The 56,028-nt window shown below is 64.5% G+C and carries 51 protein-coding genes (1 of these 51 only partly in view); 29 read left to right on the forward strand and 22 right to left on the reverse strand.

Features of this window, described 5'->3' with window-relative positions; translation table 11 throughout:
• Positions 1-159: 159 nt before the first annotated feature.
• Both ACSVIK_RS13630 and ACSVIK_RS13635 read right to left on the reverse strand, forming a co-directional pair.
• Positions 160-1,410: a ribonucleotide-diphosphate reductase subunit beta gene (locus ACSVIK_RS13630; protein WP_442444833.1), complete on the reverse strand. Its 1,251-nt coding sequence runs from the start codon at positions 1,408-1,410 to the stop codon at positions 160-162.
• Positions 1,411-1,566: 156 nt separating this feature from the next.
• A complete protein-coding gene (locus ACSVIK_RS13635; protein ID WP_442444834.1) occupies positions 1,567-4,473 on the reverse strand; it encodes a ribonucleoside-diphosphate reductase subunit alpha in 2,907 nt (968 codons plus the stop codon).
• Between the two features lie 790 nt (positions 4,474-5,263).
• Between ACSVIK_RS13635 and ACSVIK_RS13640 the strand changes: the two genes are divergently transcribed.
• Genes ACSVIK_RS13640 through ACSVIK_RS13650 form a run of 3 tightly spaced genes read left to right on the forward strand, consistent with a single transcriptional unit; the run spans position 5,264 to position 8,174 of the window.
• Positions 5,264-5,989 carry a winged helix-turn-helix domain-containing protein gene (locus tag ACSVIK_RS13640; protein WP_442444835.1) on the forward strand — a complete coding sequence of 242 codons (726 nt, stop codon included), beginning with the start codon at positions 5,264-5,266 and terminating at the stop codon, positions 5,987-5,989.
• Entirely contained in the window at positions 5,986-6,570 is a 585-nt protein-coding gene (locus ACSVIK_RS13645) for a GNAT family N-acetyltransferase (RefSeq protein ID WP_442444836.1), read from the forward strand. Before ACSVIK_RS13640 ends, ACSVIK_RS13645 begins: the two co-directional genes overlap by 4 nt.
• A complete protein-coding gene (locus tag ACSVIK_RS13650; RefSeq protein WP_442444837.1) occupies positions 6,567-8,174 on the forward strand; it encodes an ATP-binding protein in 1,608 nt (535 codons plus the stop codon). Before ACSVIK_RS13645 ends, ACSVIK_RS13650 begins: the two co-directional genes overlap by 4 nt.
• A gap of 116 nt (positions 8,175-8,290) precedes the next feature.
• Here ACSVIK_RS13650 and ACSVIK_RS13655 read toward each other — a convergent pair whose 3' ends face one another.
• The 10 genes from ACSVIK_RS13655 to ACSVIK_RS13700 form a co-directional block, all read right to left on the reverse strand.
• Entirely contained in the window at positions 8,291-8,998 is a 708-nt protein-coding gene (locus tag ACSVIK_RS13655; protein WP_442444838.1) for a 4'-phosphopantetheinyl transferase family protein, read from the reverse strand.
• A gap of 241 nt (positions 8,999-9,239) precedes the next feature.
• The gene (locus tag ACSVIK_RS13660) at positions 9,240-10,214 is read right to left on the reverse strand and encodes a Bug family tripartite tricarboxylate transporter substrate binding protein (RefSeq protein WP_442444839.1); all 975 of its coding nucleotides are present in this window, start codon (positions 10,212-10,214) and stop codon (positions 9,240-9,242) included.
• Between the two features lie 101 nt (positions 10,215-10,315).
• Positions 10,316-11,500, reverse strand: a complete 1,185-nt coding sequence (gene tcuB, locus ACSVIK_RS13665) for a tricarballylate utilization 4Fe-4S protein TcuB (RefSeq protein ID WP_442444840.1) — start codon at positions 11,498-11,500, stop codon at positions 10,316-10,318.
• Entirely contained in the window at positions 11,487-12,941 is a 1,455-nt protein-coding gene (gene tcuA, locus ACSVIK_RS13670; protein ID WP_442444841.1) for an FAD-dependent tricarballylate dehydrogenase TcuA, read from the reverse strand. Before tcuA ends, tcuB begins: the two co-directional genes overlap by 14 nt.
• Before the next feature lie 134 nt (positions 12,942-13,075).
• Entirely contained in the window at positions 13,076-14,011 is a 936-nt protein-coding gene (locus ACSVIK_RS13675; RefSeq protein ID WP_442444842.1) for a LysR family transcriptional regulator, read from the reverse strand.
• Positions 14,012-14,264: 253 nt separating this feature from the next.
• Complete coding sequence (locus ACSVIK_RS13680) at positions 14,265-15,287, reverse strand: AbrB family transcriptional regulator (RefSeq protein ID WP_442444843.1); 1,023 nt, start codon at positions 15,285-15,287, stop codon at positions 14,265-14,267.
• Entirely contained in the window at positions 15,271-16,791 is a 1,521-nt protein-coding gene (locus ACSVIK_RS13685) for a tripartite tricarboxylate transporter permease (protein ID WP_442444844.1), read from the reverse strand. Before ACSVIK_RS13685 ends, ACSVIK_RS13680 begins: the two co-directional genes overlap by 17 nt.
• A gap of 1 nt (position 16,792) precedes the next feature.
• Positions 16,793-17,236 carry a tripartite tricarboxylate transporter TctB family protein gene (locus ACSVIK_RS13690; protein WP_442444845.1) on the reverse strand — a complete coding sequence of 148 codons (444 nt, stop codon included), beginning with the start codon at positions 17,234-17,236 and terminating at the stop codon, positions 16,793-16,795.
• A 61-nt stretch (positions 17,237-17,297) separates the two neighbouring features.
• A complete protein-coding gene (locus ACSVIK_RS13695) occupies positions 17,298-18,275 on the reverse strand; it encodes a Bug family tripartite tricarboxylate transporter substrate binding protein (protein WP_442444846.1) in 978 nt (325 codons plus the stop codon).
• A gap of 30 nt (positions 18,276-18,305) precedes the next feature.
• Positions 18,306-19,568 carry an OprD family porin gene (locus ACSVIK_RS13700; protein ID WP_442444847.1) on the reverse strand — a complete coding sequence of 421 codons (1,263 nt, stop codon included), beginning with the start codon at positions 19,566-19,568 and terminating at the stop codon, positions 18,306-18,308.
• Positions 19,569-19,799: 231 nt separating this feature from the next.
• On the opposite strand from ACSVIK_RS13700, the gene ACSVIK_RS13705 reads away from it, so the two are divergent.
• Together ACSVIK_RS13705 and ACSVIK_RS13710 are read left to right on the forward strand one after the other, a co-directional pair.
• On the forward strand, positions 19,800-20,471 hold the full coding sequence (locus tag ACSVIK_RS13705) for a response regulator (RefSeq protein WP_442444848.1): 672 nt from the start codon (positions 19,800-19,802) through the stop codon (positions 20,469-20,471).
• On the forward strand, positions 20,468-21,865 hold the full coding sequence (locus ACSVIK_RS13710; RefSeq protein ID WP_442444849.1) for a sensor histidine kinase: 1,398 nt from the start codon (positions 20,468-20,470) through the stop codon (positions 21,863-21,865). The genes ACSVIK_RS13705 and ACSVIK_RS13710 overlap by 4 nt, the downstream gene beginning before the upstream one ends.
• Here the strand turns inward: ACSVIK_RS13710 and ACSVIK_RS13715 are convergent.
• The 3 genes from ACSVIK_RS13715 to ygfZ form a co-directional block, all read right to left on the reverse strand.
• Positions 21,848-22,606, reverse strand: coding sequence for a substrate-binding periplasmic protein (locus tag ACSVIK_RS13715; protein ID WP_442444850.1), 759 nt, complete (start codon positions 22,604-22,606; stop codon positions 21,848-21,850). The genes ACSVIK_RS13710 and ACSVIK_RS13715 overlap by 18 nt on opposite strands.
• A 65-nt stretch (positions 22,607-22,671) precedes the next feature.
• On the reverse strand, positions 22,672-23,508 hold the full coding sequence (locus tag ACSVIK_RS13720) for an HDOD domain-containing protein (RefSeq protein ID WP_442444851.1): 837 nt from the start codon (positions 23,506-23,508) through the stop codon (positions 22,672-22,674).
• Between the two features lie 46 nt (positions 23,509-23,554).
• A complete protein-coding gene (ygfZ, locus tag ACSVIK_RS13725) occupies positions 23,555-24,496 on the reverse strand; it encodes a CAF17-like 4Fe-4S cluster assembly/insertion protein YgfZ (protein ID WP_442444906.1) in 942 nt (313 codons plus the stop codon).
• Positions 24,497-24,724: 228 nt separating this feature from the next.
• Between ygfZ and ACSVIK_RS13730 the strand changes: the two genes are divergently transcribed.
• On the forward strand, positions 24,725-24,979 hold the full coding sequence (locus tag ACSVIK_RS13730; protein ID WP_442444852.1) for an FAD assembly factor SdhE: 255 nt from the start codon (positions 24,725-24,727) through the stop codon (positions 24,977-24,979).
• Entirely contained in the window at positions 24,963-25,421 is a 459-nt protein-coding gene (locus tag ACSVIK_RS13735; protein WP_442444853.1) for a protein YgfX, read from the forward strand. Before ACSVIK_RS13730 ends, ACSVIK_RS13735 begins: the two co-directional genes overlap by 17 nt.
• Here the strand turns inward: ACSVIK_RS13735 and nadB are convergent.
• Positions 25,384-27,012 (reverse strand): L-aspartate oxidase, encoded by a 1,629-nt coding sequence (gene nadB / locus ACSVIK_RS13740; protein ID WP_442444854.1) that lies wholly within the window; start codon positions 27,010-27,012, stop codon positions 25,384-25,386. The genes ACSVIK_RS13735 and nadB overlap by 38 nt on opposite strands.
• A gap of 369 nt (positions 27,013-27,381) precedes the next feature.
• Between nadB and rpoE the strand changes: the two genes are divergently transcribed.
• From rpoE to pdxJ, 12 genes are all read left to right on the forward strand, one after another.
• A complete protein-coding gene (rpoE, locus tag ACSVIK_RS13745; protein WP_268183036.1) occupies positions 27,382-27,963 on the forward strand; it encodes an RNA polymerase sigma factor RpoE in 582 nt (193 codons plus the stop codon).
• A 30-nt stretch (positions 27,964-27,993) separates the two neighbouring features.
• Positions 27,994-28,566 carry a sigma-E factor negative regulatory protein gene (locus ACSVIK_RS13750; RefSeq protein ID WP_442444855.1) on the forward strand — a complete coding sequence of 191 codons (573 nt, stop codon included), beginning with the start codon at positions 27,994-27,996 and terminating at the stop codon, positions 28,564-28,566.
• A 15-nt stretch (positions 28,567-28,581) separates the two neighbouring features.
• On the forward strand, positions 28,582-29,526 hold the full coding sequence (locus ACSVIK_RS13755) for a MucB/RseB C-terminal domain-containing protein (protein WP_442444856.1): 945 nt from the start codon (positions 28,582-28,584) through the stop codon (positions 29,524-29,526).
• Positions 29,523-29,969 (forward strand): SoxR reducing system RseC family protein, encoded by a 447-nt coding sequence (locus ACSVIK_RS13760; protein ID WP_442444857.1) that lies wholly within the window; start codon positions 29,523-29,525, stop codon positions 29,967-29,969. The genes ACSVIK_RS13755 and ACSVIK_RS13760 overlap by 4 nt, the downstream gene beginning before the upstream one ends.
• Before the next feature lie 74 nt (positions 29,970-30,043).
• Positions 30,044-31,426 carry a DegQ family serine endoprotease gene (locus ACSVIK_RS13765; protein WP_442444907.1) on the forward strand — a complete coding sequence of 461 codons (1,383 nt, stop codon included), beginning with the start codon at positions 30,044-30,046 and terminating at the stop codon, positions 31,424-31,426.
• 193 nt (positions 31,427-31,619) lie between these two features.
• The gene (gene lepA, locus ACSVIK_RS13770) at positions 31,620-33,419 is read left to right on the forward strand and encodes a translation elongation factor 4 (RefSeq protein ID WP_442444858.1); all 1,800 of its coding nucleotides are present in this window, start codon (positions 31,620-31,622) and stop codon (positions 33,417-33,419) included.
• Between the two features lie 6 nt (positions 33,420-33,425).
• Positions 33,426-34,280 (forward strand): signal peptidase I, encoded by an 855-nt coding sequence (gene lepB / locus ACSVIK_RS13775; RefSeq protein WP_268183048.1) that lies wholly within the window; start codon positions 33,426-33,428, stop codon positions 34,278-34,280.
• Positions 34,281-34,371: 91 nt separating this feature from the next.
• The gene (locus tag ACSVIK_RS13780) at positions 34,372-34,749 is read left to right on the forward strand and encodes a DUF4845 domain-containing protein (protein ID WP_277372202.1); all 378 of its coding nucleotides are present in this window, start codon (positions 34,372-34,374) and stop codon (positions 34,747-34,749) included.
• A complete protein-coding gene (gene rnc, locus ACSVIK_RS13785) occupies positions 34,746-35,435 on the forward strand; it encodes a ribonuclease III (RefSeq protein WP_277372201.1) in 690 nt (229 codons plus the stop codon). Before ACSVIK_RS13780 ends, rnc begins: the two co-directional genes overlap by 4 nt.
• Positions 35,428-36,327, forward strand: a complete 900-nt coding sequence (era, locus tag ACSVIK_RS13790; RefSeq protein WP_442444859.1) for a GTPase Era — start codon at positions 35,428-35,430, stop codon at positions 36,325-36,327. The genes rnc and era overlap by 8 nt, the downstream gene beginning before the upstream one ends.
• A gap of 66 nt (positions 36,328-36,393) precedes the next feature.
• The gene (gene recO / locus ACSVIK_RS13795) at positions 36,394-37,083 is read left to right on the forward strand and encodes a DNA repair protein RecO (protein WP_442444860.1); all 690 of its coding nucleotides are present in this window, start codon (positions 36,394-36,396) and stop codon (positions 37,081-37,083) included.
• On the forward strand, positions 37,076-37,822 hold the full coding sequence (gene pdxJ, locus ACSVIK_RS13800) for a pyridoxine 5'-phosphate synthase (protein ID WP_268183057.1): 747 nt from the start codon (positions 37,076-37,078) through the stop codon (positions 37,820-37,822). Before recO ends, pdxJ begins: the two co-directional genes overlap by 8 nt.
• A 136-nt stretch (positions 37,823-37,958) precedes the next feature.
• On the opposite strand, the gene ACSVIK_RS13805 is transcribed toward pdxJ, so the two are convergent.
• Positions 37,959-38,837, reverse strand: a complete 879-nt coding sequence (locus ACSVIK_RS13805) for a LysR substrate-binding domain-containing protein (RefSeq protein ID WP_442444861.1) — start codon at positions 38,835-38,837, stop codon at positions 37,959-37,961.
• Between the two features lie 116 nt (positions 38,838-38,953).
• Between ACSVIK_RS13805 and ACSVIK_RS13810 the strand changes: the two genes are divergently transcribed.
• A complete protein-coding gene (locus tag ACSVIK_RS13810; RefSeq protein ID WP_442444862.1) occupies positions 38,954-39,238 on the forward strand; it encodes a hypothetical protein in 285 nt (94 codons plus the stop codon).
• 3 nt (positions 39,239-39,241) lie between these two features.
• On the opposite strand, the gene cmoB is transcribed toward ACSVIK_RS13810, so the two are convergent.
• The 4 genes from cmoB to rapA form a co-directional block, all read right to left on the reverse strand.
• Positions 39,242-40,210 carry a tRNA 5-methoxyuridine(34)/uridine 5-oxyacetic acid(34) synthase CmoB gene (gene cmoB, locus ACSVIK_RS13815; protein WP_442444863.1) on the reverse strand — a complete coding sequence of 323 codons (969 nt, stop codon included), beginning with the start codon at positions 40,208-40,210 and terminating at the stop codon, positions 39,242-39,244.
• Positions 40,207-40,950 carry a carboxy-S-adenosyl-L-methionine synthase CmoA gene (gene cmoA / locus ACSVIK_RS13820; RefSeq protein WP_442444864.1) on the reverse strand — a complete coding sequence of 248 codons (744 nt, stop codon included), beginning with the start codon at positions 40,948-40,950 and terminating at the stop codon, positions 40,207-40,209. The genes cmoB and cmoA overlap by 4 nt, the downstream gene beginning before the upstream one ends.
• Before the next feature lie 206 nt (positions 40,951-41,156).
• Entirely contained in the window at positions 41,157-41,795 is a 639-nt protein-coding gene (locus tag ACSVIK_RS13825) for a lysoplasmalogenase (RefSeq protein WP_442444865.1), read from the reverse strand.
• A 133-nt stretch (positions 41,796-41,928) separates the two neighbouring features.
• Entirely contained in the window at positions 41,929-44,772 is a 2,844-nt protein-coding gene (gene rapA, locus ACSVIK_RS13830; protein ID WP_442444866.1) for an RNA polymerase-associated protein RapA, read from the reverse strand.
• Between the two features lie 162 nt (positions 44,773-44,934).
• Between rapA and ACSVIK_RS13835 the strand changes: the two genes are divergently transcribed.
• From ACSVIK_RS13835 to argC, 8 genes are all read left to right on the forward strand, one after another.
• Positions 44,935-45,228 (forward strand): aspartate-semialdehyde dehydrogenase, encoded by a 294-nt coding sequence (locus ACSVIK_RS13835; RefSeq protein ID WP_442444867.1) that lies wholly within the window; start codon positions 44,935-44,937, stop codon positions 45,226-45,228.
• 37 nt (positions 45,229-45,265) lie between these two features.
• Positions 45,266-45,865, forward strand: coding sequence for an alpha-ketoglutarate-dependent dioxygenase AlkB family protein (locus tag ACSVIK_RS13840; protein WP_442444868.1), 600 nt, complete (start codon positions 45,266-45,268; stop codon positions 45,863-45,865).
• Positions 45,862-46,023 carry a hypothetical protein gene (locus ACSVIK_RS13845; RefSeq protein WP_442444869.1) on the forward strand — a complete coding sequence of 54 codons (162 nt, stop codon included), beginning with the start codon at positions 45,862-45,864 and terminating at the stop codon, positions 46,021-46,023. Before ACSVIK_RS13840 ends, ACSVIK_RS13845 begins: the two co-directional genes overlap by 4 nt.
• Before the next feature lie 201 nt (positions 46,024-46,224).
• The gene (gene ccoM / locus ACSVIK_RS13850; RefSeq protein WP_017361612.1) at positions 46,225-46,341 is read left to right on the forward strand and encodes a cytochrome c oxidase subunit CcoM; all 117 of its coding nucleotides are present in this window, start codon (positions 46,225-46,227) and stop codon (positions 46,339-46,341) included.
• 1,088 nt (positions 46,342-47,429) lie between these two features.
• Positions 47,430-49,418, forward strand: a complete 1,989-nt coding sequence (locus ACSVIK_RS13855) for an FUSC family protein (protein WP_442444870.1) — start codon at positions 47,430-47,432, stop codon at positions 49,416-49,418.
• Positions 49,405-49,608 (forward strand): DUF1656 domain-containing protein, encoded by a 204-nt coding sequence (locus ACSVIK_RS13860; protein WP_277372190.1) that lies wholly within the window; start codon positions 49,405-49,407, stop codon positions 49,606-49,608. The genes ACSVIK_RS13855 and ACSVIK_RS13860 overlap by 14 nt, the downstream gene beginning before the upstream one ends.
• Positions 49,609-49,622: 14 nt before the next feature.
• Positions 49,623-50,480: an efflux RND transporter periplasmic adaptor subunit gene (locus ACSVIK_RS13865; RefSeq protein ID WP_442444871.1), complete on the forward strand. Its 858-nt coding sequence runs from the start codon at positions 49,623-49,625 to the stop codon at positions 50,478-50,480.
• A gap of 117 nt (positions 50,481-50,597) precedes the next feature.
• A complete protein-coding gene (gene argC / locus ACSVIK_RS13870; RefSeq protein ID WP_442444872.1) occupies positions 50,598-51,551 on the forward strand; it encodes an N-acetyl-gamma-glutamyl-phosphate reductase in 954 nt (317 codons plus the stop codon).
• Positions 51,552-52,086: 535 nt separating this feature from the next.
• Here argC and ACSVIK_RS13875 read toward each other — a convergent pair.
• Positions 52,087-54,015 (reverse strand): transglycosylase SLT domain-containing protein, encoded by a 1,929-nt coding sequence (locus ACSVIK_RS13875; protein WP_442444873.1) that lies wholly within the window; start codon positions 54,013-54,015, stop codon positions 52,087-52,089.
• A gap of 215 nt (positions 54,016-54,230) precedes the next feature.
• Between ACSVIK_RS13875 and ACSVIK_RS13880 the strand changes: the two genes are divergently transcribed.
• A protein-coding gene (locus ACSVIK_RS13880) for an ATP-binding cassette domain-containing protein (protein ID WP_442444874.1) crosses the window boundary here: on the forward strand, positions 54,231-56,028 show its 5' portion. Its footprint extends 128 nt past the window's final position; 1,798 of the gene's 1,926 nt are visible here — the first part of the coding sequence; its start codon is at positions 54,231-54,233; its stop codon lies off the right edge, out of view.

Here is a 56,028-nt window from a genome sequence, read left to right on the forward strand (position 1 = left end):
CCGATACCAGAAGCCTGGCATCGGATTTTCGTGGAAGCCCCGCGGGGGCTCAAATGCTTAAGTGAACAGCATTACGCACTAGGCGGGGCTTTTTATTGAGCTTCAACCCCAACATCCCTGGCAGGTGTAGGGTCAATCTACTCTGATGTCAGCGAGCCATCAATCCCAGCTCAACGCCCCACCCGTCTGATACTCGATCACGCGGGTCTCGAAGAAGTTCTTCTCTTTCTTCAGATCCATGATCTCGCTCATCCACGGGAAGGGGTTGGTGGTGCCTGGGTACTCTTCCTTCAGGCCGATCTGAGTCAGGCGGCGGTTGGCGATGAATTTGAGGTAGTCCTCCATCATCGCGGCGTTCATGCCCAGTACGCCGCGCGGCATGGTGTCACGTGCGTATTCGATCTCCAGTTGGGTGCCCTGCAGGATCATCTGGGTCGCTTCGTCCTTCATTTCGGCGTCCCACAGGTGCGGGTTTTCGATCTTGATCTGGTTGATCATGTCGATGCCGAAGTTCAGGTGCATGGATTCGTCACGCAGGATGTACTGGAACTGCTCGGCGGTGCCGGTCATCTTGTTGCGGCGGCCCATGGAGAGGATCTGGGTGAAGCCGCAGTAGAAGAAGATGCCTTCCAGTACGCAGTAGTAGGCGATCAGGTTCTTGAGGAACTGGCGATCGGTTTCCGGGGTGCCGGTCTGGAAGGTGGGGTCGCTGATCGAGCGGGTGTACTTGAGGCCCCAGGAGGCTTTCTTCGCGACGCTCGGGATCTCGTGGTACATGTTGAAGATTTCGCCTTCATCCATGCCCAGCGATTCGATGCAGTACTGGTAGGCGTGGGTGTGGATCGCTTCCTCGAAGGCCTGGCGCAGGATGTACTGGCGGCACTCGGGGTTGGTGATCAGGCGGTACACGGCCAGCACCAGGTTGTTGGCGACCAGGCTGTCGGCGGTGGAGAAGAAGCCGAGGTTACGCTTGACGATGCGGCGCTCGTCTTCGGTCAGGCCATCGGTGCTCTTCCACAGCGCGATGTCGGCGTTCATGTTCACTTCCTGCGGCATCCAGTGGTTGGCGCAACCATCCAGATACTTCTGCCAGGCCCAGTCGTACTTGAAGGGTACGAGCTGGTTGAGGTCGGCGCGGGCGTTGATCATCTGCTTGTCGCCGACGTGTACGCGAGCGCCTTCGCCTTCGAGTTCGTCCAGGCCTTCCTGGATGTCGAGGTCGTTCAGGGCTTTCTTGGCGCGGGCCACGGCGTCGGAGTCGGAGGCCTCCACGGCGCGCGCTTCGAGGGCGGCGTCACCGCCGACCTGGTTCAGCGCGTCGAGGCTCATGTCGCCCGGTTGTGCGGTGGTTTTCTGTGCGACGGCGGCTTCTGCGCCGTCTTCCTTGTCGAATTCATCCCAGCTCAGCATGGTGGGGCTCCTTTCAGGAGCAGCTTCAAGCGGCAAGCTTCAAGCTGCAAGTAGTGGGTGAGGGCGGGGAGGAGCGGCTCCATCCCCGCTAGCGGCACGCGCTTGGCAATGTTGTGCGGTCAGCTTGAGGCTGACCGCTTGCAGCTTGCCGCTGCTTTATTGGCACGCCTCGCAGTCGGGTTCGTCGATGGCGCAGGCTTTGGGTACGGGCGCCGGGGCCGGGGCGGCCTGCTGGGCAGGGGCCTGGGCCTTGGCCGAGAAGCCGTCATCTCCACCAGCGGATACAGCGTTGAGCTTGCCGGTGTTGATGGTGGATTTCTCGGTGCTGGTGGCGGCCAGGGCACGGAGGTAGTAGGTGGTTTTCAGGCCACGGTACCAGGCCATGCGGTAGGTCACGTCCAGCTTCTTGCCCGAGGCGCCGGCGATGTACAGGTTCAGCGACTGAGCCTGGTCGATCCACTTCTGGCGACGGCTGGCGGCGTCGACGATCCACTTGGTTTCCACCTCGAAGGCGGTGGCGTACAGGTCTTTCAGATCCTGCGGGATGCGCTCGATCTGCTGCACGGAACCGTCGTAGTACTTCAGGTCGTTGACCATGACCGGATCCCACAGGCCGCGGTTCTTCAGGTCGCGCACCAGATAGGGGTTGATCACGGTGAATTCGCCGGAGAGGTTCGATTTCACGTACAGGTTCTGGTAGGTCGGCTCGATGGACTGCGACACGCCAATGATGTTGGAGATGGTCGCAGTCGGCGCGATGGCCATGATGTTCGAGTTACGAATACCTTTCTTCACGCGCTCGCGCAGCGGCGCCCAGTCCAGCGATTCGGAGAGGTCGACGTCGATGTACTTCTGGCCACGGGATTCGATCAGGATCTGCTGCGAGTCCAGCGGCAGGATGCCTTTGCTCCACAGCGAGCCTTCGAAGGTGCTGTAGCTGCCGCGCTCTTCGGCCAGGTCACAGGAAGCCTGGATGGCGTAGTAGCTGATGGCTTCCATCGACTTGTCGGCGAACTCGACGGCAGCGTCGGAACCGTAGGCGATGTGCTGCAGGTACAGGGCATCCTGGAAGCCCATCAGGCCGAGGCCGACCGGACGGTGCTTGAAGTTGGAGTTACGCGCCTGGTCGACGCTGTAGTAGTTGATGTCGATGACGTTATCGAGCATGCGCACAGCGGTCTTCACGGTGCGGCCGAGTTTCTCGATGTCCAGCTTGCCGTCGACGATGTGGTTGACCAGGTTGACCGAACCCAGGTTGCAGACGGCGATCTCGTCCTTGTTGGTGTTCAGGGTGATCTCGGTGCACAGGTTGGAGCTGTGTACCACGCCCACGTGCTGCTGCGGGCTGCGCAGGTTGCACGGATCCTTGAAGGTCAGCCAGGGGTGGCCGGTCTCGAACAGCATCGAGAGCATCTTGCGCCACAGATCCTTGGCCTGGATGGTCTTGTACAGCTTGATCTTGCCGTACTCGATCAGGGCTTCGTAGTACTCGTAGCGCTCCTCGAAGGCCTTGCCGGTGAGGTCGTGCAGATCCGGCACTTCACTTGGGGAGAACAGAGTCCACTTGCCGTCCTCGAAGACGCGCTTCATGAACAGGTCGGGGATCCAGTTGGCGGTGTTCATGTCGTGGGTACGACGACGGTCGTCACCGGTGTTCTTGCGCAGTTCGAGGAATTCCTCGATGTCCATGTGCCAGGTTTCCAGGTAGGCGCAGACCGCGCCCTTGCGCTTGCCGCCCTGGTTGACCGCGACAGCGGTGTCGTTGACCACTTTGAGGAAGGGCACGACGCCCTGGGATTTGCCGTTGGTGCCCTTGATATAGGAGCCCAGCGCGCGCACCGGCGTCCAGTCGTTGCCCAGGCCGCCGGCGAATTTGCTCAGCATGGCGTTGTCGTGAATGGCGCCGTAGATGCCCGACAGGTCGTCCGGCACGGTGGTCAGGTAGCAGGAGGACAACTGCGGACGCAGGGTGCCGGCGTTGAACAGGGTCGGGGTGGACGCCATGTAGTCGAACGAGGACAGCAGGTTGTAGAACTCGATGGCGCGCTCTTCGCGGTTCTTCGGTTCTTCGATGGCCAGGCCCATGGCCACGCGCATGAAGAACACCTGCGGCAGCTCGAAGCGGATGCCGTCCTTGTGGATGAAGTAGCGGTCGTACAGGGTCTGCAGGCCCAGGTAGGTGAACTGCTGGTCGCGCTCGTGGTTGATCGCGGCGCCCAGTTTCTCCAGGTCGAAGGTCTTCAGCTTGGCGTCCAGCAGCTCGAACTCCACGCCTTTTTCGACGTAGGCGGGCAGGGCCTTGGCGTACAGCTCGGCCATCTCGTGGTGGGTGGCGCTGGCGGCGATGCTGAGGAAGCTCAAGGCCTCGGCGCGGATGTTGTCCATCAGCAGGCGGGCGGTGACGTAGCTGTAGTTCGGCTCGCGCTCGACCAGGGTGCGGGCGGTCATCACCAGGGCGGTGTTGACGTCTTTTTCGGCCACGCCGTCGTACAGGTTCTTCAGGGTTTCACGCTCGATCAGCGCACCATCGACTTCGGCCAGGCCTTCGCAGGCCTCGCGGATGATGGTTTGCAGGCGGCCCATGTCCAGCGGCTGCAGTTCGCCAGCGGCGTTGGTGATGCGGATGCTCGGGTGCGGCTGGGCGATTTCGCTGCCGGCACTGGCCTTGCGCTTGCTGGCCTGGGCTTCGCGGTAGATCACGTAGTCGCGAGCAACCTTCTGCTCGCCAGCACGCATCAGGGCCAGTTCGACCTGATCCTGGATCTCTTCGATATGGATGGTGCCGCCGGAGGGCATGCGGCGCTTGAAGGTGGCGGTGACCTGCTCGGTCAGGCGCGCGACGGTGTCATGGATACGCGACGAGGCGGCAGCGGTGCCGCCCTCCACGGCGAGAAAGGCCTTGGTGATGGCGACGGTGATCTTGTCATCGGTGTAGGGGACGACAGTGCCGTTGCGCTTGATCACGCGCAGTTGGCCGGGGGCGGTGGCAGCCAGATCCTGGGAGGAGTCGGCGGCCTGCGGCGCCACGGCCTGCGGGTTCTCGCGAGTGGTGTCGGTATGCATGGAGATCTCCGTGTTCTGTAATTTTCAGGTTGGACATCACGATTGGAAACCGTGCCTTGTCCGCCGTTCATTCCATTAACAACTAAGCCGCACACGGCTTGGGCCGGTACGGGGTGGTGCAAGAGCGTGCAGGCTGGGCGCTGCCTGGCTGCGTGCGAAGCGCCTGCATCGGCTGCGTTCGCATGAAGTCCGATGGCCGTCCTGGCGCTCGACGCAAAGCGAGGCATTACCACAGCTCGCCTACTACATATAGTGTTCGGCGCACGATTCGGCTCGTCGCCTGCATCAGCCTCAGGCGCCTGCAAGGCGACCTGGGTGGGCATAGCCCGCATCACGGCTGGGCTTATGCAATGTACTTGGCAAAAACAGTAGAAAAAACCTGGCGTCAAGGGCTTGCGCGTTGTGCTTTTTTTGTGTCCTGTTTTTCCCTGCGACCCAATATCTGGTGGGTGCCGTGCAATGGGGATACAAGATAGTGCGCTGCTTGAGGTATTGCAAGGCGCTCGCAACAGAACAACCTGTGGATAAGATGTGCGTGCCTTGTGGGTGCCTGCGGCCAACCCCGCATGTGCTCTGGCTCAGGCCGCCTATGACCGCTCGTCGCCCTCGCTGGACGGTGCGCAACGAGGCGGCGAAGGTGTTTCTCAGCGCATAGCCTAACACTATATCTAGGGTCTGTTGCCGTTTCGCGCACGGCCGAGCCTGGGGCCATTTGGCGCAGTGATGCAGCTCGCCTGAGCACGGCAACAGCCCTAGAATGAGCGCCGTTCGCCAAGCAGCGAGGTGGGGTGTGGAACGAGAAGGGTGGCAGATCCTCATTGTCGAGGATGACCAGCGCCTGGCGCAGTTGACCCAGGAGTACCTGGAGGGCAACGGCCTGCGCGTGAGCATCGAGGCCGACGGCGGCCGTGCCGCGGCGCGCATTCTGGCCGAGCAGCCGGATCTGGTGGTGCTCGACCTGATGCTGCCGGGCGAGGACGGCCTGAGCATCTGTCGCAAGGTGCGCGACGGTTACAAGGGGCCGATCCTGATGCTGACTGCCCGCACCGATGACATGGATCAGGTGCTCGGCCTGGAGATGGGCGCGGACGATTACGTGTGCAAGCCGGTACGCCCGCGTGTGCTGCTGGCGCGCATTCGTGCCCTGCTGCGCCGCCGCGAAGGCAGCGAGGCCGAGCGTGACGAGGGTGAACCACGCCGCCTGCAGTTCGGCCCGCTGGCCATCGACAAGGCGATGCGCGAGGCCTGGCTGGGCGAGCAGGGCATCGAGTTGACCAGCGCTGAGTTCGATCTGCTCTGGCTGCTGGCGGTCAATGCCGGGCGCATTCTCTCCCGTGAGGAAATCTTCAACGCCCTGCGTGGCATCGAGTACGACGGCCAGGATCGCTCCATCGACGTGCGCATCTCGCGTATTCGCCCCAAGATCGGTGATGACCCCATGCATCCTCGGCTGATCAAGACGGTGCGCAGCAAGGGCTATCTGTTCGTTCGCGAGGCGGCCGAGGGTTTGCTGTGAAGGCGTCGACGGACAGCCGCCAAGCGGCGGCAGAAGGTGCCTTTCCCACCCTGAGCACCCGGCGTTTTCAGTTGCGGGAGATCGTTCAGGAGGACATCCGCGCCATCTTCCAGGGGCTGTCCCACCCAGAGGTGATCCGCTACTACGGGGTGTCCTACGCCACGCTGGAGGCGACCCAGGAGCAGATGGACTGGTACCGTGAGCAGTGGCTCGAAGGCACCGGCATCTGGTGGGGCATCTGCCGCGCGCAGGCACCGGCCGAGTTGCTGGGCGCATGCGGCTTCAATGATTGGGAGTCGCGTCATCGGCGCGCCGAGATGGGCTATTGGCTGATGCCCGAACACTGGCATGGTGGGGTGATGCGCGAGTGCGTGGAGGCCATCGTCAGCCATGGTTTCGCGGCCATGGGGTTGCACCGTATCGAGGCGATGGTCGACACCGACAATGTCGCCAGCAGCGCCCTGCTGCGCGGCCTGGGCTTCAGCCATGAGGGCGTGCGCCGCGAATGCGAATATCAGGACGGGCGCTATATCAGCCTGGACAATTTCGGCCTGCTCAGCCGGCAATGGTCGGCGCGATGAACTCCATCTTCCTGCGCATCTACGGCGGCATGCTTGCCGCGCTGGTGCTGGTGGCCCTGCTCGGTGTGGGCACGCTGCATCTGGTCAACGAGGTGCGCAGCGATCAGTACCGTGAGGGGCTGGCGCGCGGTACCTTCCGCCTGATGGCCGACAACCTGAAGAGCATGGACGAGGTGGAGCGGCGCCGGGCGCTGGTGGTCTGGTCGCGTTTGCTGGGCATCCCCCTGCGCGTGCAGACACTGGATGAGGCGCGGCTGGACAGCCGCGAGCGCAAGCACCTGCAGCGCGGTAACGTGCTGGTGCGCCAGACCGGGCCGCACTCGGCCAAGGTCTATGCTGTGCTCGAGGACAAGGCGCCGCTGCTGTTGACCGGCGAAGTGCGGCAGATCAGCGAGCAACTGGCCCGCGCCACCAATTACCTGCTGATCGATGAGCTGATCCGTTACCCGGTCGACGAGCAGCCGCAGCGCCTGGCCGAGTTGAAGGAGGCCAAGCAGTTCGGTTTCGACCTGCATCTGGTGCGCCTGGAGGACGCGCGGCTCGACCTCGATCAGCGCCGCCGTATCGATGAAGGCGATACGGTGATGGCGCTGGGCCGCGGCGGTGATTCCATCCATGTATTCTCCGGCATCGTCGACACCCCCTGGGTGCTGGAGATCGGCCCGCTGTACCAGATGAACCCCTATCCACCGCAATTGCTGGTGCTGATCGGTGCCCTGGGCCTGAGCCTGATCGGCTTGATCGTCTACCTGCTGGTGCGCTCCCTGGAGCAACGCCTGCGGGCGTTGGAGAGCGCCGCCACGCATATTGCCAGTGGTCGCCTGGACGCCCGTGTGCCGACCCGTGGTGCCGACTCGGTGGGGCGCCTGGCCAGCGCCTTCAACGCCATGGCCGAGCACCTGCAAAGCTCGCTCAGCACCCAGCGCGAACTGGTACGCGCGGTGTCCCACGAGCTGCGCACACCGGTGGCGCGCCTGCGCTTCGGCCTGGAGATGATCGCCGATGCCGAGAGCGACAAGGCGCGGCGCAAGTACATGGAGGGCATGGACAGCGACATCCAGGACCTCGACAAGCTGGTCGACGAGATGCTCACCTACGCCCGCCTGGAGCAGGGCTCGCCGGCGTTGAACTTCCAGCAGGTGGAGCTCTGTGGCCTGATCGATCAGGTGATCGAGGAGCTGGCGCCGCTGCGGGCCAGCGTGCAGGTTCAGCGAGCGCCACTGGTCAGCGTGCTAGGCCAAGACAGTTGCTGGGTCGAGGCCGAGCCTCGCTACCTGCACCGGGCGTTGCAGAATCTGGTGAGCAATGCCATGCGCTACGCCGAGGGGCGGGTGCTGATCAGTTGCCGCCTCGGCCACAAGCGCTGCCGCATCGATGTCGAGGACGATGGCCCAGGGGTACCGCAGGAGGCCTGGGAGCGCCTGTTCAGCCCCTTCCTGCGCCTGGACGACAGCCGCACGCGGGCATCGGGCGGGCATGGCCTGGGGCTTTCGATCGTGCGTCGGATCATCTACTGGCATGGCGGGCGGGCGCAGATCGGCCAGAGCGAGACGCTGGGCGGCGCCCGGTTCAGCCTGGTGTGGCCGCGGCGCCAGGGAGAGTAGGGCGCGATGGCGTGCTGAGCCTGGTGCGCATAGCGCACCCTACCGACGACCCGTAGGGTGCGCTATGCGCACCGGATGATCAGCTAGCCGTAGGGTGCACCGCGCGCACCGTTTATCTATCCGGCAGCTACTGCCACCAGGCTCAACACCTTGTCCTCGAACAGGGCGAACTGGCCGTCCAGCTCGGCGCCATGCCGCCATTCGTGGTGCAGATCCATCAGCAGGCGCAGGCGTACGCTGTCCTTACCGATATCCAGCAGCTCGGCATCGTGAAAGTAGAAGCGCGTCAGGGTCAGCGGGTAGAGCGCCTTGAACAGGCTTTCCTTGAACGAGAAGGTCAGGCTGATGCGCAGGGCGCGGGCGTCGTCGTCGAGGCCGTGCAGGCGCTGTTGCTCGTCCGGGGTGAGGATTTCGCCTTGCAGGCGCAGCGCTCGCTCGACCGGCAGCAACTGCTCCACGTCCAGGCCGATGCCACGCCACTGCGTCTGGTGTGCCACCAGCGCAGCGGCCCAGCCATCGCCGTGGGTGATGGAGCCGGCCACACCCAGCGGCCATTGCGGCGCGCGGTCGCTGCCCACGGCCGGCACGCTGGCCTGGCCGGTCAGCCGGCGCAGGGCCTCGCGCGCGCACAGCCGGCCTGCCAGATACTCGCTCTGACGCTTGGCCACGCCCGGCACCGGGGTGATGCCGCAGCGCTGGAAGTCGTCGGCGTGCAGCCGGGCGGGATCGAAGCGGGTGCTGATCAGGTGGCTGCCAGCCAGGGGGCGAGGCAGTGGGTCATGCGCGTCGAGCGCGCTGCAGCAGGCGGGGTGATGGTCGTTCATGGGCCGGCATTGTGCCGCGACGGGAACTCGCCAGTCATCCTCCGTTTACATTTCTTTGCAGGCGGCAACAAAGATAAACGGACGTTCGTTCCGCTTTTTGTCACACTCATCCGGCATTCACAAAGAATGCAGGTGAGGTTGTAGCAGGTGCCCTGCACCGGCTTTTTCTCCAGATTCGAGAACGGCAGTCCTGTTGGGCTGCCGTTTTTTTTGGCCTCGATATTGGTTGTTGCGCGGCGGCTCAGCGGAGCAGGCCGAACTCATCGGCCAGCTTGCGATATTCGGCCACCTGCTGGTGCACGAAGGCTTCCAGTTCCGGGCCTGTCATGGCCAGGGGGAGCAGGTCGAAGTGTTCGCGTTGGGCGTTGAAACTTTCCTGGGTGAGCAGGGTTTCAAACTGCTTCTGCCACCACTGGAAGTCTGCATTGTCGACCTCTGGCCCCATGTAGAAGCCACGCACGATGGGCCAGACGACGTCGTAGCCCTGTTCCTTGGCGGTAGGGATCTGCGCCAATTTGCCGGGCAGTCGTTCTTCGGCAAGGATTGCAAGGATGCGCACCTTGCCCGCCTCCAGTTGCGCCGTCGCCTCACCAAAACCGCTGACTACCGCCTGTACATGGCCACCGAGAAGAGCCGTCATGGGTTCGCCGCCACCCTCGAACGCCACGTAGCGCAGGTTTTCCGGCACGACCTCGGCACTGCGGGCGATCAGTGCCGCTTGCATCCAGTCCTGGCTGCCGACGGTGCCGCCAGCGCCGATCACCAGCCCAGCCGGGTCTTTCTTCAGTTGCTGGATCAGATCGTCGAAGCTTTGCAAGGGCGAGTCGCGACGCACGATCACGGCACCATAGTCCGTGCCGATGGCCGCCAGCCAGCGCACGTCGTTTTCGTCGTAGCGGCCAAACTTGCCTTGCGCCAGATTCAACAGCGAGCCACTCGACCAGGCGGTGATCACACCGGCCTCCTTGGGCCGCTGCGCCACCACCGTGTTGTAGGCGACGGCGCCGATGCCGCCGGGCATGTAGGTGACGCGCATTGGCGCCTTGAGCAGGCCGCTGTCCTTGAGGCCGCTCTGGGCCAGTTTGCAGGTGATGTCGAAGCCGCCACCGGGCTTGGCCGGGGCGATGCATTCGGGGCGTTTCGGTTCGGCCAGCGCAAGGCTGGTGCCAAGCAGGCTCGAGGCCATCAGCGCGACGAGAGGGACACGGTTTTTCATCTGTTCTCCTGTGGAGTTTTATTGTGGTGCTGGCTGACCCGGCGACGCCGGCGTCAGGACGACGAGCGGGATGCGCAGAGGCATCCCGCTAGTTTCTGGGTTCAGTCGTTGCCGAGCTTGAGCCTGTCGGGCTGGCGCTTCTCGATCGCATGCTTGAGCAGCGCCGCGCTGCGGAAGATGCCGTGGGCGAACTTGCCGTAGGGCATGGTGAGGAAGAACGCCATCACCGTGCCGAGGTGGAGGGCCAGCAGCACGGCCATCGCGCCGCTGTCGCGCCAGGCCAGCAAGGCCAGGCCGGTCAGGCTGATCAATAGCAACAGCAGGATGAAACCGCGATCCATCGGTGCCTGGGCGCGGTCGCCCTGTTCCGGGGCGCGGCGATGGTTGAGCCAGAGCAGGCCGGCAGGGCCGATCAGTAGGCCGATACCGCCCAGGGTGCCGAGCAGCACCGGCAGACTCAGCAGCGGGTAGGGCGCGTGCAGGCCGAGCAGGTAGTGATAGAGCGTGGCCACGCTGGTGGACGCCAGGCACAGCATGAAGCCGTAGAAGGTGAAGTGGTGGAAGCGCCGGCGCCACAGGGTGAAGTGGTCGCTGTCGTTGTTGCAGCCTTGTCCGTGGCCGCCGTCGAGGTACTTGAGTTTGAGTACCGCGCCGGAGGCTTCGGCGATGGCTGCACCACTGGCCAGCGCTTGTGCATCGGCGGGGCTGATCGCCCGCCAGAAGCGGGTGACGCCAATGGCCAGGGCGAGGATGGCGAAGCCGAAGGCAGCGCCGAACATCAGGGCCAGGGTGTTGTGCGGGAAGATCGCGTAGAAGTTGCCGGCCAACTGCCCGGGAAACAGCGTGCCCTTGACCAGCAGCGTCAGCAGCAGGAACAACGCCAGCGAGCCTGCCAGGGCCAGCGACAGGGTCAGGCCGTTGCGCTGGTAGAGCGTGCCGAGTTTGCCGGGCCAGGCGTACTCGATATAGGTATCGAGGCGTACCTTGGCCATGGCTTGCGGCACGTTCACGGCGAACTCGTGCGGTGGCGCGTACTGGCAGGCATGCAGGCAGGCGCCGCAGTTGTGGCAGAGGTTGGCCAGGTAATGCACGTCGGCCTTGGCGAAATCCAGGCGGCGGGTCATGGCGGGAAACACCGCGCAGAAGCCTTCGCAATAACGGCAGGCGTTGCAGATATGCATCTGCCGGTCGACTTCGGCTTCATGAACGTTCAGCAGGGGAATCAGGCTTTGCTGCTCCGCGCTCTTGCTTTGAGAGGCGATTTGAATGATTTCAGGCGATTGCACGGGATTCTCCAGCGCTTGTTGTAGTGGGGCCATGGCCGGCTGCTGCGGCAGCCTGGGTGCCGGCGATGCGGCCGAAAGCGGTGCCGATGGACATGCCGACGCCCGCCGTATAGCCCTTGCCGAGGACGTTGCCGGCCATCATTTCGCCCGCCACGAACAGGTTCGCGCTGGGTTTGCCGGCAAAGCGCACGGCGGCGCTGTCGTCGGTCTTCAGGCCGAGGTAGGTGAAGGTCACTCCCGGCTTGAGCGGGTAGCCGTAGAAGGGCGGGGTGTCGATGGGGCGCGCCCAGTGGCTCTTGGCCGGCGTCACGCCTTCGGTGTGGCAGCCGTCGAGGCGGGTGTGGTCGAAGTCGTCGCCCACGCAGGCGTTGTTGTAGGTCTGCAGGGTCTTGACGAAGGCTTCGACCGGCAGGCCGAGCTTGCTGGCGAGTTCTTCCAGGCTGTTGGCCGTGGTGCCGGGAAACACCGGCGGCATGAAGCGGCCGATGGCTTTCTGGTCGATGATCGAGAAGCCGACCTGGCGGGGCTGCTGGGCCACCAGCCGGCCCCAGATGGCGTAGCGCTTGGGCCAGAAATCCTCGCCTTCGTCGTAGAAGCGCTCGCCTTCGCAGTTGACCACCACGCCCAGCGATACGCAGTCGATGCGGGTGCAGATGCCGCCGTCGTAGAGCGGCGCACGGGCGTCGATGGCGACCATGTGCGCCTGGGTCGGGTCACCAATGGTCTCGGCGCCGGCATCGATCAGGCGGCGCAGCAGCACGCCGTTATTGAAGCGGGTGCCACGGATCAGGAAGTTGTCTGCCGGGTACTCGCCACGTTCGTTGACGCCCCAGGCGTCGCGCAGCCATTCACGGTTGGACTCGAAGCCGCCAGCGGCCAATACGCAGGCGCGCGCTTCGATACGCTCGGCTGGCCAGTGCTTGCCCTCGACGTCCCGCGCAGGAATATGCGCCGCGACGAAGCGGTCGCCGTCCAGTTCGATGTCATCGACCGGCGCGTCGTAGCGGATCTGTACGCCCAGGCGTTCGGCGCTGCGGTAGTAGGCGTTGACCAACGCCTTGCCGCCGCCCATGAAGAAGGCGTTGGTGCGTGCCACGTGCAGGGCGCCGGACAGCGGCGGCTGGAAGTGCACGCCATGGCTGCGCATCCAGTCGCGGCAGGTGGACGAGGCGCGGATCACCAGGCGTGCCAGGTGCTCGTCGGTCTGCCCACCGGTGACCTTGAGCAGGTCTTGCCAGAATTCTTCTTCGGGGTAGGCGTCGACCAGTACATCCTGCGGGGCCTCGTGCATGCAGCGCAGGTTGCGGGTGTGCTGCGAGTTGCCGCCGCGCCAGGCACGCGGTGCGCCTTCCAGCAGCATGACGCTGGCGCCTGCCTCACGGGCCATCAGTGCTGCGCACAAGGCCGCGTTGCCGCCGCCTATCACCAGAACATCGATCATCTCGTCTCCTCGTTGGCGGAGGAGCACGGCATGGCCGCTCCCCCGGAATGGAGGGGACTTTAAGAGGGGGGCAACGGGCTCGAAAGGCCAGGAAATGTAGGGGGTGTTCAGTATTGCTAAACACCCAGGCGAGGTCAGGCGTCGTGTTCGTCCAGCAGATGAGCGCCTGGCCAGCGGCCATTGGCGACCAGCTCGCGGGTGGTGTCGAGGATGGCCACGCGCGCGGCCAGGGCAGCCGGGGACAATTCATCGTCGGGCAGCGACACCAGCAGATTGCGCCGGCCGGCATGGGCATCGGCGATCTGCACCACGTTCAGGCCTTGTTCGTGGGCTCTGGCGGCCACTGCTCCTGGCTGAATGGTGGCGGCGTAACCGGCCTTGACCGTGTCCATCAGCAGCGCCAGGCCGTCGACGTTCATCACCACGCTGGGTTCGCAGCGGGAGTGGGCGAAGGCATTGTTGATGGTACTGCGCAGACCGTGCTGGTCGCTGGGCAGCACCAGTGGCACCTGCGTCAGCTCGGCGAGCGTGACGTTAGCGCCGCTGGGCACATCCGGCAGCTCGGTGGGTGAGATCAGGAACAGCTTCTCGTCGAGCAGCGGCCGGACACGGCAGCGCTGGCCCGGGTCGCTGTGGAAGAGGATGGCCAGATCCAGTTGGCGTGCCTGCAACTGACTGGTCAGGTAGCCGGAGAGCATTTCCACCAGATGTAGCTGGATGTTCGGGTAGCGTTGGCGCATCACCGCGATCAGCGGCAAAGCCAGCACCGAAGAAGTGCTGGGTGCAAAGCCCAGGCTCACGTAGCCGCTCATGCGCTCGCGCTGTGCGGCCTGGGCGGCGTTCTCCGCCTGGCGCAGGGTGAGCTGGGCATGGTGCTGGAAGGCGATGCCGGCAGGAGTGGGCGAAACCCCGGTGCTGCTGCGTGTCAGCAGGCGGGTGCTGAGTTCGCTTTCCAGCTTGCTGATCTGCTGGCTCAGCGCCGAGGTGCCCACGCCCAGCTCCAGAGCCGCCCGGCCGAGGCTGCCGTGTTCGACCACCTTGAGGAAATAGCGCAGTTGTCTGAGTTCCATCGCCTGTCCGTCATCGCTGGGGAGTGCCGAGGATAGTGGTCTGGTTTGGGAAGAAAAGCGTCGAGTGCTCATCCAGTGCAAAAAAAGCCCGCACGAGGCGGGCTAAGCGTGGTTCTTGCACCAGAGCTTGAATAACGGCTCGGCGAGGAGATCACCGGCAACAGCCTTAACGCCGCAGGCGTTTCGAGCGATCGCCGTGCTGCCAGGCTTGGCATGGCCCGGCGGGCTACTCGCTGGCGCTCGTAAGGCCGCCCTACGCGTGGCTCTTGCACCAGAGCTTGAATAACGGTTCGGCGAGGAACATCACCAGGAACAGCCGTAGCACCTGCAATGCGGTGACCAGCGCCACCGACAGTTGCAGGGCTTCGGCGGTCAGGCACAGTTCGGTAATGCCGCCGGGCATCATGCCCAGCATCAGCGACAGGTGATCTTCGCCGGCCAGCCAGCCCAGCGCTTCGCCGAGCAGGGCGGCGGTGAGCATGGCCAGCAGGGTGAAAGCCAGCACGCGGGCGAGAAAGCCCGGTGCGCTGCGGAAGAAGGCGCGGTCGAAGTGGCAACCCAGGGCGCAGCCGATCAGCCACTGGCCGAACTGGCCCAGGCCTGCCGGCAGCCCCAGGTGCAGCTCGAAGCCAGCACTGGCCACGGCGCAGACGGTCAGTGGGCCGAGCATCCAGGGGTTAGGCTGTTTCAGGCGGCTCCAGAGCATCGCCAGCACGGCGCCGGCTGCCAGCAACACGGCGAGCCAGGCCCAATCCACGGGCGCGCGTGCTGGCCGAGGAACGTCCGGCAGGCTCCAGGTGAAGATGGCCGGGATCAGTAGCACCACCAGCAACAGACGCAGGCTGTGCGCGGCGGCCACACGGGCCGGTTGCGCATCGTGGCGCAGGGCCAGGTTGACCATCTCGCTGGCGCCACCGGGCATGCTGGCGAAGAACGCCGTGGCGCGGTCGACGCCGCTGCGGCGCAGGATGGCAATGCCGATCAGGCTGAGCAGGGTGGTGCCGATGGCACCCATGACGATCACCGGGAAATGGCTGATGACCTGTTCCAGCACTTCGCTGGTGAAGTGCAGGCCGATGCCGCTGGCCACCAGCCACTGGCCGGCCTTGCGCCCGCCTGGCAGCTCACTGAAGGCGCGGTTGGCCAGGCAACGCACGAGGATCACCGCCAGCAAGGAGCCGACCATCCACGGCAAAGGCCAGCCGGCGAGGCTGGCCAGGTAGCCGCCGACCGCACCAGTCAGCGGCGTTACCCACAGGTCACGCGGCAGCGGCATCAGCCTGTGCCTTGCGTTGCTTGCGTCGACGCATCCAGCGGATGCCCGGCAGGGCCAGCATCAGCACGGTCAGGCCCCAGAGCGCCAGGGTGATCGGGCTGCTCCAGAGGATCGACAGCTCGCCAGCGGAAATCGACAGGGCGCGACGCAGGTTGTCTTCCATCATCTCGCCGAGGACGAAGCCGAGGATCAGCGAGGACAGCGGGAAGTCCAGCTTGCGCAGGATGTAGCCGAACACGCCGAGCAGCACCATCAGCACCAGGTCGAAGGTGGTGCTGTGTACGGCATACACGCCCACCAGGCTGACGGCGGTGATGGCCGGTACCAGGATCCAGTTCGGCACGGCGAGCATGCGCGAGAACAGGCCGACCAGCGGAATGTTCATCACCAGCAGGATGACGTTGCCGATGAACAGGGAGGCGATCAGGCCCCAGACCACGTCGGGCTGCTGCTCGAACAGCAGCGGGCCGGGCGTGATGTTGTACAGGGTCAGGGCGCCGATCATTACGGCGGTGGTGCCCGAGCCCGGTACGCCGAGGGTCAGCATGGGGATCAGCGAGCCGCACGCCGAGGCGTTGTTGGCGGCTTCCGGGGCGGCCAGGCCACGCAGGTCACCCTCGCCGAAGCGGCCCTTGTCGCCAGCCATGCGCTTCTCGGTCATGTAGGTCATGGCGCTGGCGATGGTGGCGCCGGCACCGGGCAGGGTGCCGATGACGAAGCCGGCCAGGGCGCTGCGGATCATGGTCCAGAAGGCGAAGCAGAATTCCTTGAAGTTGAACAGCAGACGGCCGCTGGCCTTCACCGCCGCCTGGCCGGTGTGGGTCTTCTCCAGCATCAGGAGGATTTCGCTGACGCTGAACAGGCCGATCACCACGATGACGAACTGGATGCCGTCGGACAGGCTGACGCTGCCGAAGGTGAAGCGGTACACGCCGGTGGTGGAGTCCACGCCGACGGTGGCCAGGGCCAGGCCGATCAGCGCCGACATCAGGGTTTTGACCGGCTTGTCGCCGACCATGCCGCCGAGGCAGGCGATGGCGAAGACCATCAGCACGAAGTATTCCGCCGGGCCGAAGGCCACCGCCCATTTCGCCAGCAGCGGGGCGAACAGCACCACGCCGCAGGTGGCGATGATGCTGCCGATGAAGGAGCTGACCGCGGACAGCGACAGGGCGATGCCAGCCTTGCCCTGACGCGCCAGCGGGTAGCCGTCGAGGGTGGTCATGATGGCCGCGGCGTCGCCCGGCACGTTGAGCAGGATGGCGGAGATACGGCCGCCATATTCGCAGCCCAGGTACACGGCGGCGAGCAGGATCAGGGCGGTTTCCGGCGGCAGGCCGAGGGCGAAGGCCAGCGGCAGCAGCAGGGCCACGCCATTGATCGGGCCGAGGCCCGGGAGCAGGCCGACCACGGTGCCGACGAAGGCGCCGAACAGGGCCACCAGCAGGTTGTCTGGCCGCGTGGCGACACCAAAGCCCTGCATGAGGAAGTTAAGGGTTTCCATTTCAGCTCTCCACGAAGGCTTCAAGCAGGCCGAGCGGCAGGGGCACGTCCAGCAGCAGATCGAACAGTACGTACAGCAATACGCCCATCAGCACGGCGCTGATCAGGCAGGGAACGGGGCGGCCGGTGAACAGCAGGCCGAGCAGGAAGGTCGACAGGGCCGTGCTGAGCACGAAGCCGAGGGGCTCGAAGGTCAGCGCGTAGAGCAGCAGCACGGCGATGCACAGGGCGCTGCGCAGGGCAGTGGGGATATCCAGGCGCTGATCGAGCATGCCGGGTTTGATCACCAGCCACAGGCTGCCGGCGCCCATCAGGGCCAGCAACAGTAATGGGTAAGCGCGCGGGCCGACCGGGTCGTAGGCGAAGGGCGCCTGGAAGCCCCAGGCGACGACAGCGAGCCAGGCGCACAGCAGCAACCAGATCGCGGAGAACAGGCGGACGTACATGGAGATTTACCTCAAGGGCTGCGGCCGCCGAAGGGCGGCCGAGCACGGATTGCGCTGAGCGTTACTGGATCAGACCGAACTCGCCGGCCAGGGCCTTGTAGTCCTGCACCTGCTTGTGCACGAAGGCGTCCAGTTCTTCACCGGTCATCGACAGCGGGAACAGATCACGCTGTTCGCGCAGGGTGGCGAAGTCGTCGCGGGCCAGCATCTTGTCGAACTGGCCTTTCCACCAGTTGAAGTCTTCGTCGGGCACTTCCGGGCCCATGTAGAAGCCACGGATCACCGGCCAGCTGATGTCGAAGCCCTGTTCCTTGGCGGTGGGGATGTCGGACAGCTTGCCCGGCAGGCGCTCGTCGGAGAGCACGGCGAGGATGCGCACCTTGCCGGCATCCAGTTGCGGGGTCACTTCGCCGAGGCCGCTGGAGGTCACCTGGACATGGTTGCCGAGCATCGCGGTGAGGGTTTCACCACCGCCCTCGAAGGCGACGTAGCGCAGGTTCTTCGGGTCGATGCCGGCGGCGCGGGCGATCAGTGCGGTCTGCATCCAGTCCTGGCCGCCGATGGTGGCGCCGGCGCCGAACACCACGCTGCTCGGGTCTTTCTTCAGCGCGTCGACCAGGTCGTTGAGCGTCTTCCACGGGGCGTCGGCGCGCACGGTGATGGCGCCGTAGTCGGTGCCGATGGCGGCCAGCCAGCGCACGGCGTTCTCGTCATAACGACCGAACTTGCCCTGAGCCAGGTTGAGCAGCGAGCCGGAGGAGAAGGCGGTGATGGTGCCTGGATCCTTGGCACGCTGGGCGACCACGGCGTTGTAGGCCACGGCGCCGACGCCGCCCGGCATGTAGGTGACACGCATCGGCGCCTTGAGCAGGCCGGTGTCCTTCAGGCCGCTCTGGGCCAGTTTGCAGGTCAGGTCGAAACCACCACCGGGCTTGGCCGGGGCGATGCACTCGGGGCGCTTGGGTTCGGCAGCCAGCAGTTGGCTGGCGAAGGCCAGGCAGGCAGTCGCCAATGCGGCGCGGGTCAGCATGGATTTCATGTTTTCAGTCCTCGCAGGGCTTGTTGTTGTTTACCAGATCGGCAGGGTATAGCCGACGATGATGCGGTTCTCGTCCGCGTCGCGGGCGAAGTCGGAGCGGAAGCTGGCGTTGCGCACGCGCACGTAGAGATCCTTGAGTGGGCCGTTCTGCACCACGTACTTGAACTCGATGTCGCGTTCCCATTCGCCACCACGGTCGTCGCTGCCGGCAATCTGCGCATCGTCACCGCGGATGTAGCGGGTCATGAAGGTCAGGCCGGGCACGCCAACGCTGGCGAAGTTGTAGTCGTAACGGGCCTGCCAGGAGCGCTCGTCGGCGTTGGCGAAGTCGTTGATCTGCACGAAGTTGACCAGGAACGGGTCGCTGCCGTCGATGTAGGCGTAGCCGGTGTCGCCGTCCATTTTCTGGAAGCCCAGGCCGAACTTGTGGCTGCCCAGACCGTAGCTGAGCATGGCGTTGAAGGCCTGGTTGTCCACCTTGCCGGCGTTCGCCGCACCGCTGTCTCGGCTGACGATATAACGCAGGTCTGCGCTCAGGGTGCCGGTGCCGAGCTTGTGGCTGGTGAGCAGGCCGAAGAAGTGCTGGTTGTAGATGTCGTCGAGGTCGGCGAAGTAGTAGCGGCCGGTGATGCCCTTGGCGAACTGGTAGTCCAGGCCGGCCAGGTCGAGGTGGTCGGCTTCGACGTTCTTGGCGAAGCGGCTGTTCTTGCTGTTGAGCAGCATCTTCTCGGAGTTGGTCGAGGCGCGGTCGATCACCTTGTCCAGGCGACCACCAGTGAAGGTCAGGCCTTCGAGTTCGGAGGAGGTCAGCAGGCCACCCTCGAACACCTGCGGCAGCAGGCGGCTGTCGCTGGCCTTGACCACTGGCAGCTCCGGCACGTGCGAGCCGTAGCGTAGTTCGGTGGCGGAAATCTTCACCTTGGCAGTGGCGCTCACGCGACCGAACTGGTCGGGTGTGCCACCATCGTCCTGCACAGGCAGCAGGTCGGTGCCGGTACGGCCCTTGCCCGAGTCGAGCTTGATCCCCAGCAAGCCCATGGCATCCAGGCCGAAGCCTACGGTGCCTTCGGTATAGCCGGATTTCATGTCCAGCCACAGACCCTGACCCCATTCTTCGCGCTTGTTCTGGCCGTCGAATTGGCGGAAGTCGCGATTGAGGTAGATGTTGGTGGCGGTGAGGCTGGCGCTGCTGTCTTCGATGAAGGCGGCACTGGCCAGAGGGGACGTGGTGGCGGCAATGGCCAGGCAGAGCAGGCGTGCAGGCGGCAGAGCCTGACGAGAGGCATGCAACATGGTGTGGTGTCTCCGGTTCTTGTTCTTGTTGCGTGTTCGCACCACTGCGATCACGCTCAGGCAGGTGGTTCGAGCCACCTTCTGGCGATGCTAAGAGGGCAAACTTTCAACAGCCTTTCAGTGGCGCAAGTTTTTTCCGTTTGTTTCGTGCTCTGGCATTTCGGCGATTCACAGCGCCTCGCCTGGCGCTAAACTGCGCGCCTTGAACGAGCGAGTGGTGGGAGAGAAAGCGTGCGGATTCTGCTGGTCGAAGACCATCCGCAGTTGGCGGAAAGCGTCGCCCTGGCGCTGAAAGGGGCCGGTTGGACGGTGGACGTGCTGCATGACGGCGTGGCCGCTGACCTGGCCCTGTCCAGTGAAGACTATGCGCTGGCGATCCTCGACATCGGTTTGCCGCGTCTCGATGGCTTTGCCGTGCTGGCACGCCTGCGCGACCGTGGCCAGACCCTGCCGGTGCTGATGCTGACGGCGCGTGGCGAGGTCAAGGACAGGGTGCATGGCCTCAACCTGGGCGCCGACGACTATCTGGCCAAGCCCTTCGAGCTGTCCGAGCTGGAGGCGCGGGTCAAGGCGCTGCTGCGGCGCAGCGTGCTCGGTGGCGAGCAGCTGCAGCGCTGCGGCGCGCTGGTCTATGACCTGGGGGCGCGTCGCTTCACCCTCGATGGCGAGATGCTCAGCCTGACCGCGCGCGAGCAGGCGGTGCTGGAGGCGCTCATCGCCCGGCCGGGGCGGGTGATGAGCAAGGAACAACTGGCGGCGCAGGTGTTCGGCCTGGATGAGGAAGCCAGCCCCGATGCCATCGAGATTTACGTGCACCGCCTGCGCAAGAAGCTCGAGGGCGGCGCGGTGCGCATCGTCACCTTCCGCGGCCTGGGCTATCTGCTCGAAGCGGTCGACGCATGATCCGCGGTGGCAGCCTGCGTGGTCGCCTGCTGCGGCGCCTGGCGGTGCTGCTCGGGGGGATCATGCTGGTCAGCGCCATGAGCGCCTACTGGAGCGCCCGGCATGCCGCCGACACCGCCTATGACCGCACCCTGCTGGCCTCGGCGCGCGCCGTGGCCGATGGCCTGTATGCCGACGGCGGCAAGCTCAAGGCCAGGGTGCCGTACGTGGCGCTGGATACCTTCGCCTACGACAGTGCCGGGCGCATCTATTACCAGGTGATCGACCCACAGGGGCAGCAGCTTTCCGGCTACGAGGATCTACCGCCCACGCCGCCCGACACCCCGCGCACCAACGACTATCCGGCGCTCGCGCACTTCTACGATGCCGTCTATCGCGGCCAGGGGGTGCGCGTGGTGAGCCTGCTGCAACCCATCAGCGAACCGCAGATCAGCGGCATCGCCGAGATCCGTGTAGCCGAAACCCAGGGCGCGCGCGAGCGCATGGCGCGTGAGCTGCTGGTCGGTACGCTGTGGCGCATGGGCTTGCTCTCGGTCAGCGCGCTGCTCCTGGTGTGGGTGGCGATCAACCTGGCGCTGCGTCCGCTGGAGCCCTTGCGCCGCGCGGTGGCCGAGCGGGCCAGCGATGACCTGCGGCCCCTGCCCGATGCCGACATGCCGCGTGAGGTGATGCCCCTGGTGGAGGCGCTGAATCAGTTCAATGAACGCCTGCGTGGTCTGTTCGAGCGGCAGTCGGCCTTCATTGCCGATGCCGCCCATGAGCTGCGCACGCCGCTGGCTGCGCTCAAGGCGCGCATCGCTCTGGGGTTGCGTGCGCAGCAACCAGAGGATTGGCGAGCGACCCTGGAGCAGGCTGCCGAGCAGAGCGACCGCCTGACCCAGCTCGCCAACCAGTTGCTGTCCCTGGCGCGCATCGAGAGCGGGGCGCGGGCCATCACCGAAGGGGGCGCGCAGCGCATCGATCTCAGCCAACTGGCGCGTGAGCTGGGCATGGCCCTGGCGCCGCTGGCGCATGCTCGGGGCGTGGCCCTGGCACTGGAGGCCGAGGAGTCGGTATGGGTCGATGGCGAGCCGATGCTGCTCAACGAGTTGCTCAACAACCTCATCGACAATGCCCTGGCGCATACCCCCGTGGGTGGCAACCTGATCCTGCGCGTGCTGGCGCCTGCCGTGCTGGAGGTGGAGGACGACGGCCCGGGGATCCCGAGCGAGGAGCACGACAAGGTGTTCGAGCGCTTCTATCGGCGCGGCCCGCAGGGCGGTGGTGCTGGCCTGGGCCTGGCCATCGTCGGCGAGATCTGCCGCGCCCATCAGGCGCGTATCAGCCTGCATCAGGTGGTACCGCATGGCCTGCGCGTGCGGATCGAGTTTCCCCCGTCAGGGGCCGAGAGTTAGCGGCTGATTGATCTGCATGAGGTAGCGGGCAATCTTGCCGCTGCGGCGCAACTGCGCCAGGCCATGGTTGAAGCGCGCCATGCGTTCGGCGTTGCCAGGCACGCGGCGCGAGAGCAGCAGGTGCAGGCTGTCGCTGCGCAGAGGTAGCGGGTGAAAGCTCAGGCGTTGCACCTCGGCGCTGGCGAAGCGGTGGTAGAGCAGATCGAAGGCGACCACCTTGTCCAGTGGGAAGAGGTCGATGCGCCCGGCCAGCAGTTGCCGCAACCCCTGTTCGTCACTGTTGACGTGGCTGATCTGCACCTCACCGGCCGCCTCGGCGTTGCGAAAGGCCTCGCCATAGTCGTAGCCGCGCGTGGCGGCAATGCGCAGCCCGCGCAGATCCTCAACGTCGTGCCAGTCGAAGGGGTGTTCCTTGAGGTGGAAGAACTGGTAGTGGGTTTCGATCACCGGGTCGCTGATGTAGAAGCGTTCTTCGCGCTCCCGGCTTGGTAGCCAGATGGCGCTGCCGTCACGCTGGCCGTCGGCGGCCATCTTCAGCGAGCGTGCCCAGGGGTGGAATTCCCACTGCACGTCGATGCCTTCGAGGGCAAAGGCCTCGGCGACGATGCGCGAGGCGATGCCCTTGTGGGGCAGCTCAACGCCGAGGTAGGGCGGCCATTGGCCGTTGGTCAGGCGGATAGTCTCGGCAGCCTGGGCACTGGCGAATGACAGAAGCATGAGCAGAACGAGCAAACGGTGCATGGCGCTGCATCCCTGAGCGATGTCGTTCGAGTGTAGAGGTGCTTTGCCATCCCTGGCCAATGTCTTTACTGCAGCATGCCCATGGCTGCTTCCATGGCGGCGGAAAGGTCTTCGTCGGCCTGCATGTCGACGTTCGGGTCGAGGCCGAGCTTGCTGAAGGCGGGGATCTTGCTCCAGTCCAGCAGGGTGTAGGGGTGTTCGCTGCCCAGGTAGCTCTGCAGGGTGGCGACCTGGACGATGTCGACGTAATCCACCTTGGCCGAATCACGGCTGAAGTCCAGATACTGGCTCGGCACCAGGGCGATGGGCTCGGGGAACTCCCAGGTACGCAGGATCTTGTCGCCGATGATCGGGTGAATCTGCTCGATGACGTGGTTGAGGCTGATGGAATCGGCCAGCAACTCGTTGTGCTCCTCAGCGTAGGTGAGGATCGGCAGCACGCCGATCTGGTGCACCAGGCCGGCCAGGGTGGCCTGATCCGGCATCAGGCGGGTGTAGTGGCGGCACAGCACGTGGCAGATGCCGGCGATCTCGGTGCTCTTGTTCCACACTTCGCGCATCTTGCGGTCGACCACGTCGCTGGTGGCCTGGAACATCTGTTCCATGGCCAGGCCGGTGGCCAGGTTGCAGGTGTAGTTGATGCCCAGGCGGCTGACCGCCATCTGCAGGTCGGTGATTTCCTTGCTGCTGCGTAGCAGCGGGCTGTTGACCACCTTGATGATGCGTGCGGTCAGGGCGGCGTCGTTGCCGATCACCTTGCTGATCTGCGGGATGCCCACGTCCGGATCCTCCGCCGCTTCACGCACCTTCAGGGCTACCTCCGGCAAGGTGGGCAGTACCAGCTCATCGTTCTCGATGGCGTTGATCAGTTCCTGTTGAACTTTTTCGGCAAGCTTGCTCATTCACGGGCTCTCTTAGGCAAACCGGTAGGGCGCCAGGGAAGTGTAGTCAGCGCTGGATTTCTTTGTCGGCGTCCAGCTCGTAGGGCAGATCGAGGAGGGTCAGGCGTGGGCCGCCATTCGTACCGAGGTGGATGCGGCCATCGTTTACGGCATCTTCCTGCAGCACGGCGAGCAGTTCCACTGCGTCGTCGCTGCGCGCCGCCAGCACCACTTCGCCGACACTGGAGCCATGCACCGGCGAGAACAGCTCGCTGGCGATGGCAGGCACCTCGCTGCCTGGCAGGGCGAGGCGCTGCAGGCGACGCTTGAGCTTGCCCAGATACTGCATGCGCGCGACGATTTCCTGCCCGGTGTAGCAGCCTTTCTTGAAGCTTACTCCGCCCAGCGCCTGCAGGTTGATCATCTGCGGAATGAACAGCTCGCGGGTGGCGCCGAAGACCTGGCCGATGCCGGCGCGAATCTGCGCCAGCAGCCAGGCGTTGAGCGGCGCCTGTGGCAGATGGGCGGCGAGGTGGGCCTGTACCTGCGCTGCGGCGTCGGCCGGGGCCCAGAGTTCGGCGCGGCCATCGCTCAGGCGTATCCCGAGAAATTGCCCGGCGCCGGCCAGCGAGTCACTGGCAGTGCCCAGGTGCAGGCCGAGCTCGCTCAGCGCGGTGTCAGCGCCGGCCAGGCCAAAGCGAACCCAGGCGGCGCTTTCATCGCTGAGCTTGGATTTGGAGAACACGGCGTACTTCTGCAGATCGGCTTGCTGCGGCTCGATCAGCTCACGAGCCATGGCCAGCAGGTAGCCGTCTTCCACCGGGACGATGCGAAAACTCGACAGCATGCGGCCTTTCGGCGTGCAGCGGGCGCCGAGGCCGGACTGGCTGGCGGACAGGTAGTTTAGGTTGCAGGTCAACTGGCCTTGCAGGAACTTGGCGGCATCCATGCCGCGCACGGCCAGCAGGCCTTCGTGGTCGAGGAGGGTGAAATACGCGCTATCGGCCATGGTGTACATCGAATCGCTGGAGAGAAACAGGGGGCTCATCATAAGAGCAGCCGCAAGCCTCAAGCTACAAGCTTCAAGCAAAAGCGTGGAAAAAGCCCGGCATTGCTTTGTCGTACCGCCATAAGGGGGCTGCCATCCTCTTGCAGCTTGCAGGGGGCGGCCATCCGTCTTGCAGCTTGCAGCTTGCAGCTACTGTTATACTGCGCCCTCGTTCTAGGAGTGCGTTGCATGATCGAGCAAAGTGAATTGAATCGCCTGTTCTGGCATAGCCGTCGCGGCATGCTGGAGCTGGATGTGTTGCTGGTGCCTTTCGTTCAGGAGGTCTATCCGGGCCTGGATGCCGAGAATCAGGCGCGCTACCGCAAGCTGCTGGAGTGCGAGGATCAGGACATGTTCGGCTGGTTCATGCAGCGCGGCGAGCCCGAGGATGCCGACCTGCGCCACATCGTGCGCATGATCCTGGATCGTGTCCAACCCAAGTGATGCCTTCGAGTGTCGTTGGCAGCCATCCCGTGTGCTGCTGAGGCTCTACCTGCTCGTCCTGGCGCTGGCTGTGCTGGCGCCCTGGTTGGCGGCCGTGGCCCTCTGGTGCAAGCTGCTGGTCAGCATGGCCTGTCTGGCCCACGCCGCCTGGGTCTTGCCGCGGCAGATCCTGTTGTCCTCTCCCATTGCCTTTCGCGGTTTGCGCCGCGATGCCGAGGGCTGGCAGCTCTGGTCGCCCGGCGCCGGCTGGCAGGCGGTGCAGTTGCGCCCCGATAGCCTGGCCTTGCCGCTGGTGGTGGTGCTGCGTTTTCGCCTGGCCGGCGAGCGTGTCACGCGCAGCCTGTGCATCCCTTTCGACGCCCTGGCGTCCGAGCAGCATCGGCGCCTGCGTCTGCGCCTGAAGTTCAGCCGTCGGCGCTGGGCTGCCCCGCAGGTGGGGTGAGGATGGTATCGCGCGCTTCGGGCAGCAGCTCCGGGTAATCCAGGGTGTAGTGCAGCCCCCGCGATTCCTTGCGCTCCATGGCCGAGCGGATCATCAGCTCGGCGACCTGAGCCAGGTTGCGCAGCTCGATCAGGTCGCGGCTGACCTTGTAGTTACTGTAGAACTCGTCGATCTCGTCCAGCAGCAGGCGCACGCGGTGCTGGGCGCGCTGCAGGCGCTTGTTGGTGCGCACGATGCCCACGTAGTCCCACATGAAGCGGCGCAGCTCGTCCCAGTTGTGGGCGATGATCACGTCCTCGTCGGAATCGGTCACCTGGCTGGCGTCCCAGCAGGGCAGGTTGCTGGGCATGGCGATGGTGGTCAGTTGCTGGGCTATGTCGGCGCAGGCCGAGCGGGCATAGACGAAGCACTCGAGCAGGGAGTTGCTGGCCATGCGATTGGCGCCATGCAGGCCGGTGAAGCTGGTTTCGCCGATGGCATAGAGGCCGGGCACGTCGGTGCGGCCATGCTGATCCACCACCACGCCGCCGCAGGTGTAGTGTGCGGCCGGCACCACTGGGATGGGCTGGCGGGTGATGTCGATGCCGAAGCCCAGGCAGCGCTCATAAACAGTGGGGAAGTGGCTCTTGATGAATTCGGCCGGCTTGTGACTGATGTCCAGATAGACGCAGTCGATCCCTAGGCGCTTCATCTCGTGGTCGATGGCGCGGGCGACGATATCCCGTGGCGCCAGTTCGGCGCGGGCATCGAAGCGCTGCATGAAGCGCTCGCCGTTGGGCAGCCTGAGCAGGCCGCCTTCGCCACGTACCGCTTCGGTGACCAGAAAACTCTTGGCCTGCGGATGGTAGAGGCAGGTGGGATGGAACTGATTGAACTCCAGATTGCCCACTCGGCAGCCGGCGCGCCAGGCCATGGCGATGCCATCGCCGCAGGCACCGTCGGGGTTGCTGGTATAGAGGTAGACCTTGGCCGCGCCGCCAGTGGCGAGGATCACGAAGCGGGCGGCGAAGGTGTCCACTTCGCCGCAGGCGCGATCCAGCACGTAAGCGCCCAGGCAGCGGTCGCCATCCAGGCCGAGCTTGCGTTCGGTGATCAGATCCACCGCGACCCGCTGCTCCAGCAGCTCGATGTTTGGGCGCTGACGCGCCTGTTCCAGCAGGGTGTTGAAGATGGCTGCGCCGGTGGCATCGGCGGCATGAATGATGCGCCGGTGGCTGTGGCCGCCCTCGCGGGTCAGGTGAAACTCGAAACCACCGTCCTCGCGTGCGGTCTCATCGTCGCGAGTGAAAGGCACGCCCTGGTCGATCAGCCACTGGATGGCTTCGCGACTGCGCTCCACGGTGAAACGCACGGCTTCCTCACGGCACAGGCCTGCGCCGGCGTTGAGGGTGTCGGCGACATGGGATTCGACCGTGTCGGTGTCATCCAGTACGGCGGCCACACCGCCCTGCGCCCAGTAGGTCGAACCATTGGCCAGAGGGCCTTTGCTCAGCACGGCGATGCGCAACTCGGCAGGCAGGGTGAGGGCGAGGGTAAGGCCGGCGGCACCGCTGCCGATGACCAGAACGTCATGCTGGAAGTGTTGGCTCATGGATCCATTCCGCGTGGAAGCGGGGCCTAGTATATAGAGCAGGGCAGCGGCACAATAGCCGGCTTATGACCGACTGCTGGGGTCGGGAACTTTTTTAGTCGCTAAGGTTCCAAACCAGGTCGCTCATAGAACAAAGGACGCGTTTGCGTGTGCCTGCATCGGCTAGCTGGATGGATGCAGAAATTAGCAGCGATATGATTATTTGCGCAGCCGGAAAAGGGTTCCGCTTGCGCCTTTCCGCGCAGAGAGCAACTCACTCTGCGGGAAGCTTGCTTGGAGGGGAGAACTTTTGTCTAAGGCCCGAGTCTATGGAGACAAGCTGATTCGCTTGCGGGTGCCAGCCCCCTCTGAGCTTCATGAGGAGAGTGCATGCTAACCCAGGAAGATGATCAGCAACTGGTCGAACGAGTGCAGCGTGGTGACAAGCGTGCCTTCGATCTGTTGGTGTTGAAGTATCAGCACAAGATCCTTGGCTTGATCGTGCGTTTCGTGCACGACACTCACGAGGCTCAGGATGTCGCTCAGGAGGCCTTTGTAAAGGCGTACCGAGCGCTTGGAAACTTTCGCGGTGACAGCGCGTTCTATACATGGCTGTACCGCATCGCCATCAATACGGCGAAGAACTACCTGGTGTCCCGCGGTCGGCGGCCGCCAGATAGCGATGTGAGCAGTGATGACGCGGAATTCTACGACGGCGACCATGCCCTCAAGGATATCGAGTCACCTGAGCGGGCCATGCTGCGCGACGAGATCGAAGCCACCGTGCATCGAACCATTGCCCAGCTACCGGATGATTTGCGAACGGCACTGACTTTACGTGAATTTGAAGGTCTTAGTTATGAGGACATTGCTAGTGTCATGCAGTGTCCGGTCGGTACCGTGCGGTCGCGGATTTTCCGGGCGCGCGAAGCCATCGATAAGTCCCTGCAACCCTTGTTGCAGGAAGCTTGAGGCAGCGGCGACAGCCAAGAGAGGAACACCATGAGTCGTGAAACCCTGCAGCAATCGCTGTCCGCAGTGATGGATAACGAAGCGGATGAATTGGAACTTCGGCGCGTGCTCGCCGCCAGTGAGGACGGCGAGCTGCGCGGTACCTGGGCGCGTTATCAGGTAGCGCGTGCCGCCATGCACAAGGAGCTACTGGTTCCGCAACTGGACATCGCCGCAGCCGTGTCTGCCGCTCTGGCCGATGAAGCTGTGCCGGTGCGCAAGTCGTCCCTGTGGCGTAACGTCGGCCGTGTCGCGGTCGCGGCCTCGGTGACCGTCGCTGTGTTGGCGGGCGTGCGTCTGTACAATCAGGACGAGTTGACTGGTGATCAGGTGGCTCAGCAGAGCGCTGCGCCTGCGCTGGTTCAGCCGCAAGTGCAAGGCCCTGCGCTGCTGGCCGGTTACACCACCGAGGAACCTGTGGTCGAGAGCAGCGAGATGGGCTCTGCCAGCTGGCATGAGCAGCGTCTGCCGTCCTACCTGCGTCAACATGCGCAACAAGCGGCAATGGGCGCGGGTGAAACTGCACTGCCCTATGCACGCGCTGCCAGTCTGGAAAATCGCTAACCGCTAAGGAATCACATGCGCGCGATCCCTCTTTACCTGCTCAGTGGCCTGTTGGCACTGCCGGTACAGGCTTCCGAGGTACAAGACTGGCTCAAGCGCCTCACCGAGGTGGAGCAGCAAAGCTTTCAAGGCACGTTCGTTTATGAGCGCAACGGCAGCTTCTCCACCCATCGGGTCTGGCATCGGGCAGAGCCTGGGGGCTCGATTCGCGAGCATCTGGTGCAGCTCGATGGGCCGATGCAGGAAGTTTACAAGGTCGATGGTCAGATCCAGTGCATGAGTGGTGGGCTGGCTGATCAGGTCAGTGATGGCCAGGCCTGGCCGGCGCGTGATCTGCAGGCGGCTTCACTCGGTGAGTGGTATGACATGCGCGTGGTAGGTGACTCGCGCGTGGCCGGGCGCAAGGCCGTGGTCTTGCTGCTGACGCCAAAGGATCAGTACCGCTACGGCTTCGAGCTGCACCTGGATCGTGAGACGGGCCTGCCACTGAAGTCCTTGCTGCTCAGTGAGAAGGGGCAGTTGCTCGAACGTTTCCAGTTCACCGAACTGAGCACCACAGCACCGAGCGATGCCGCGCTGGCCGCCAGCGCCGACTGTCAGGCCGTGCGCCTCAAGACGGCGAATGCGATGGCCAGTGATGCCTGGCATGCGGACTGGTTACCGCCAGGCTTCACCCTGACCTCGGCGCAGTTGCGCCACAGCGAGTTCTCCGACGTGCCGGTCGCCTACCTGATGTACGGCGATGGTCTGGCGCGCTTTTCCGTTTTCCTCGAGCCACTGCAGGGCGCGGCTGCTGACGACGTTCGCAGCCAGCTCGGGCCGACCGTCGCCGTGTCGCGGCGCATGACCACCAGCGAGGGTGATGTCATGGTCACCGTGGTGGGAGAGATTCCGTTGGGCACTGCCGAGCGCATTGCCCTGTCGATGCGTACCGGAGCGAGCGAACAGGCTTCACGATGATCGAAGAGCAGGGGCGTGTGGTAGCGGTCGAGCCGGGCGTGGTCTGGGTCGAAACGCTGCGCAAGAGCACCTGCTCGGCCTGTTCGGCCAATGCCGCTTGCGGCCAGGGCTTGATGGAGCGCCTGGGCGTCGGCCGTCAGCGCGGTTACGTGCGCGCCTTGTCTTCCCTCAATCTGGCCGTGGGCGACGCGGTGGTCATCGGCGTCCGTGAAGAGCTGCTGGTGCGCAGTTCACTGCTGGTCTATCTGTTGCCCCTGCTGGGGCTTTTGGCTGCTGCCGTAGCGGCCGATAATCTTGGGTTCAGCGAGCCCTGGGTGATCTTCTCTGGCCTTTGCGGCCTCTTCCTTTCCTGGCTACTGGTGCGCTGGCGTGCGTGCCGCGTGGCCGATGATCCGCTTTTGCAACCTGTTGTACTACGCGCGTCGCTGGCCGCTGGTCCGTGATTCCCCGCGCGTATTTTCTTCTGCAGCTGGAGTCGTAGCCAATGAGAAATATCAAGTCCGTTGTGCCGTTGCTAATGGCCGCCTTGCTCTGGGGTCAGAGCCTGGTGGCGAATGCCGATCTGCCTGACTTCACGCCCCTGGTGGAGGAGGCCTCGCCGGCGGTGGTGAACATCAGTACGCGACAGAAGGTGCCCGAGCGCGCCATGGCAGGGCAGCCTGGCTTGCCCGATCTGGAAGGCCTGCCGCCGATGTTCCGTGAATTCTTCGAGCGCAGCATTCCGCAGGTGCCGCGCCGCCCGGAACGCCAGCGTGAAGCGCAGTCGCTGGGCTCGGGCTTCATCATCTCGCCCGATGGCTACATCATGACCAACAACCATGTGGTCGCCGATGCCGACGAGATCATCGTGCGTCTGTCCGACCGCAGTGAGCTGGAGGCCAAGCTGGTGGGGGCCGATCCGCGCAGCGACGTGGCCCTGCTCAAGGTCGACGGCAAGAACCTGCCGACCGTGCGTCTGGGCAAGTCGGAGGATCTCAAGGTCGGCGAGTGGGTGCTGGCCATCGGTTCGCCGTTCGGCTTCGATCACTCGGTGACCGCCGGTATCGTCAGTGCCAAGGGGCGTAGCCTGCCGAGCGACAGTTACGTGCCGTTCATCCAGACCGACGTGGCGATCAACCCGGGCAACTCCGGTGGCCCGCTGTTCAATCTCGAGGGGGAAGTGGTCGGCATCAACTCGCAGATCTTCACCCGTTCCGGCGGTTTCATGGGCCTGTCCTTCGCCATCCCAATCGATGTGGCCATGCAGGTGGCCGATCAGCTCAAGGCTGGCGGCAAGGTGACCCGTGGCTGGCTGGGTGTGGTGATTCAGGAAGTGAACAAGGACCTGGCTGAATCCTTCGGCCTGGACAAGCCGGCCGGTGCCCTGGTCGCGCAGGTGATGGAAGGCGGCCCGGCTGACAAGGGTGGCTTGCAGGTGGGTGACGTGATTCTGGCGCTCAATGGTGAGCCGATCATCATGTCGGCCGATCTGCCGCATCTCGTGGGCAGCCTCAAGCCGGGCGAGAAGGCCGTGCTCGACGTGGTGCGTGACGGTTCGCGCAAGAAGCTCAACGTCACCATCGGCACGCTGCCGGAAGAGGGCCAGGAGCTGACTGCCAGCGGCGAGGCAGTCGAGCGCAGCAACAACCGCCTGGGCGTCACCGTGGTCGAGCTCACCGCCGAGCAGAAGAAGGGCCTGGATCTCAAGGGCGGTGTAGTGGTCAAGGAGGTGCTCGATGGTCCGGCCGCGATGATCGGTCTGCGTCCGGGTGATGTGATCACCCATCTGAACAATCAGACCATCGACTCCACCAGCACCTTCAACAAGGTGGCTCAAGCTCTGCCGAAGAACCGCTCGGTATCGATGCGCGTGTTGCGTCAGGGCCGTGCCAGCTTCATCACCTTCAAGCTGGCCGAGTAAGCCGGCAGGTTGTTGTCGTTTCGCGCGTGGCTCGTGTCGAAACGGCAACAGCTCCCCAGCAAGGGCGCTTTCGAGCGCCCTTTGCATGTCTGCCGGGCGGTGCGCCAAGCGTGACGCAGGCGTGAGGGATCGGGTACAATCCGCGGCTATTTTCGGCAAGCGTATTGCCCGTGCCCTCTTCGAGTGTTGATCTGTGAGTGACCTGAGTCATATCCGTAACTTTTCCATCATTGCCCACATCGACCACGGCAAATCGACCCTGGCGGATCGTTTCATCCAGATCTGTGGCGGCCTGTCCGAGCGGGAAATGGCGGCCCAGGTGCTGGACTCCATGGATCTGGAGCGCGAGCGTGGCATTACCATCAAGGCGCACAGCGTCACCCTGCACTACAAGGCGCAGGACGGTAAGACCTACCAACTGAATTTCATCGACACCCCCGGCCACGTCGACTTCACCTACGAAGTCAGCCGTTCCCTGGCGGCCTGCGAAGGCGCGCTGCTGGTGGTGGACGCCGGCCAGGGCGTCGAGGCGCAATCGGTCGCCAACTGCTACACCGCCATCGAGCAGGGCCTGGAGGTCATGCCGGTGCTGAACAAGATGGATCTGCCCCAGGCCGAGCCGGAGCGGGTCAAGGACGAGATCGAGCACATCATCGGCATCGATGCCACCGACGCCGTGCCCTGCAGCGCCAAGAGCGGCATGGGCGTCAACGAGGTGCTGGAGCAACTGGTCAAGGTCATCCCGCCGCCCACGGGCGAGATCGACGCACCGCTGCAGGCGCTGATCATCGATTCCTGGTTCGACAACTACCTGGGCGTGGTGTCCCTGGTGCGCGTGCGTCACGGCCGCATCAAGAAGGGCGACAAGGTGCTGGTCAAGTCCACCGGCAAGATCCACCAGGTCGACAGCGTCGGCGTGTTCACCCCCAAGCACACCGCCACCGAAGACCTCAAGGCCGGTGAGGTGGGCTTCATCATCGCCGGTATCAAGGACATTCATGGCGCGCCGGTGGGCGATACCCTGACCCTGTCCAGCACCCCGGACGTGGACATGCTGCCCGGCTTCAAGCGGGTCAAACCGCAGGTCTACGCCGGCCTGTTCCCGGTCAGTTCCGACGATTTCGAGGATTTCCGCGAGGCCCTGCAGAAGCTGACCCTCAACGACGCCGCGCTGCAGTACGAGCCGGAAAGTTCCGACGCCCTGGGCTTCGGCTTCCGCATCGGCTTCCTCGGCATGCTGCACATGGAGATCATCCAGGAGCGCCTGGAGCGCGAGTACGACCTGGACCTGATCACCACTGCGCCGACCGTGGTGTTCGAGGTGGAGCTCAAGAGCGGCGAGGTGGTCTATGTCGACAACCCGTCCAAGCTGCCGGATCTGGCCTCGATCGCCGACATGCGCGAGCCGATCGTGCGCGCCAATATCCTGGTGCCGCAGGAGCATCTGGGCAACGTCATCACCCTGTGCATCGAGAAGCGCGGTGTGCAGCGCGACATGCAGTTCACCGGCAATCAGGTACAGGTTTCCTACGACCTGCCGATGAATGAAGTGGTTCTGGACTTCTTCGACCGGCTGAAGTCGGTAAGCCGTGGTTATGCGTCGCTCGATTACAGCTTCGACCGTTTCGAGTCGGCTAATCTGATCAAGCTCGATGTGCTGATCAACGGCGAGAAGGTCGATGCACTGGCATTGATCGTGCACCGTGACAAGGCGCACTACAAGGGCCGTGCCCTGACCGAGAAGATGAAGGAACTGATTCCCCGGCAGATGTTCGATGTCGCCATCCAGGCGGCCATCGGCGGCCAGATCGTGGCCCGTACCACGGTCAAGGCGCTGCGCAAGAACGTATTGGCCAAGTGCTACGGCGGTGACGTCAGCCGTAAGCGCAAGCTGCTGGAGAAGCAGAAGGCCGGTAAGAAACGTATGAAACAGGTGGGCAGTGTGGAGATTCCGCAGGAAGCCTTCCTTGCCGTACTGAAAGTGGATAGTTAAGGCGCTATGTCGATCAATTTCCCGCTTCTGTTGGTTATCGCCGTCGCCGTTTGCGGCTTTCTTGCGCTGATCGATCTGATCCTGCTGGCGCCTCGGCGTCGCTCGGCGATCGCGGCCTATCAGGGCCGTGTCGACGAGCCCGATGAGCGGGTGCTCGAACGCCTGAGCAAGGAGCCGGTGCTGGTCGAGTACGGCAAGTCGTTCTTCCCGGTGCTGGCCATCGTCCTGGTGCTGCGCTCGTTTCTGGTCGAACCGTTCCAGATTCCGTCCGGGTCGATGAAGCCGACCCTGGAAGTGGGCGATTTCATCCTGGTCAACAAGTTCGCCTACGGCATTCGCCTGCCGGTGCTCGATACCAAGGTGATCGAGGTCGGTGATCCGCAGCGTGGCGATGTCATGGTGTTCCGCTACCCCAGCGACCCGAGCATCAACTACATCAAGCGCGTGGTCGGCCTGCCGGGTGATCGCATCGAGTACACCCAGGGCAAGCGTCTGCTGATCAACGGTGAGCCGGTGGCGGAGAAACTGATCGGTGAAGAGCCGGGCAGCCTCGGCAGTGCGACCCTGTATCAGGAGCGCCTGGGGCAGGTGGAGCACGTCATCCGCAAGGAAATGACCCGCATGCGCCGCGAGCCAGGTGGTCAGTGGGTGGTGCCGGAGGGGCACTATTTCATGATGGGCGACAACCGCGACAACTCCAACGACAGCCGTTTCTGGCGCGATCGCCACATTCCCAAGGAGCTGTGGGGCATGGTTCCGGACGACCATATCGTCGGCAAGGCCTTCGCCATCTGGATGAGCTGGCCGGAACCCAAGACCAGCCATCTGCCCAACTTCTCCCGCGTCGGCCTGATTCATTGAGCACTGGTGCGCTGTCGTGTGCAGCGCGCCAGGCTATAACTAGTGCTGCCGTAAAGGCTTTCCCATACAATGGAATCAATTGGGGACACATATGACTTTCGCGCGTTCGCAGCAGGGGCTTTCCATTCTTGGCTGGCTGGTGACCCTGGCCGTCGTTGCATTCTTCGCCAGCACCGCGTTCAAGGTGCTGCCGCATTACATGGACTACATGTCCATGGAAAAGATCATCACCTCGGTGGAAACCGACAAGGCGGCTGACGTGCGTACCGTGGGGGATTTCTACAATCACCTGAGCAAGGGCATGCAGGTCAACAACATCCGCGACCTGAACCCGCGCGACGCCGTGAAGGTGACCCTGGAGAACAACGAGTTCCGGGTGCACCTCAAGTACGAAAAGCGTGAGCCGCTGATCGAGAACCTCGATCTGGTGGTCAATTTCGATAAAGAATTTCGTGTACGAATGCCGTGAGTCCTGATCTTTCCCGTCTCGAGCGCAAGCTCGGTTACAGCTTTAAGGACCAGGATCTGATGCTCCTGGCCCTGACCCATCGCAGCTTCGCCGGCCGCAACAACGAGCGGCTGGAATTTCTCGGTGATGCCATCCTCAATTTCGTCGCTGGCGAGGCGCTGTTCGAGCGCTTCGCCCAGGCCCGCGAAGGGCAGCTTTCGCGCCTGCGCGCGCGTCTGGTCAAGGGGGAGACCCTGGCCGTGCTGGCCCGTGGTTTCGAGCTGGGTGATTACCTGCGCCTGGGCTCCGGCGAGCTGAAAAGCGGCGGCTTCCGCCGTGAGTCCATCCTCGCCGATGCCCTCGAAGCGCTGATCGGCGCCATCTACCTGGATGCCGGCATGGACGCGGCGCGCGAGCGCGTGCTGGCCTGGCTGAGCAGCGAGCTCGATGGCCTGACCCTGGTGGACACCAACAAGGATCCCAAGACGCGCTTGCAGGAGTTCCTGCAGTCGCGCGCCTGTGAACTGCCTCGTTACGAGGTGGTGGACATCCAGGGCGAGCCGCACTGCCGCACCTTCATGGTCGAGTGCCAGGTCTCGCTGCTCAATGAAAAGACCCTGGGCCAGGGCGGCAGCCGGCGTATCGCCGAGCAGGTCGCTGCGGCTGCGGCGCTGATCGCCCTCGGGGTGGAGAATGGCAATGACTGATGCACCCGTGACCCGCTGCGGCTACGTCGCCATCGTCGGCCGGCCCAACGTGGGCAAGTCGACGCTGCTCAACCACATCCTCGGGCAGAAACTGGCGATCACCTCGCGCAAGCCGCAGACCACCCGTCACAACATGCTCGGGATCAAGACCGAGGGGGATGTTCAGGCCGTCTACGTCGACACCCCCGGTTTGCACAAGAACAACGACAAGGCGCTCAACCGTTACATGAACCGCAGCGCGTCCACCGCGTTGAAGGACGTCGACGTGGTGGTGTTCGTGGTCGACCGCATGCGCTGGACCGACGAGGACCAACTGGTGCTGGAGAAGGTGCAGCACGTCAGGTGCCCGGTTCTCCTGGCGGTGAACAAGGCTGATCGCCTGGAAGACAAGAGCGAGCTGCTGCCGCACCTGAACTGGCTGGCCGAGCAATTGCCGCAGGCCGAGATCGTGCCGATCTCCGCGCTGCAGGGGCAGAACCTCGACACCCTGGAAAAACTAGTGGGCGAGCGCCTGCCGGAGTCCGAGCACTTCTACCCGGAAGATCAGATCACCGACCGCTCCAGCCGCTTTCTGGCGGCCGAGCTGATCCGCGAGAAGATCATGCGCCAGCTCGGTGCCGAGCTGCCGTACCAGATTACCGTGGAGATCGAGGAGTTCAAGCAGGACGGCCCGATCCTGCATATCCACGGGCTGATTCTGGTGGAGCGCGACGGGCAGAAGAAAATCATCATCGGCGACAAGGGCGAGCGCATCAAACGCATCGGCCAGGAAGCCCGCAAGGACATGGAGACCCTGTTCGACTCCAAGGTGATGCTCAACCTCTGGGTCAAGGTCAAGGGCGGCTGGTCCGACGACGAACGCGCCCTGCGTTCGCTGGGCTATCTGGATTGAGCCACAAGCTGCAAGCCACAAGCTGCAAGCTGTGGCGCGCTGCAGCTTTTGCTTGAGGCTTGCAGCTTGCAGCTTGCCGCTTACGTTTTGCACAGCCGCCCCTACAAAGAAAGCAGCGCGCTGGTGGATTTCTTCACCGCTCAGGGGCGCGTGCGGGCGGTTTTGCGCGCCGCGCGCGGCAAGGTGGGCAGCATCGCCCGGCCATTTGCGCCGCTGGATCTGGAGCTGCGCGGGCGTGGCGAGCTGAAGACTGTTGGTCGTCTGGAAAGCGCTGGTATCCCGTTATTGCTGAGTGGCGAGGCGCTGTTTTCCGGTCTCTACCTCAACGAATTGCTGATCCGCCTGCTGCCGGCCGAAGATCCGCATCCATCAATGCTCGAACATTACGCGCTGACCCTGCAGGCGCTGGCCGCCGGGCGGCCGCTGGAGCCCTTGCTGCGCGCTTTTGAATGGCGCCTGCTGGATGACCTGGGCTATGGTTTCGCCCTGGATCGCGACCAGCACGATCAGCCCGTCGACCCCGCCGGCCTGTATCGCTGGCAGCAGGATGTCGGCCTGGTGCCGGTGCTACAACTGCAGCCCGGCGTCTTCCAGGGCCGCGAACTACTGGCCATGGCCAAGGCCGACTGGCAGACGCCAGGCGCCCTGGCCGCGGCCAAGCGCCTGATGCGCCAGGCGCTGGCCCCCCATCTCGGTGGCAGACCGCTGGTCAGCCGCGAACTTTTCATGACGCTCAAGGAGCCCAAGCGTGACTGAGGCCAATCGTATTCTGCTCGGTGTCAACATCGACCACGTCGCCACCCTGCGTCAGGCGCGCGGCACGCGCTACCCGGATCCGGTCAAGGCTGCGCTGGATGCCGAAGAGGCGGGCGCCGACGGCATCACCGTGCACCTGCGCGAAGACCGCCGGCATATCCAGGATCGCGACGTGCGCGTGCTGGCCGACGTATTGCAGACGCGGATGAACTTCGAGATGGGCGTCACCGACTTCATGCTCGGCTTCGCCGAGCAGATCCGCCCGGCGCACGTCTGCCTGGTGCCGGAGACCCGTCAGGAGCTGACCACCGAAGGCGGCCTGGACGTGGCCGGGCAGGAGGCGCGCATCGCCGCCGCCGTGGAACGCCTGTCCCTGGCCGGCTGCGAGGTGTCCTTGTTCATCGACGCCGAGGAGCGGCAGATCGAGGCAGCCATGCGCGTTGGTGCGCCTGCCATCGAACTGCACACCGGACGTTATGCCGATGCCCATACGGCGGAGGAGGCGGCCCAGGAGCTGGCACGCATCCGCGATGGCGTCATCTGCGGCCTGAACCACGGCCTGATCGTCAACGCCGGCCATGGCCTGCACTACCACAACGTCGAGGCCGTGGCAGCGATCATGGGCATCAACGAGCTGAACATCGGCCATGCACTGGTCTCCCATGCCTTGTTCGTCGGCTTCAAGCAGGCAGTAGCGGAGATGAAGGCGTTGATCGTCGCGGCGGCCAATCGCGGCTAAACCCAGGGGAGGGCGGCACCACCTGGCGTGATGCCGTCGCTCAGCGTTCTGTCGGGCGGCCTCTCGTAGGGTGCGCCGTGCGCACCAGGTAGATTCCGCGATATTTGCCGGTGCGCACAGCGCACCCTACTCAGCTTTATGCGAACGCCTGAACCATCTGCCTGGCGAGTGCCTCGACAGCGTCATTGCGCTGGTGACCGAGAATCAGCTTGATGTGGTACTCGCCGAGAGGGGGCAGGCCCTGATCGGCGCCGAGTCGACGTAGCGGCGGTTTGACCAGGCTGCGTGGGAAGGGGGCGATGGCCAGGTCGGCGGCCATCGCCGCTTCCTGGCCAGCACACTGCTCGCAGGAATAGGCGATGCGGTAGTTCAGGCCTTGGCGATCCAGCGCATCGAGCGCCGTCCGCCGCCAGGGGCAGCCCGGATTGGCCAGCGCCAGCGGCAAGGGCGAGCGTTGCACGGCCAGGCCACCGTCACGTCCCGCCCAGACCAGTTCTTCGGAGTAAATGATTTCGCCACGCGCGTCGTCCAGGCCATCGCAGCCGGCGTTGATCAGGGTCAGATCCAGCTCGCCGGCATCCAGCTTCGCCACCAGATCCACGCTGCGCCCTACGTTTACCTCCACCTCCACGGCGGGATGGCTGCGGGCGAACAGGGTCAGTACGCTGGGCAGCACGCGGTCGCCGATGTCGTTCGGCGTACCGAAACGCACGCGTCCGCTCAGCGCTGGCGTCAGAAAGCGCGCCACGGCCTCCTCGTTGAGCTTGAGCAGGCGCCTGGCGTAGCCCAGCAGCAGTTCACCCTCGGGCGTCAGTTGCACGCGCCTGGCTTCGCGGGTGAACAGGCGTTGGCCGAGCGTTTCTTCCAGGCGCTTGATCTGCAAACTGACGGCCGCCGTGCTGCGAAATACCTGCGCAGCGGTGCGGGTGAAGCTGCCGCTATCGGCGATGGCGACGAAGGTGCGCAGTACGTCGCTTTCCAACAGTGGCAATGACAGGGGGGCGGTGGCGTTCATGATCGTTAAGTATTATTTAATCTATGGTTTGATATTTGTCGTTTGTTTGAACGATAGGCGCGTTTCATCCTGATCGCAAGTCCGGCGAACGCCGGTAGCGAAACGGAGGAAATGCCATGAACAACTCGAGCAAGCACGACAAATCGCACCCGGCCATGCCCGAGTTCTACCTGCCGGCCATGTGGCTGCTGGATCTGCAGAATGCCATCGTCGACTGGGTCGGCGCCTGGTTCTGGCGCCGGCGCATGCGGCGGCTGCTGGCACAGGACATCGAGGGGCGAATTCGCCTCGGTGGCGCCCGTGGCGTGGTGGAGCAGGGGGCGCATGAACCGCTGCGCTCCATCGCGCAGCGACGGGCGCGCTGGTTGCGGCCGCAGGGCGGGTGCAACCCGCCACGCTGAGGGTTATGGCTTGCGCGCGACCAGCACTGCGCGGGTCGGGGCTGGCAGGCCTTCGACGGTGCGGCTGTGGTCGGCCGGGTCGAGGAATTCGGGCAGCGACTGGAAGCGCATCCACTCGGTGGCGCGTTGCTCCTCCACCGAGGTGGTGCTGACATCGACGCAGCGCACCTCCTCTAAACCTGCGCGGCGCAGCCAGCGCTCCAGCGCCGGCACCGAGGGCAGGAACCAGACGTTGCGCATCTGCGCGTAGCGATCCTCGGGCACCAGTACCTGTTCGGCATCGCCTTCCACTACCAGGGTTTCCAGCACCAGTTCGCCGCCCTTGACCAAGGCATCCTTGAGGTCGAGCAGGTGGTCGATGGGCGAGCGGCGGTGATAGAGCACGCCCATGGAGAACACCGTGTCGAAGCCCTGCAGCTTGGCCGGCAGCTCCTCGAAGGCCAACGGCAGGTGCCAGACCGGTTGATCCGGCAGGTAGCGCTTCATCGCCAGGAACTGGCAGAGGAACAGCCAGTTGGGGTCGATGCCCACCACGCTATCGGCACCCGCGCCGAGCATGCGCCACATGTAGTAGCCGTTGCCGCAGCCGACATCGAGGATGCGCTTGCCGGCCAGATCCAGGTGCGGGGCGACGCGTTGCCATTTCCAGTCCGAGCGCCATTCGGTGTCGATATGCACGCCGAACAGCTCGAACGGGCCCTTGCGCCAGGGGATCAGCCCCTGCAGGGCCGTTTTCAACTGGGCACGAGTGGCCTCGTCGCAGGCGCCGCCAAAGGCAAAGCGCTGGGCCAGTTCCACTTCGCTCACCGGCAGTGGCGGCAACGCCTGCACCGCGCCGTACCAGCGCCCTAGGTCGCCGTGGCCGATGGCCAGTTTGGCGTCGAGCTGGCCGGGCAGATCGGCCGCCCACTCCTGCAACGGAGTGCCGGCCAGTTGCGCCTGCAGGGCGTCGAGATCCAGATCGCGCATCATGGCAGGGCCACCAGCGAGGCGAAGTTCAGGCACTGGAACCAGGGCAGTACCTTGCTGAAACCGGCAGCCAATAGTCGTTCGCGATGCTGCTCGAGGCTGTCGGGCAGCATCACCTTTTCGATGGCGCTGCGCTTCTGGGCGATTTCCAGTTCGCTATAGCCGTTGGCGCGCTTGAAGGCGAGGTGCAGCTCGGTGAGCAGCTCGTGCTCGGCAGCGTCCTCGAAGCGCAGCTTCTCCGAGAGGATTAGCGCGCCGCCCGGCAGCAGCGCCTGGCGGATGTTGCCGAGCAACTCCAGACGTCGCTCCGGCGGTATGAATTGCAGGGTGAAATTCAGCGTCACCAGCGAGGCGGGCTGCAGCTCGAGGGCGAGGATATCGGCCTCGATCACCTGCACCGGCAGCAGCTCCTGGAACATGGCGTCCTGGGCATGCAGGTATTCACGGCAGCGCTCGACCATGGCCGGCGAGTTGTCCACCGCGATCACCTGGCAGCCATCGGCGCGCACGTGGCGGCGCAGGGCCTGGGTCACCGCACCGAGCGAGGCGCCGAGGTCATACAGGCGGGTATGGGGCTGGGCGAACTGGCCGGCGAGCACGCCGATGTTCTCGACGATGGTGGGGTAGCCGGGCACCGAGCGCTTGATCATGTCGGGGAAGACCCGCACCACATCCTCGTTGAAGACGAAATCGGGCACCTCGGCCAGGGGCTGGGCGAACAGGCGGTCAGGTTCTTGGCTCACGGCAATGACAACGGGTAGCGGAAAAGGCCGGCATCTTAGCAAAAAGACGGCCGCAAGCCCCAGGCTACAAGTTGCAAGTGCAGAGCAATCCTTTACCTTCACTGCGGATGGCACGCTTTTGTAGGGGCGTATTTATCCGCGATATTCATTATGAATTCGCTGCCACAGGTTTATGCGATTGCAAGTGGAAACCTTCGCCGACTGCCTCAAGCGTCCTGGCGCGCGAAGGCTGAGGCGGTGATGCCCCATTGGCCAAGCCAGTAGGTGAGGATGATGGCGTAGGGGGCGGCGTCGAAGCTGACGACGAAGCGGTCGATGCCGATGAAACTGTCGGACAGCACGAACAGCGCCGCGCCGCCCGCGGCGAGCCAGGTGGAGCGCGCGTGCAGAGCTGGCTGGCCGATCCGCGCCAGGGCGCGCCAGAGCATCAGGCAGATCGCCGTGGCATAGCAGGCCACCGGAATCAGCAGTTCGCCCAGGCCGCTGCTGGCCAGCACGGTGAACATCGCGCCACCGGCAACCAGTGCCAGCAGCAGGGCGGGCAGGGCCGGACGGCGGCTGTCCGAACAATAGGCGCGCAGGTAGGCCAGGTGGGCGAGCAGGAAGGCGCCGAGGCCGAACACGAACAGATCGCCAGGCCAGTCCAGCAGGATATCGCCGGCCAGGGAGCAGAGCAGACCGACGCCGATCCAGCGCCGGTAGATGCCAGCCGGTGCCTGGCGTAGCCAGAGTAGCAGGGCAAGCACCGGAATGCCCTTGGTCAGCAGGCTCAGTTGCGCATCGCCGCTGATTCGGCCGTAGAGAAAGACCGCAGCACCCGCCAGACCGAGCAGCAACCAACGCATGACAAGACCCCTTCGTTATTGCAATGGCGCAACTATGGCCAGTGGCCGGGCGGTTGCCAATGCGAGGGGCGTCAAAGTGAGTGGCGTATCGTGCCGCTGCGCGGTGGGTGAGCCGCACCCACCGCGCTCGGCGTCAGCCTGCGACCAGTACGCGGATCGCTTCCAGGCGCAGGGCGGCCTTGTCGAACATGGCCAGACCCTGTTCGCGCTGCTCGCGCAGCGTGGTGATCTCGCTGTCGCGTACGCTGGGGTTGACCGCTTGCAGGGCGACCAGGCGCGCCAGCTCTTCATCCAGTTCGGCGCTCAGGCGGCGTTTGGCTTGTGCCACGCGCTCGACGTGGCGCGGCAGGATCTTCGCCTCGGCGGCGGCGATCTGCTTGGCCAGCACGTCGCGCTGCGCCTGGATGAACTTGTTGGCACTGGCGCGCGGCACGCTTTCCAACTGGTCGTTGAGCGTCTCGAAGCCGACTTTCGCTGCCAGGTCATTGCCGTTGGCATCGAGCAGGCAACGCAGCGCGGCTGGCGGCAGGAAGCGCCCCAGTTGCAGTTTGCGCGGCGCTACCACTTCACTGACGTAGAGCAGCTCCAGCAGCACGGTGCCGGGCTTGAGCGCCTTGTTCTTGATCAGCGCCACGGCGGTGTTGCCCATCGAGCCGGACAGCACCAAATCCATGCCGCCCTGCACCATGGGGTGTTCCCAGGTGATGAACTGCATGTCCTCGCGGGCCAGGGCCTGTTCGCGGTCGTAGGTGATGGTCACCGCCTCGTCGTCGCCCAGCGGGAAGCTGGCGTCCAGCATCTTCTCGCTGGGGCGCAGGATCAGGGCGTTGTCGGAATGGTCTTCGCTGTCGATGCCGAAGGCGTTGAACAGCTCCTCCATGTAGATCGGCAGGGTGTACTGGTCGTCCTGTTCGAGGATGGCCTCCACCAGGGCCTCGCCTTCGCCGGCACCGCCGGAGTTCAGCTCCAGCAGGCGGTCGCGGCCGTTATGCAGTTCGCCTTCCAGGCGCACACGCTCGGCGCGGGCTTCGTCGATCAGGGCCTGCCACTGGTCATCATCGGCACCTTCGAGCAGCGGCAACAGGCGCGGGCCGAACTGGTGCTGCAGGGCATTGCCGGTGGGGCAGGTGGCGAGGAAGGCGTTCAGGGCCTGGTGATACCACTGGAACAGGCGCTCCTGCGGGCTGGTTTCCAGGTAGGGCACGTGCAACTGGATCTTGTGCTTCTGGCCGATGCGGTCGAGGCGACCGATGCGCTGTTCGAGCAGATCCGGGTGGGCCGGCAGGTCGAACAGCACCAGATGGTGAGCGAACTGGAAGTTGCGGCCCTCGGAGCCGATTTCCGAGCAGATCAGCACCTGCGCGCCGAATTCCTCGTCGGCGAAGTAGGCGGCGGCGCGGTCGCGCTCGAGGATGCTCATGCCCTCGTGGAATACCGTGGCCGGGATGCCGGAACGCACGCGCAGGGCGTCTTCCAGATCCAGGGCAGTCTCGGCGTGGGCGCAGATCACCAGCACCTTGAACTTCTTGAGCATCTTCAGGGTGTCGATCAACCACTCGACGCGCGGGTCGAAGCGCCACCAGCGCTGCTCTTCGTCCACCTCTTCCTGCGCCTGGTAGCTGACTTCCGGGTACAGCTCGGCGTGTTCGCCGATGGGCAGCTCCAGATATTCCACCGGGCAGGGCAGCGGGTAGGGGTGCAGTTCGCGCTCGGGGAAGCCCTGCACGGCGGCGCGGGTGTTGCGGAACAGCAGGCGGCCGGTGCCATGGCGGTCGAGCAGCTCGCGCACCAGGCGCGCGCGGGCGTCTTCGTCACCGGCGTCGATGGCGTCCAGCAGTTCACGGCCCTCATCGCCGAGGAAGCCGCCGATGGCCTCGCGCGCCTGAGCGCTGAGGCTGCCGTGGTCGAGCAGTTCCTGCACCGCTTCGGCCACCGGGCGGTACTGGTGGCTTTCGGCGCGGAAGGCCTCGACATCGTGGAAGCGATTGGGGTCGAGCAGGCGCAGGCGGGCGAAGTGGCTGTCCTGGCCAAGCTGTTCGGGGGTTGCAGTGAGCAGCAGCACGCCGGGAATGACCTCGGCCAGTTGCTCGACCAACGAATACTCGGCGCTGGCCTGTTCCGGGTGCCAGACCAGGTGATGGGCTTCATCCACTACCAAGAGATCCCAGCCGGCGGCGAACAGGGCGTCCTGCGCCTTCTCGTCGTCCTTCAGCCACTCCAGAGCCACCAGCGCCAGTTGGCAATCCTCGAAGGGGTTGCTGGCGTCGCTTTCCATGAAGCGCTCGGCGTCGAACAGAGCGACATCGAGATTGAAGCGCCGGCGCATTTCCACCAGCCACTGGTGCTGCAGGTTTTCCGGCACCAGGATCAGCACCCGGCTGGCGCGGCCGGAGAGCAGTTGGCGGTGAATGACCAGGCCGGCTTCGATGGTCTTGCCCAGGCCCACTTCGTCGGCCAGCAGCACGCGCGGGGCGATACGGTCGGCGACGCTGCGGGCGATGTGCAACTGGTGCGCGATGGGTTGCGCGCGTGCACCGCCCAGGCCCCAGAGCGAGGACTGCAGCAGGCGGCTGTTGTGCTCCAGGCTGTGATAACGCAGAGCGAACCAGGACAGCGGGTCGATCTGCCCGGCGAACAGGCGGTCGCTGGCCAGGCGGAACTGGATGAAGTTCGATAGCTGGGTTTCCGGCATGGTCACCGGCTTATGCTGGGCATCGAGGCCGTGGTAGACCAGCAGGCCGTCGACATCCTCGACTTCCTGCACGGCGAGCTTCCAGCCCTCGAAGTGGGTGATTTCGTCGCCCGGAGCGAAGCGCACGCGAGTCAGCGGCGCGTTGCGGGTGGCGTACTGGCGCGTTTCGCCGGTGGCCGGGTAGAGCACGGTGAGCAGACGGCCGTCCTCGGTGAGGATGGTTCCAAGCCCCAATTCCGCCTCGCTGTCACTGATCCAGCGTTGCCCCGGTTGATACTGCGCCATGCCTGTCTCCCGCGTGAAAAAGCCGGCTATGGTAACGGATGCCGCGCCAAGGCCAAAGTGGCTATGGCACTATCAGCGAAGCATTCGGTCGAAAGTCTGGTGAGCGCCCGTAAAGTTGGGCTTTGCGCTGCCGAAAGCCTGACCAAAGAGGGGGGCTATTCCATGTTGCCACCGATTCCTCATAGCCTGGTGCCGGTCACTGCCACGCAGGACGTGGTCAAGCCCCGGCCCGATATTCCGCCGGTGACGCCTGCCGAGCCGGGTGCGCAGGAGAGCGCCCTGACCCTGGACAAGCGCCACCCGCAGGAAACCGAGGAGCTGCTGCGCGAAGAGCAGCGGCGTCGGCAGCGGCGTGGTTATACGCCTGAGCAACTGGCCGAGGCAGAGCAGGAGGAGGTCGAGCAGACGCTCGGCGATCTGCCCAGGCAAGGGCTTTGGGTGGATGTGGAAGTCTGATCGATTTCCACTGCGTACTTTCTGACAGGTTCTCAAGGTGCTGTTCGACGATATCCTTCCATCACTGGCCGATGCCGAGCTGGACTATCTGCCCGGCTGGGTCGATGCCGCGTTGGCCGATACTTGGCTCGACACCTTGGTCGAGCAGACGCCCTGGCAGCAGCCGGAGCTGTTCATTCATGGTCGCTACCACCGCGTGCCACGGCTGACCGCCTGGTATGGCGAGCCGGAGGCGCGCTATCGATATTCGGGCATCATTCACCAGCCCTTGCCCTGGACGCCCTTGCTCGCCGAGATTTGCCAGCGTGTCGAACACGAAGTGGGGCAGCGACTCAACGCCGTGCTGCTCAACCACTACCGCGATGGACAGGACAGCATGGGCTGGCACAGCGACGCCGAAGCCGAACTGGGTCGCAACCCGCTGATCGCTTCGCTGAACCTGGGCGGCAGTCGACGCTTCGACCTGCGCCGGGTGGGCAGCACGCGTATCGAGCATTCGTTGACCCTGACCCACGGCTCGCTACTGGTCATGCGCGGGCCAACCCAGCATCATTGGCAGCATCAAGTGGCGAAGACGCGCCAAGCCTGCGCGCCACGCCTGAATCTGACCTTTCGCCTGATCCGGTTTCCGCTATGAGCCATGACGACAAGCTGATCGACTTCACCGCCGAGCGCGACAAGCGCATTCACGACCTCAACGACAAGCGCCTCAACGAGATGCGTCAGGTATTCGAGCAGGTGTTGCCGCTGGGCAAGGGCAAGAAGAAGTCCAAGAGCAAACCGAAGAAGCGCTGAGTACGGCTGTACGTCCCGCTGCATGCGGCCGCTCTGGGCCGCACCTCCCGCCTCGTACCCCCTCGATTTCTTGACCTGGGTCAGTATTCCCCCAGGCCTGATCGCGCCTGCTCGCTGGCCATTGATCCAGATCAATTTTCCTGCCGCCAGCGCTGATAACTTGAAGCCATCCCAGACAGACAGGCACAACAGGAGGCAGCCATGTTCGTCGATACAGTGGTTCTCGCCGGAGTCGGCACCGTTCTTCTGATGGTCGCGTTCTTTGGGGGCGTTGGTTATTTCATCTGGAAGGATGCGCACAAGCGCAAGCAGAGCTGATCCTTCCAGTTCACTGGGCACGCAAGGCAATTCGGGCGACTTCGGTCGCCCTTTTTTTTGGGTTTTTTTGCGGGCTGGTGGAGGGGTGCCTTGCTTGATACCGGACTGGCGAGTTTGTGTGTGATGGTGTTCTGGGCGCCGCTACGGCGTGTTCAGATATTCCGGGTTTCGCCCCCTCGGGCGACTCACTTTTCTTTGAAATGCGCAAAGAAAAGTAAGCAAAAGAAACGCACCCCCGCCATCCGGGTCTCGCTTCGCTCGACTTCCCTCACTCCGGCATCGCTCCGGGGTCGGCTTACAAGGGCCATCCCTGGCCCTTTAAGCCTCTCGCGGCATCCATGCCACTCGCCCCCTGCGCAATGCCTACGTTCGGCCTCCTGAAGGGGGCATTTGCGCGCCTGAACGAACGGGTACTCCATAGATTGCTCGGCGTGATCTGGTAGCAGTAGAACCACGACGTGGCTGTCGAATTAAACCAATAGTTTCATTCGCGCAGTTTCATTTGCCTGGATAGCTTGCCGGCTTCCAGCCGGTATCCCGGTCAGCCCTGGGGCTGACAGATGTACGAGCACTCCGACTAATTCTGGGTTACCTAGGGTTCAGGCGCGTGCAGAGCCCGCCCAGGAGGGCGAACGCAATCGTCGTGGAAGAGGTTGAGCGACATGGATGTCGCGAGAGCCGCGATGGGCCAGGGATGGCCCTTCGCGGCGGGCCTCTGGAACGGCGATGGAGTGAGCGAACCCTGGCGCAGCCAGGGCCGGATGAAAGGGCGGAGGTTTTGGTTACTTTTGCCCCAAAAGTGACTCGCCCGGGAGGGCGAAACGGGAAACATCAGCAGAACGCCGATAAGCAGCTTGAACGCCGAAAGCAACCGAACACTCACACAAACTTGCCAGTCCGATATCAGCAAGCAGTTCTGGTTCATGTTCCAAATAAAAAGCAAACCGATGATCCCAGACGACTGAACGCTGTCTCCATAAGATCAGCACTGGACTAAAATTAGATAGCAGACTAATAATTGTCGCGCTTGGCCGTTCCATCCTGCCAGCGTTTATTCTGCTTCTGTCCTGACCCCACAATCCAAGCCCATGCGTGAAGCCCTATTGGCCTTCTTTGCACCCAGCGTGCAGGCCCTACAGTTCGCCATCAAGACCCTGCTGGCCGGCGGCCTGGCCTTGTGGTGCGCGTTCCGTTTTGGTCTGGAGCAGCCACAGTGGGCCTTGATGACGGCCTTCATCGTCGCCCAGCCGCTGTCTGGCATGGTGGTGCAGAAGGGCCTGGCGCGGCTGCTCGGCACCCTGATCGGGGCGAGCATGACGGTGCTGATGATGGCGCTATTCGCCCAGGCACCCTGGTTGTTCCTGATTGCCGTGGCGCTGTGGATGGGCCTGTGCACGGCCGCTTCGACCATGCTGCGCAGCGCCTGGAGCTACGCCTTCGTGCTGGCTGGCTACACGGTGGCGATCATCGGCCTGCCGGCCATCAGCCATCCACTGACGGTATTCGACCAGGCCGTTGCGCGTGGCACCGAAATCGCCCTGGGCATCCTCTGCGCCACGGTGGTCAGTGCCGTGCTCTGGCCGCAGCGTGTGGAGCGGCAACTGGCGCAGCAGGCGCGCAGCCTGTGGCAGGCCGGAGTGGGTGCGGCGAGCCAGGCGCTGGCGGGCGAGGCCATGGCGCGCCAGGGCTTGCTGGATGTGTTGGGGCGCATGGTGGCGGTGGATGCGCAACGCGAACATGCCTGGTTCGAGGGGCAGCGTGGCCGCCAGCGCGCTGCGGCCTTGCGCCTGCTCAGCCGTGATCTGCTCAGCGTGCTGCGCCTGGCGCGCGGGGGAGGGCGGCAGTGGCGGCAGCTCGACGAGGCCGAGAGCCAGATGCTCGCGCCCTGGATGCAGCGTGTGCGCGACTGCCTGGCCGGGACGCCAGGGCAGCAGTGTGCGGTGCTGGCGCAGCAGATGCGCGAAGTGGCCGAGGAAGCGGGGCTGAGCGCGGGGCAAAGGCGCTGTCTGGAGCGGCTAGCCCTGCTCGTGCTGCGTCTGGAAACCGCCGCTGAATCGCTCCAGGCAGTGGAGCAAGGGGAGGTACGTGGCAGCCTGCCGCCGGCGCTGTCCTGGCACCGCGACTGGCAGACCGCCGTGCTCTACGGTAGCCGCAGCGCACTGGCCTTCCTGGCGCTGGCGGCATTCTGGATGGCCACTGCCTGGCCGGCTGCCAGCGGCGCGATGCTGCTGGCCACTGTGGTCTGCAGTCTGTTCGCCAGTCGCGAGAATGCGGCGCAGATCGGCTTGTTGTTCCTGCGCGGCATCTTCTATGCGCTGCCGGTGGCCTTCTTCGTCGGGCAGATTCTGCTGCCTCAGCTCAATGGCTTCACCATGCTTTGCCTGGCTCTCGGCGTGCCGTTGTTCTTCGGCGCGCTGGGCATGGCCAAGCCGGCACTGGGAGCGACGGCAACCTCCTTCTGCCTGCATTTCATCGTGCTTTGCGCCCCTCAGAACGACATGAACTACGACCTGGCCTTCTTCTTCAATGAAGCCCAGGCCATGCTCATCGGCGTCGCTTGCGCGGTGCTGGCTTTCAACCTGATCGGCCTGCGCAGCCCGCGCTGGCATGGCCGTCGCCTGTTGCAGGCAACCTTGCGCGATCTGGCGCGTCTGACCCGACAGCCACTGGTCGGTGCGGAAAGTTGGTTCGGTGGGCGCATGGCCGATCGCCTGATGCTGCTGGCGCGCCATTACCCAGCGTTACCCAGCCAGACGCGCAGCCGTTGGGATGATGGCATTGCCGGCCTGGATCTGGGTGACGAGCTGCTGCACCTGCGGGCCTGCCTGGCCGCCGGGGATCGCTCCCTGGGGCAGGCCGAGGAGCGCTTTCTCGACGCGTTGCGCCGGCAACTGCTGCAGGGGCCGGCGGCGCAACGCGAAGAGGGGCTCGATGCTGCTGCCAATGAGCTGTTGCAGGCGCTGCGGGCGGCGCCGTCGAGCATCGACCGGCGCTTGGCCGAGGCAGCACTGCTGCAGTTGCAGGTCGGTTGGCGGCGCTGGTGTCAATTACAGGAGAAGGTCGATGGGCTTGCGTGAATGGGCCTTGGGCGGTGTGCTGCTCAGCCCGCTGCTGCTGTATGCACTGTTGGCACTGTTGCTGACCGGCTTGCTGCGCCTGGGCTTGCAGCGTGTCGGGGTGGCTCGCTGGATCTGGCATGAGGCGCTGTTCGACTGCGCCTTGTACGTCTGTGTATTGGCGGCCGTGGTGGCCGTGCTTGGACATTGAGCGAGGAGAGAGACATGCGTCCCGTTTTGCGTGTCGGCATTACCTTGAGCCTGGTGATCGTGGCGATTCTCGCCGGCACCTGGCTGTGGCAGTACTACCTGTACTCACCCTGGACGCGCGATGCGCGCATCCGCGCCGACGTGGTCACCATCGCGCCGGATCTATCCGGCTGGGTGCGTGAGCTGAAGGTGCATGACAACCAGCAGGTGGCGGCTGGCGAGCTGTTGATGAGCCTGGATCGCGAACGCTACCAGGCTGCCCTGGAGCAGGCCCGGGCGGTGGCCGAGACGCGGCGCCAACAGTTACGGCTGCGCGAGCACGAAGCGGTACGGCGTGACCGCCTGGGGCCGCAGGCGATCAGCGCCGAGCTGCGTGAAAACGCTCAGATCAATGCCGAGATCGCCCGTGGCGAGTATCAACAGGCGCAGGCGGCAGTGAAACTGGCCGAACTGGACGTGCAGCGCAGCGAGGTGCGCGCGCCGCGCGCCGGCCAGGTGACCAACCTGCAACTGGCCGAGGGCAATTACGTGCGCGCAGGCGAGCCGGTGCTGGCCCTGGTGGACGAGGCCTCCTTCTACGTGCAGGCCTATTTCGAGGAAACCAAGCTGCCGCGCATTCATGTCGGGGCGCCGGTGGAAATCTGGCTGATGGGCCGCGATCAGCCCTTGCATGGCACGGTGGACAGCATCAGCCGCGGCATCACCGACCGCAACGCCAGCCCGGACGGCCAATTGCTGGCCAATGTCGAGCCCACATTCAACTGGGTGCGCCTGGCGCAACGCATTCCGGTGCGCATCCGCTTCGACGCCTTGCCCGAGTCCGTCCAGCTCAGTGCCGGGATGACCGCCAGCGTGCGCGTACGGCAGCAGTGAAGCCTGATGTCGTCGAAGCGCGTGACGTGAGCGCGCGCATGACCGACACTATGGCCCCGCTGTTTCGTCCACCGTTTCAGGCCGGTTGCGGTCCGGCCCCTGTCGAGAGGTCATGTCATGTCGTTCAAAGTTTTCGTCGACGGCCAGGAAGGCACCACCGGCCTGCGTCTGCTGGATTACCTGGCCGGTCGCCCGGACATCGAGCTGCTGCGCATCGACGAGGCCAAGCGCAAGGACAGTGCCGAGCGTGCACGCCTGCTCAATGCCGCCGACGTGGCCTTCCTCTGCCTGCCGGATGCCGCCTCGCGTGAGGCGGTGAGCCTGGTGAACAACCCCGACACCTGCATCATCGACGCCAGTACTGCCTTCCGTACCGACACTGGCTGGACCTATGGCCTGCCAGAACTGGCCGCTGGCCAGCGCGAGGCAATCCGCGCCAGCAAGCGCATCGCCAACCCTGGCTGCCATGCCACGGCCTTCATCCTGCTGGTGCGTCCGCTGGTGGATGCCGGCCTGCTGCCCAAGGATTATCCGCTCAGTGCCTTCTCCCTGACCGGCTACAGCGGTGGCGGCAAAGCGATGATCGCCCAGTACGAAGCCGGTGGTGACGCTCGCCTGAAGAGCCCGCGCCCTTACGCCATGCCCCAGGCGCACAAGCACCTGCCGGAAATGCGCGTGCAGACCGGCATCGCCCAGGCCCCGGTGTTCAGCCCCATCGTCGGTGATTTCCTCAAAGGTCTGGCGGTGACCGTGCCGCTGCACCTGGATCGCCTGGCGCCCGGCACCACGCCGCAACAACTGCACGAGGCGCTGCAGCGCCACTATGCCGGTGAGCGCTTCATTCGCGTGATGCCGCTGGAAGGGGCGGAGAATCTGGATGAAGGCTTCTTTGACGTGCAGGGCTGCAACGACAGCAACCGTGCCGATCTGTTCGTCTTCGGCAATGCCGAGCGGGTGACCCTGGTGGCGCGCCTGGACAACCTTGGCAAGGGTGCCGCTGGCGCTGCCGTGCAATGCATGAACGTGATCGTCGGCGCGGCCGAGGACACGGGACTCAGCAGCGGGCTGTAAGGCGGGTTTTGTTCTGCAGGAGTGGGTTGCTGTGCCGGACATGGATTGGCGGACTGTTCGCTGGCGCTCCTGAATTCGCCCTACGCGCTAGAACACGCCGAGCAACCTATGGAATGCCTGCTCGTTCAGGCGCGCGAAACTCCCCCTTCAGGAGGGTGAGTGGAATCGTTGCGTAGAGGGTTGAGCGGCATGGATGCCGCGAGAGCCGCGACTGGCCAGGGATGGCCCTTCGCGGCGGGCCCTCGGAGCAGCGATGGAGCGAACGAACCCCGGCGCAGCCGGGGCCGGATGGCGGGGGTGCGTTTCTTTTGCTTACTTTTCTTTGCGCACTTCAAAGAAAAGTGAGTCGCCCGAGGGGGCGAAACAAGGAGTTTCCGAACATACCGAAGCGGCGTCCAGAACACCAAAAAAGCATAAACTTGCCAGTCCGATATCAAGACCGATTCCCCCAGCCCCTGTGAATAACCATGAAAAACGCCGCGATTCCTCTCGGAATCGCGGCGTTTTTCATGGTGCAGAGATATCCCCGCAACACTCACTGATCATCGAAATACCGCTCATGCCAGGCCACCAGCGGCTGCGGGTTGCCCAGCTTCTGCCCATAGATCACCGAGTACGACAGCACGTTCTGCACGTACTGGCGAGTTTCGTCGAACGGGATGTTCTCCACCCACACGTCGTAGCTCAGATGATCGGCGCCGCGTAGCCACTGGCGCACGCGGCCGGGGCCGGCGTTGTAGGCGGCGGAGGCGAGCACACGGTTGCCGTTGAACTGGCCGTAGACCTGGCTCAGGTAAGCCGCCCCCAGCTCGATGTTGACGCCCGGGTCGAGCGCTTGGCGTGGTGAGGCCAGGGGGATGCTGAACTTGCGCGCGGTTTCCTTGGCGGTGGTCGGCATCAGCTGCATCAGGCCCATGGCGCCGGCGTGGGAGCGGGCGTCGGCCATGAAGGCGCTTTCCTGGCGGGTGATGGCGAACACCCAGCTCGAATGCAGGTCGCGTCGCTGCGCTGCACGCACCAGCTCGTCGCGATGGGCCATGGGGAAGCGCACTTCCAGGTCATCCCAGTATTGCGCCTGGCTGATGGTGCGGATGGCCGGGAAGTACCAGCCCATCTCATAGGCCAGGCGCGCCTGGGCCACCAGTTCGTCACGGCTGAACAGGCGGCTGACGTGGTACCACTCGCGGCGCCCGTCGACGATCTGCCCGCGGGCGTGGAATTCCAGGGCGCGCTTGATGCCGGCGGTGTTGCGCACTTTCTGCACCACCTTGGGGTCGAGCGCCAGGGGCTGGTTGTTCAGGCTGTAGGGAGCCTTGACCTGATCGGCGGCCATGAAACCGTAGAAGTCGCGCTCCTTGGCCAGGGCCTGGAACAGCACGGCCGGCTGGTGGCTATCGGGCTGGGCCAGTTGCAGGCTGCGCGCGGCCCAGTAGCGCCAGCGATTGCTGCTGGCCAGCTCGGCGGGCATGCGCTGGGTCAACTGGTAAGCCTCGTCCCAGCGACCACTGCGCAGTAGCAGACGGGCACGCCATTCGCTGACGGTGTTGTCACGCAATTGCGGATCGTACTTGGCCATCACCGCCAGCCCGCGCGGGTCGAAGCGACGCGCCAGGGTCAGGCCGATCTGGCGGGCAATGGCCACCTGTTCGTCCTGGGAGAACTGCATGCGCTGGGCGTAGCTATCGAGCAGGCTCAGGGCGTCTTCCGGGCTCTGCCGGGCCAGGCGGCGCAGGCCCAGGCCCACCACGTCGGCCATGGCCTCGTCAGCCGGGGTGAAACGACCCGTCTGCTTGAGGATCTGCGGTTTCTGCGCCACTTCCAGCAGCAGCTTGCCGCGCGCGCCAAGGGTCGTCAGGCCCTTGACCAGGTAGTTGGCCAGGCCGTAGTTGCCGGCCTCTACCGCCAGTTTGGTGCGCTGCCAGCGGCGTTGTTCGGTCAACTGGCCATTGGCGGCCCAGCGCTCGAACAACGGGTCGCAGGCGTCGGGCTGGGATTTGCCCACCAGCCAGAGCTTCTCGGCGGTGGCATTGCCCTCGGCATTCAGGCCATGGCTGAGCTGGTACTGGCCGTACAGGCAGTGCAGTTCGGTGAAGTTGAGCTTGGGATCGTAATGGGCGAGGAAGGGCTTCCACTCGCCGCGCTCGGCCAGCAGACGCAACCAGCGCAGCTTCATCCAGCTAGCCTGGGGCAGGTCACCATGCTCGGCGAGGAACCTCTCCACCTCGGCGTTGCTCGCCGACTTGAGGCGGTTGGTCAGATCGTCATAGGCCAGGTAAGGCGTCAAGGGGTAGTCGCGCAGCGCACTGGCGTACTGGCGATAAGGCCCGCTATCGCCCTTGGCCAGGGCGCGCTTGGCTGCATCGTAGTACTGGCGCTGTTGCGCCAGGTTGGCTGCGTCTACAGAGGTGATGCCGAGGGTGCCGAGCATCAGGCAGGAAACGAGAGATAAGAGACGACCGCGCATGACAGTTCCAGGGGGCAAGCAGGTAAATGGACAGCCCGTTCCATCTGGCTGCAGGCTCTAGCTTAGCCTTTCGCCACGGATCGGCGAAAGCGCCGGCAGCAAGCAGATACACACTGAACGAGTGCCCCTACAGCTCGGCGATCAGACGCTCGTCGAAACGAAAACAGCCGCTCGCCAACTCGGGTAGAATGCCCGGCCTGTTTTTGGAGATGCCCATGACCCTGCTCAAGTTCGCCGATGTTTCCCTCGCCTATGGCGCCATGCCCCTGCTCGATGGGGTTTCCTGGCAGATCGCCCGGGGCGAGCGGGTGTGCATCATCGGTCGCAACGGCACCGGCAAGTCGAGCATGCTGCGCCTGGTCAAGGGTGACCAGATGCCCGACGACGGCGAGATCTGGCGCGCCCCCGGGCTGAAGATCGGTGAATTGCCGCAGGAACTGCCGCGTGCCGATGAGCGCACGGTGTTCGACGTGGTGGCCGAAGGCCTGGCCGGCGTCGGTGACCTGCTGGCGCGCTATCACCATCTGGCGCAGAACATTCAGGGCGAGGACGACCTCGAACAACTGATGCACGTGCAGCAGGAGCTGGAGGCGAAGGATGGCTGGCGTTTGCAGCAACTGGTGGACAGCACCCTGAGCCGCCTGCAGTTGCCGGCCGACAAGACCCTGGCCGAGCTCTCCGGTGGCTGGCGCCGCCGCGTGCTGCTGGCCCAGGCGCTGGTGTCCGAGCCGGATCTGCTGTTGCTCGACGAGCCCACCAACCACCTGGACATCGGTGCCATCGCCTGGCTGGAAGAGGCGCTCAAGGACTTCGGCGGCGCCGTGCTGTTCATCACCCACGACCGTTCCTTCCTGCAGAACCTGGCCACGCGCATCCTCGAACTGGATCGCGGTGGGCTGATCGACTGGAACGGCGACTACGCCAGTTTCCTGGTGCACAAGGAGCAGCAGCTCGCCGCCGAGGAGACCGCCAATGCGCTGTTCGACAAGCGCCTGGCGCAGGAGGAGGTGTGGATCCGGCAGGGTATCAAGGCCCGCCGCACCCGTAACGAAGGTCGCGTGCGTGCGCTCAAGGCCATGCGCGCCGAACGTGCCGAGCGCCGCGAGCGCCAGGGCAAGGCGAGCATCCAGTTGGAGGCGGCGGACAAGTCCGGCAAGCAGGTGATGGTGGCCGAGAACGTCAGTTTCGCCCACCCCGGCGGCCCCTGGTTGGTCAAGGATTTCTCCATGGTGCTGCAGCGCGGCGACCGTATCGGTCTGCTCGGCGCCAACGGCACCGGCAAGACCACCTTGCTCAAGTTGCTGCTCGGTGACCTGCAACCCAGCAGCGGCAGCATCGAGGTGGGCACCAAGCTGGAAGTGGCGTATTTCGACCAATTGCGTCACCAGCTCGAGCCGGAGAAGACGGTGATCGACAACATCGCCGAGGGCCGCGACTTCATCAGCATCGATGGCCAGAGCCGCCACGTGCTGAGCTACCTGGGCGACTTCCTGTTCAGCCCGCAACGCGCGCGTACGCCGGTCAAGGCCTTGTCCGGTGGCGAGCGGGCACGACTGTTGCTGGCCAAGCTGTTCAGCAAACCGGCCAACCTGCTGGTGCTGGACGAACCGACCAACGATCTCGATGTGGAAACCCTGGAACTGCTCGAAGAAGTGCTGCTCAACTTCCCTGGCACCGTGCTGATGGTCAGCCACGACCGTGCCTTCCTCGACAACGTGGTGACCAGCACCCTGGTGTTCGAGGGTGAGGGCAAGGTGCGCGAGTACGTCGGCGGTTACCAGGACTGGCTGCGCCAGGGCGGGTCGCCACGCCTGCTCGGTGTGGGAGAGAGCAAGTCGGGCAAGGCCGAGCTGGCCACCGCCATCGTCGAGTCGCCGACTCCAACGGCAGCGACGCCCGCACAGGAGAGCGCCGAACCGGCGAAGAAGAAACTAAGCTACAAGCTGCAGCGCGAGCTGGAAGCGATCCCGGGGCAGATCGATGCCCTGGAACAGGAAATGGCTGCAGTGCAGG

The organism is Pseudomonas sp. NCHU5216, assembly GCF_052156495.1.
Taxonomy (GTDB): domain Bacteria; phylum Pseudomonadota; class Gammaproteobacteria; order Pseudomonadales; family Pseudomonadaceae; genus Aquipseudomonas.

Excerpts from the sequence above, each read along its gene's own strand:
- ccoM (WP_017361612.1), top strand. The coding sequence starts at position 46,225 with ATGTTCGTCGATACAGTGGTTCTCGCCGGAGTCGGCACCGTTCTTCTG.
- lepB (WP_268183048.1), top strand. The coding sequence starts at position 33,426 with ATGTCGATCAATTTCCCGCTTCTGTTGGTTATCGCCGTCGCCGTTTGC.
- ACSVIK_RS13635 (WP_442444834.1), bottom strand. The coding sequence starts at position 4,473 with ATGCATACCGACACCACTCGCGAGAACCCGCAGGCCGTGGCGCCGCAG.
- ACSVIK_RS13690 (WP_442444845.1), bottom strand. The coding sequence starts at position 17,236 with ATGTACGTCCGCCTGTTCTCCGCGATCTGGTTGCTGCTGTGCGCCTGG.
- ACSVIK_RS13655 (WP_442444838.1), bottom strand. The coding sequence starts at position 8,998 with ATGAACGACCATCACCCCGCCTGCTGCAGCGCGCTCGACGCGCATGAC.
- tcuA (WP_442444841.1), bottom strand. The coding sequence starts at position 12,941 with ATGATCGATGTTCTGGTGATAGGCGGCGGCAACGCGGCCTTGTGCGCA.
- ACSVIK_RS13650 (WP_442444837.1), top strand. The coding sequence starts at position 6,567 with ATGAACTCCATCTTCCTGCGCATCTACGGCGGCATGCTTGCCGCGCTG.
- ACSVIK_RS13805 (WP_442444861.1), bottom strand. The coding sequence starts at position 38,837 with ATGAACGCCACCGCCCCCCTGTCATTGCCACTGTTGGAAAGCGACGTA.
- ACSVIK_RS13780 (WP_277372202.1), top strand. The coding sequence starts at position 34,372 with ATGACTTTCGCGCGTTCGCAGCAGGGGCTTTCCATTCTTGGCTGGCTG.
- ACSVIK_RS13760 (WP_442444857.1), top strand. The coding sequence starts at position 29,523 with ATGATCGAAGAGCAGGGGCGTGTGGTAGCGGTCGAGCCGGGCGTGGTC.
- ACSVIK_RS13630 (WP_442444833.1), bottom strand. The coding sequence starts at position 1,410 with ATGCTGAGCTGGGATGAATTCGACAAGGAAGACGGCGCAGAAGCCGCC.
- ACSVIK_RS13825 (WP_442444865.1), bottom strand. The coding sequence starts at position 41,795 with ATGCGTTGGTTGCTGCTCGGTCTGGCGGGTGCTGCGGTCTTTCTCTAC.
- ACSVIK_RS13865 (WP_442444871.1), top strand. The coding sequence starts at position 49,623 with ATGCGTCCCGTTTTGCGTGTCGGCATTACCTTGAGCCTGGTGATCGTG.
- ACSVIK_RS13750 (WP_442444855.1), top strand. The coding sequence starts at position 27,994 with ATGAGTCGTGAAACCCTGCAGCAATCGCTGTCCGCAGTGATGGATAAC.
- ACSVIK_RS13660 (WP_442444839.1), bottom strand. The coding sequence starts at position 10,214 with ATGAAAAACCGTGTCCCTCTCGTCGCGCTGATGGCCTCGAGCCTGCTT.
- ACSVIK_RS13765 (WP_442444907.1), top strand. The coding sequence starts at position 30,044 with ATGGCCGCCTTGCTCTGGGGTCAGAGCCTGGTGGCGAATGCCGATCTG.
- rpoE (WP_268183036.1), top strand. The coding sequence starts at position 27,382 with ATGCTAACCCAGGAAGATGATCAGCAACTGGTCGAACGAGTGCAGCGT.
- ACSVIK_RS13810 (WP_442444862.1), top strand. The coding sequence starts at position 38,954 with ATGAACAACTCGAGCAAGCACGACAAATCGCACCCGGCCATGCCCGAG.
- ACSVIK_RS13715 (WP_442444850.1), bottom strand. The coding sequence starts at position 22,606 with ATGCACCGTTTGCTCGTTCTGCTCATGCTTCTGTCATTCGCCAGTGCC.
- ACSVIK_RS13845 (WP_442444869.1), top strand. The coding sequence starts at position 45,862 with ATGAGCCATGACGACAAGCTGATCGACTTCACCGCCGAGCGCGACAAG.
- rapA (WP_442444866.1), bottom strand. The coding sequence starts at position 44,772 with ATGGCGCAGTATCAACCGGGGCAACGCTGGATCAGTGACAGCGAGGCG.
- ACSVIK_RS13720 (WP_442444851.1), bottom strand. The coding sequence starts at position 23,508 with ATGAGCAAGCTTGCCGAAAAAGTTCAACAGGAACTGATCAACGCCATC.
- ACSVIK_RS13730 (WP_442444852.1), top strand. The coding sequence starts at position 24,725 with ATGATCGAGCAAAGTGAATTGAATCGCCTGTTCTGGCATAGCCGTCGC.
- nadB (WP_442444854.1), bottom strand. The coding sequence starts at position 27,012 with ATGAGCCAACACTTCCAGCATGACGTTCTGGTCATCGGCAGCGGTGCC.
- ACSVIK_RS13695 (WP_442444846.1), bottom strand. The coding sequence starts at position 18,275 with ATGAAATCCATGCTGACCCGCGCCGCATTGGCGACTGCCTGCCTGGCC.
- argC (WP_442444872.1), top strand. The coding sequence starts at position 50,598 with ATGTCGTTCAAAGTTTTCGTCGACGGCCAGGAAGGCACCACCGGCCTG.
- ygfZ (WP_442444906.1), bottom strand. The coding sequence starts at position 24,496 with ATGGCCGATAGCGCGTATTTCACCCTCCTCGACCACGAAGGCCTGCTG.
- cmoB (WP_442444863.1), bottom strand. The coding sequence starts at position 40,210 with ATGATGCGCGATCTGGATCTCGACGCCCTGCAGGCGCAACTGGCCGGC.
- ACSVIK_RS13700 (WP_442444847.1), bottom strand. The coding sequence starts at position 19,568 with ATGTTGCATGCCTCTCGTCAGGCTCTGCCGCCTGCACGCCTGCTCTGC.
- ACSVIK_RS13675 (WP_442444842.1), bottom strand. The coding sequence starts at position 14,011 with ATGGAACTCAGACAACTGCGCTATTTCCTCAAGGTGGTCGAACACGGC.
- era (WP_442444859.1), top strand. The coding sequence starts at position 35,428 with ATGACTGATGCACCCGTGACCCGCTGCGGCTACGTCGCCATCGTCGGC.
- ACSVIK_RS13685 (WP_442444844.1), bottom strand. The coding sequence starts at position 16,791 with ATGGAAACCCTTAACTTCCTCATGCAGGGCTTTGGTGTCGCCACGCGG.
- ACSVIK_RS13710 (WP_442444849.1), top strand. The coding sequence starts at position 20,468 with ATGATCCGCGGTGGCAGCCTGCGTGGTCGCCTGCTGCGGCGCCTGGCG.
- ACSVIK_RS13855 (WP_442444870.1), top strand. The coding sequence starts at position 47,430 with ATGCGTGAAGCCCTATTGGCCTTCTTTGCACCCAGCGTGCAGGCCCTA.
- ACSVIK_RS13875 (WP_442444873.1), bottom strand. The coding sequence starts at position 54,015 with ATGCGCGGTCGTCTCTTATCTCTCGTTTCCTGCCTGATGCTCGGCACC.
- ACSVIK_RS13860 (WP_277372190.1), top strand. The coding sequence starts at position 49,405 with ATGGGCTTGCGTGAATGGGCCTTGGGCGGTGTGCTGCTCAGCCCGCTG.
- ACSVIK_RS13755 (WP_442444856.1), top strand. The coding sequence starts at position 28,582 with ATGCGCGCGATCCCTCTTTACCTGCTCAGTGGCCTGTTGGCACTGCCG.
- ACSVIK_RS13835 (WP_442444867.1), top strand. The coding sequence starts at position 44,935 with ATGTTGCCACCGATTCCTCATAGCCTGGTGCCGGTCACTGCCACGCAG.
- ACSVIK_RS13680 (WP_442444843.1), bottom strand. The coding sequence starts at position 15,287 with ATGCCGCTGCCGCGTGACCTGTGGGTAACGCCGCTGACTGGTGCGGTC.